55 protein-coding genes, 1 other RNA gene and 1 pseudogene (2 of these 57 cut by a window edge) are annotated in these 56141 nt (G+C 59.0%); 21 read left to right on the top strand and 36 right to left on the bottom strand.

Annotated features, from left to right (window positions below; all coding sequences use genetic code 11):
* The 4 genes and pseudogenes from FQ185_RS03680 to FQ185_RS03665 all read right to left on the bottom strand — a co-directional run.
* Positions 1-29: the 5' end (the start) of a polyamine ABC transporter substrate-binding protein gene (locus FQ185_RS03680; protein ID WP_149416565.1), read on the bottom strand. It extends 1069 nt beyond the left edge of the window; only the first 29 of its 1098 coding nucleotides appear in the window; it begins with the start codon at positions 27-29; its stop codon lies beyond the left edge, outside the window.
* 182 nt (positions 30-211) lie between these two features.
* Positions 212-1576: an aspartate aminotransferase family protein gene (locus FQ185_RS03675; protein WP_149416295.1), complete on the bottom strand. Its 1365-nt coding sequence runs from the start codon at positions 1574-1576 to the stop codon at positions 212-214.
* A 56-nt stretch (positions 1577-1632) separates the two neighbouring features.
* Positions 1633-2991 (bottom strand): glutamine synthetase family protein, encoded by a 1359-nt coding sequence (locus FQ185_RS03670; RefSeq protein WP_149416294.1) that lies wholly within the window; start codon positions 2989-2991, stop codon positions 1633-1635.
* A 100-nt stretch (positions 2992-3091) separates the two neighbouring features.
* Positions 3092-3409: pseudogene (locus FQ185_RS03665) on the bottom strand (gamma-glutamyl-gamma-aminobutyrate hydrolase family protein); the annotation flags it as partial.
* Positions 3410-3687: 278 nt separating this feature from the next.
* Here FQ185_RS03665 and FQ185_RS03660 point away from each other — a divergent pair.
* The 3 genes from FQ185_RS03660 to FQ185_RS03650 all read left to right on the top strand — a co-directional run bounded on the left by FQ185_RS03660 (position 3688) and on the right by FQ185_RS03650 (position 6755).
* Positions 3688-5064: a glutamine synthetase family protein gene (locus FQ185_RS03660; protein ID WP_008150449.1), complete on the top strand. Its 1377-nt coding sequence runs from the start codon at positions 3688-3690 to the stop codon at positions 5062-5064.
* 209 nt (positions 5065-5273) lie between these two features.
* Positions 5274-6026: a carbonic anhydrase gene (locus FQ185_RS03655; RefSeq protein WP_149416292.1), complete on the top strand. Its 753-nt coding sequence runs from the start codon at positions 5274-5276 to the stop codon at positions 6024-6026.
* A 90-nt stretch (positions 6027-6116) separates the two neighbouring features.
* Complete coding sequence (locus FQ185_RS03650) at positions 6117-6755, top strand: TetR/AcrR family transcriptional regulator (RefSeq protein ID WP_149416291.1); 639 nt, start codon at positions 6117-6119, stop codon at positions 6753-6755.
* A gap of 108 nt (positions 6756-6863) precedes the next feature.
* Here FQ185_RS03650 and FQ185_RS03645 read toward each other — a convergent pair whose 3' ends face one another.
* The 9 genes from FQ185_RS03645 to FQ185_RS03605 form a co-directional block, all read right to left on the bottom strand.
* Positions 6864-7079: a molybdopterin-binding protein gene (locus FQ185_RS03645; RefSeq protein WP_003229256.1), complete on the bottom strand. Its 216-nt coding sequence runs from the start codon at positions 7077-7079 to the stop codon at positions 6864-6866.
* 33 nt (positions 7080-7112) lie between these two features.
* On the bottom strand, positions 7113-7919 hold the full coding sequence (gene ssuB / locus FQ185_RS03640; RefSeq protein WP_149416290.1) for an aliphatic sulfonates ABC transporter ATP-binding protein: 807 nt from the start codon (positions 7917-7919) through the stop codon (positions 7113-7115).
* Positions 7916-8698, bottom strand: a complete 783-nt coding sequence (gene ssuC / locus FQ185_RS03635) for an aliphatic sulfonate ABC transporter permease SsuC (RefSeq protein ID WP_149416289.1) — start codon at positions 8696-8698, stop codon at positions 7916-7918. Before ssuC ends, ssuB begins: the two co-directional genes overlap by 4 nt.
* 9 nt (positions 8699-8707) lie before the next feature.
* Positions 8708-9856, bottom strand: coding sequence for an FMNH2-dependent alkanesulfonate monooxygenase (gene ssuD / locus FQ185_RS03630; protein ID WP_149416288.1), 1149 nt, complete (start codon positions 9854-9856; stop codon positions 8708-8710).
* A gap of 25 nt (positions 9857-9881) precedes the next feature.
* A complete protein-coding gene (locus FQ185_RS03625) occupies positions 9882-10847 on the bottom strand; it encodes a sulfonate ABC transporter substrate-binding protein (RefSeq protein WP_149416287.1) in 966 nt (321 codons plus the stop codon).
* A gap of 89 nt (positions 10848-10936) precedes the next feature.
* Positions 10937-11530: an NADPH-dependent FMN reductase gene (gene ssuE, locus FQ185_RS03620; RefSeq protein ID WP_149416286.1), complete on the bottom strand. Its 594-nt coding sequence runs from the start codon at positions 11528-11530 to the stop codon at positions 10937-10939.
* Positions 11531-11768: 238 nt separating this feature from the next.
* Complete coding sequence (locus tag FQ185_RS03615) at positions 11769-12407, bottom strand: peroxiredoxin (RefSeq protein WP_149416285.1); 639 nt, start codon at positions 12405-12407, stop codon at positions 11769-11771.
* 295 nt (positions 12408-12702) lie between these two features.
* Positions 12703-14073, bottom strand: coding sequence for an OprD family porin (locus FQ185_RS03610; RefSeq protein ID WP_149416284.1), 1371 nt, complete (start codon positions 14071-14073; stop codon positions 12703-12705).
* 374 nt (positions 14074-14447) lie between these two features.
* Positions 14448-15782: an OprD family outer membrane porin gene (locus tag FQ185_RS03605; RefSeq protein WP_149416283.1), complete on the bottom strand. Its 1335-nt coding sequence runs from the start codon at positions 15780-15782 to the stop codon at positions 14448-14450.
* A gap of 362 nt (positions 15783-16144) precedes the next feature.
* Here FQ185_RS03605 and tauA point away from each other — a divergent pair, with 362 nt between their 5' ends.
* Complete coding sequence (gene tauA, locus FQ185_RS03600) at positions 16145-17134, top strand: taurine ABC transporter substrate-binding protein (protein WP_149416282.1); 990 nt, start codon at positions 16145-16147, stop codon at positions 17132-17134.
* Between the two features lie 107 nt (positions 17135-17241).
* On the opposite strand, the gene argA is transcribed toward tauA, so the two are convergent.
* Both argA and argE read right to left on the bottom strand, forming a co-directional pair.
* Positions 17242-18540, bottom strand: a complete 1299-nt coding sequence (gene argA / locus FQ185_RS03595) for an amino-acid N-acetyltransferase (RefSeq protein WP_149416281.1) — start codon at positions 18538-18540, stop codon at positions 17242-17244.
* 203 nt (positions 18541-18743) lie between these two features.
* Positions 18744-19913 (bottom strand): acetylornithine deacetylase, encoded by a 1170-nt coding sequence (gene argE, locus FQ185_RS03590; RefSeq protein ID WP_149416280.1) that lies wholly within the window; start codon positions 19911-19913, stop codon positions 18744-18746.
* 315 nt (positions 19914-20228) lie between these two features.
* Between argE and FQ185_RS03585 the strand changes: the two genes are divergently transcribed.
* Positions 20229-21596, top strand: coding sequence for an inorganic triphosphatase (locus FQ185_RS03585; protein WP_149416279.1), 1368 nt, complete (start codon positions 20229-20231; stop codon positions 21594-21596).
* A gap of 125 nt (positions 21597-21721) precedes the next feature.
* Here the strand turns inward: FQ185_RS03585 and FQ185_RS03580 are convergent, their stop codons facing one another.
* Positions 21722-22192: an Lrp/AsnC family transcriptional regulator gene (locus tag FQ185_RS03580; RefSeq protein ID WP_018927598.1), complete on the bottom strand. Its 471-nt coding sequence runs from the start codon at positions 22190-22192 to the stop codon at positions 21722-21724.
* A 126-nt stretch (positions 22193-22318) separates the two neighbouring features.
* Between FQ185_RS03580 and FQ185_RS03575 the strand changes: the two genes are divergently transcribed.
* From FQ185_RS03575 to FQ185_RS03555, 5 genes are all read left to right on the top strand, one after another.
* Positions 22319-22657, top strand: a complete 339-nt coding sequence (locus FQ185_RS03575; RefSeq protein ID WP_149416278.1) for a hypothetical protein — start codon at positions 22319-22321, stop codon at positions 22655-22657.
* 90 nt (positions 22658-22747) lie between these two features.
* Entirely contained in the window at positions 22748-24532 is a 1785-nt protein-coding gene (locus FQ185_RS03570; RefSeq protein WP_149416277.1) for a GspE/PulE family protein, read from the top strand.
* Positions 24533-24640: 108 nt separating this feature from the next.
* Positions 24641-25561: an SPFH domain-containing protein gene (locus FQ185_RS03565; RefSeq protein WP_149416276.1), complete on the top strand. Its 921-nt coding sequence runs from the start codon at positions 24641-24643 to the stop codon at positions 25559-25561.
* An 8-nt stretch (positions 25562-25569) separates the two neighbouring features.
* Positions 25570-26019 carry an NfeD family protein gene (locus tag FQ185_RS03560; RefSeq protein ID WP_149416275.1) on the top strand — a complete coding sequence of 150 codons (450 nt, stop codon included), beginning with the start codon at positions 25570-25572 and terminating at the stop codon, positions 26017-26019.
* Between the two features lie 67 nt (positions 26020-26086).
* Positions 26087-26404: a DUF2388 domain-containing protein gene (locus tag FQ185_RS03555; protein WP_149416274.1), complete on the top strand. Its 318-nt coding sequence runs from the start codon at positions 26087-26089 to the stop codon at positions 26402-26404.
* 112 nt (positions 26405-26516) lie between these two features.
* Here the strand turns inward: FQ185_RS03555 and gcvP are convergent, their stop codons facing one another.
* The 10 genes from gcvP to FQ185_RS03500 all read right to left on the bottom strand — a co-directional run bounded on the left by gcvP (position 26517) and on the right by FQ185_RS03500 (position 39115).
* Positions 26517-29390 carry an aminomethyl-transferring glycine dehydrogenase gene (gcvP, locus tag FQ185_RS03550; RefSeq protein ID WP_149416273.1) on the bottom strand — a complete coding sequence of 958 codons (2874 nt, stop codon included), beginning with the start codon at positions 29388-29390 and terminating at the stop codon, positions 26517-26519.
* Positions 29391-29588: 198 nt separating this feature from the next.
* Positions 29589-29972, bottom strand: coding sequence for a glycine cleavage system protein GcvH (gene gcvH / locus FQ185_RS03545; protein WP_149416272.1), 384 nt, complete (start codon positions 29970-29972; stop codon positions 29589-29591).
* A 50-nt stretch (positions 29973-30022) separates the two neighbouring features.
* Positions 30023-31105: a glycine cleavage system aminomethyltransferase GcvT gene (gcvT, locus tag FQ185_RS03540; protein WP_149416271.1), complete on the bottom strand. Its 1083-nt coding sequence runs from the start codon at positions 31103-31105 to the stop codon at positions 30023-30025.
* Positions 31106-31260: 155 nt separating this feature from the next.
* Positions 31261-32877: an iron ABC transporter permease gene (locus FQ185_RS03535; protein WP_149416270.1), complete on the bottom strand. Its 1617-nt coding sequence runs from the start codon at positions 32875-32877 to the stop codon at positions 31261-31263.
* Between the two features lie 172 nt (positions 32878-33049).
* Entirely contained in the window at positions 33050-34054 is a 1005-nt protein-coding gene (locus FQ185_RS03530; protein WP_149416269.1) for an extracellular solute-binding protein, read from the bottom strand.
* A gap of 249 nt (positions 34055-34303) precedes the next feature.
* Positions 34304-35521, bottom strand: coding sequence for a 2-octaprenyl-3-methyl-6-methoxy-1,4-benzoquinol hydroxylase (locus tag FQ185_RS03520; protein ID WP_178113490.1), 1218 nt, complete (start codon positions 35519-35521; stop codon positions 34304-34306).
* 9 nt (positions 35522-35530) lie between these two features.
* Positions 35531-36016, bottom strand: coding sequence for a DUF4442 domain-containing protein (locus FQ185_RS03515; protein ID WP_149416267.1), 486 nt, complete (start codon positions 36014-36016; stop codon positions 35531-35533).
* A complete protein-coding gene (gene ubiH / locus FQ185_RS03510) occupies positions 36009-37196 on the bottom strand; it encodes a 2-octaprenyl-6-methoxyphenyl hydroxylase (RefSeq protein WP_149416266.1) in 1188 nt (395 codons plus the stop codon). Before ubiH ends, FQ185_RS03515 begins: the two co-directional genes overlap by 8 nt.
* Positions 37193-38527, bottom strand: a complete 1335-nt coding sequence (gene pepP, locus FQ185_RS03505; RefSeq protein WP_149416265.1) for a Xaa-Pro aminopeptidase — start codon at positions 38525-38527, stop codon at positions 37193-37195. Before pepP ends, ubiH begins: the two co-directional genes overlap by 4 nt.
* Before the next feature lie 27 nt (positions 38528-38554).
* On the bottom strand, positions 38555-39115 hold the full coding sequence (locus FQ185_RS03500) for a YecA family protein (protein WP_149416264.1): 561 nt from the start codon (positions 39113-39115) through the stop codon (positions 38555-38557).
* A gap of 128 nt (positions 39116-39243) precedes the next feature.
* Here FQ185_RS03500 and FQ185_RS03495 point away from each other — a divergent pair, with 128 nt between their 5' ends.
* From FQ185_RS03495 to FQ185_RS03480, 4 genes are all read left to right on the top strand, one after another.
* Positions 39244-39453, top strand: coding sequence for a TIGR02449 family protein (locus tag FQ185_RS03495; protein ID WP_003213954.1), 210 nt, complete (start codon positions 39244-39246; stop codon positions 39451-39453).
* On the top strand, positions 39450-39767 hold the full coding sequence (locus FQ185_RS03490) for a cell division protein ZapA (RefSeq protein ID WP_007942435.1): 318 nt from the start codon (positions 39450-39452) through the stop codon (positions 39765-39767). Before FQ185_RS03495 ends, FQ185_RS03490 begins: the two co-directional genes overlap by 4 nt.
* A 30-nt stretch (positions 39768-39797) precedes the next feature.
* Positions 39798-39976: non-coding RNA, 6S RNA (gene ssrS, locus FQ185_RS03485), on the top strand.
* A gap of 86 nt (positions 39977-40062) precedes the next feature.
* On the top strand, positions 40063-40668 hold the full coding sequence (locus tag FQ185_RS03480) for a 5-formyltetrahydrofolate cyclo-ligase (RefSeq protein ID WP_149416263.1): 606 nt from the start codon (positions 40063-40065) through the stop codon (positions 40666-40668).
* A 34-nt stretch (positions 40669-40702) separates the two neighbouring features.
* Here the strand turns inward: FQ185_RS03480 and FQ185_RS03475 are convergent, their stop codons facing one another.
* Complete coding sequence (locus FQ185_RS03475; RefSeq protein ID WP_007942433.1) at positions 40703-40855, bottom strand: hypothetical protein; 153 nt, start codon at positions 40853-40855, stop codon at positions 40703-40705.
* A gap of 201 nt (positions 40856-41056) precedes the next feature.
* Between FQ185_RS03475 and FQ185_RS03470 the strand changes: the two genes are divergently transcribed.
* The gene (locus FQ185_RS03470; RefSeq protein ID WP_149416262.1) at positions 41057-41509 is read left to right on the top strand and encodes an EVE domain-containing protein; all 453 of its coding nucleotides are present in this window, start codon (positions 41057-41059) and stop codon (positions 41507-41509) included.
* A gap of 70 nt (positions 41510-41579) precedes the next feature.
* Here the strand turns inward: FQ185_RS03470 and FQ185_RS03465 are convergent, their stop codons facing one another.
* Positions 41580-41987 carry a flagellar basal body-associated protein FliL gene (locus FQ185_RS03465; protein WP_149416261.1) on the bottom strand — a complete coding sequence of 136 codons (408 nt, stop codon included), beginning with the start codon at positions 41985-41987 and terminating at the stop codon, positions 41580-41582.
* Positions 41988-42137: 150 nt separating this feature from the next.
* On the opposite strand from FQ185_RS03465, the gene FQ185_RS03460 reads away from it, so the two are divergent.
* Positions 42138-43115, top strand: coding sequence for an NADPH:quinone oxidoreductase family protein (locus FQ185_RS03460; protein WP_149416260.1), 978 nt, complete (start codon positions 42138-42140; stop codon positions 43113-43115).
* A 156-nt stretch (positions 43116-43271) separates the two neighbouring features.
* Here FQ185_RS03460 and FQ185_RS03455 read toward each other — a convergent pair whose 3' ends face one another.
* On the bottom strand, positions 43272-43886 hold the full coding sequence (locus FQ185_RS03455) for an energy transducer TonB (RefSeq protein WP_149416259.1): 615 nt from the start codon (positions 43884-43886) through the stop codon (positions 43272-43274).
* A gap of 327 nt (positions 43887-44213) precedes the next feature.
* Between FQ185_RS03455 and glpT the strand changes: the two genes are divergently transcribed.
* Positions 44214-45563, top strand: coding sequence for a glycerol-3-phosphate transporter (gene glpT, locus FQ185_RS03450; RefSeq protein WP_149416258.1), 1350 nt, complete (start codon positions 44214-44216; stop codon positions 45561-45563).
* Here the strand turns inward: glpT and FQ185_RS03445 are convergent.
* The 7 genes from FQ185_RS03445 to FQ185_RS03415 form a co-directional block, all read right to left on the bottom strand.
* Entirely contained in the window at positions 45539-46207 is a 669-nt protein-coding gene (locus FQ185_RS03445; RefSeq protein WP_149416257.1) for a gamma-glutamylcyclotransferase, read from the bottom strand. The two genes, glpT and FQ185_RS03445, sit on opposite strands and share 25 nt — an antisense overlap.
* Positions 46208-46440: 233 nt before the next feature.
* On the bottom strand, positions 46441-47409 hold the full coding sequence (locus FQ185_RS03440; protein ID WP_149416256.1) for a CDP-6-deoxy-delta-3,4-glucoseen reductase: 969 nt from the start codon (positions 47407-47409) through the stop codon (positions 46441-46443).
* Positions 47409-48875 carry a 4-hydroxy-3-polyprenylbenzoate decarboxylase gene (gene ubiD, locus FQ185_RS03435; protein ID WP_149416255.1) on the bottom strand — a complete coding sequence of 489 codons (1467 nt, stop codon included), beginning with the start codon at positions 48873-48875 and terminating at the stop codon, positions 47409-47411. The genes FQ185_RS03440 and ubiD overlap by 1 nt, the downstream gene beginning before the upstream one ends.
* A gap of 69 nt (positions 48876-48944) precedes the next feature.
* Positions 48945-50945 (bottom strand): acyltransferase family protein, encoded by a 2001-nt coding sequence (locus FQ185_RS03430; RefSeq protein ID WP_149416254.1) that lies wholly within the window; start codon positions 50943-50945, stop codon positions 48945-48947.
* 147 nt (positions 50946-51092) lie between these two features.
* On the bottom strand, positions 51093-52352 hold the full coding sequence (gene rho, locus FQ185_RS03425; RefSeq protein ID WP_133100838.1) for a transcription termination factor Rho: 1260 nt from the start codon (positions 52350-52352) through the stop codon (positions 51093-51095).
* Positions 52353-52600: 248 nt separating this feature from the next.
* Positions 52601-52930, bottom strand: a complete 330-nt coding sequence (gene trxA / locus FQ185_RS03420; protein ID WP_008150340.1) for a thioredoxin TrxA — start codon at positions 52928-52930, stop codon at positions 52601-52603.
* A gap of 120 nt (positions 52931-53050) precedes the next feature.
* A complete protein-coding gene (locus tag FQ185_RS03415) occupies positions 53051-53758 on the bottom strand; it encodes a FadR/GntR family transcriptional regulator (RefSeq protein ID WP_149416253.1) in 708 nt (235 codons plus the stop codon).
* Between the two features lie 256 nt (positions 53759-54014).
* Here FQ185_RS03415 and FQ185_RS03405 point away from each other — a divergent pair, with 256 nt between their 5' ends.
* The 4 genes in view from FQ185_RS03405 to FQ185_RS03390 are tightly spaced (at most 21 nt apart) and all read left to right on the top strand, a layout consistent with a single transcriptional unit that may run on beyond the window.
* Complete coding sequence (locus tag FQ185_RS03405; RefSeq protein WP_149416251.1) at positions 54015-54800, top strand: transporter substrate-binding domain-containing protein; 786 nt, start codon at positions 54015-54017, stop codon at positions 54798-54800.
* A 21-nt stretch (positions 54801-54821) separates the two neighbouring features.
* A complete protein-coding gene (locus FQ185_RS03400) occupies positions 54822-55490 on the top strand; it encodes an amino acid ABC transporter permease (RefSeq protein WP_149416250.1) in 669 nt (222 codons plus the stop codon).
* Positions 55487-56137 (top strand): amino acid ABC transporter permease, encoded by a 651-nt coding sequence (locus FQ185_RS03395; protein ID WP_149416249.1) that lies wholly within the window; start codon positions 55487-55489, stop codon positions 56135-56137. Before FQ185_RS03400 ends, FQ185_RS03395 begins: the two co-directional genes overlap by 4 nt.
* Positions 56124-56141: the 5' end (the start) of an amino acid ABC transporter ATP-binding protein gene (locus FQ185_RS03390; RefSeq protein ID WP_149416248.1), read on the top strand. It continues 720 nt past the right edge of the window; only the first 18 of its 738 coding nucleotides appear in the window; its start codon is at positions 56124-56126; the stop codon falls past the right edge of the window. The genes FQ185_RS03395 and FQ185_RS03390 overlap by 14 nt, the downstream gene beginning before the upstream one ends.

Below are 56141 nucleotides of genomic sequence, written 5' to 3'. Positions count from 1 at the left end.
GCGAGGAGGGTCTTGCCAGCTATCTTCATACCTAATGCCTTCATGGGTAATGCTCCAATTTTTCTTTTTAACCACGTGCTCAGCGGCCTTTCCTGGGCATCTGAAACAACCGGTAGTCTGGCAAGATCCAAGGCAGGCTTTCAAGGAAAGACCCATCCTTTGTTTGCTCCGAGCGAAATGCAAACTTCACACCCCGCTCAGAGCCTAGCACTTAGCCCTGCAACGCACTCAGAGTCAGGTCCAGGCACTTGCGCGCCTTTGTTACCAACTCATCGATTTCAGCCGGTGTAATCACCAGTGGCGGGGCAATGATCATGGTGTCGCCCACGGCACGCATGATCAGGCCGTTTTCGAAGCAGAACGTGCGGCAAATCATGCCGGCGCCCTTGCCTTCGAAACGCTTGCGAGTGGCCTTGTCCTGAACCAGTTCTATGGCCCCCAACAGACCCACCCCACGCACTTCGCCCACCAACGGGTGATCGCTCAGTTCCCGTAGACGCTTTTGCAAATAAGGTGCCGTTTCCGCATGAACGCGTTCGATAATTTTTTCTTCGCGCAGGATGCGGATGTTTTCCAGCGCCACCGCTGCGGCCACCGGGTGCCCGGAATACGTGAAGCCGTGGTTGAAATCGCCACCTTCGTTGAGTACCGCGACCACTTCGTCACGCACGATCAGGCCACCCATAGGGATGTAGCCGGACGTCAGGCCTTTGGCGATGGTCATCATGTCGGGCTTGAGGTCGTAGAAATCGCTACCGAACCACTCACCGGTGCGGCCGAAACCACAGATCACTTCATCCGCCACAAACAGGATGTCGTACTTGGCGAGGATTTCCTTGATGCGCGGCCAGTAGGTTTCTGGCGGAATGATCACGCCACCGGCACCCTGGATCGGCTCGGCAATAAAGGCACCGACGTTGTCGACGCCGACTTCCAGAATCTTCTCTTCCAGCTGATTCGCCGCCCAAATACCGAACTCTTCGGGCGTCATGTTGCCGCCTTCAGCGAACCAGTACGGCTGGGCGATGTGGACGATGCCCGGAATCGGCAAGTCGCCTTGTTCGTGCATGTAGGTCATGCCACCCAGGCTCGCGCCGGCCACGGTGGAACCGTGATAACCGTTCTTGCGGCTAATGATGACTTTCTTTTTCGGCTGGCCCTTGATCGCCCAGTAGTGACGAACCATGCGCAGCATGGTGTCGTTGCCTTCAGAACCGGAACCGGTGAAGAACACGTGGTTCATGCCTTCAGGCGCGATGTCGGCGATGGCCTTGGCCAGCTCCAGCACCGGCGGGTGAGCCGTCTGGAAGAACAGGTTGTAATAAGGCAGTTCGCGCATCTGTTTGCTGGCGGCATCGGCCAGTTCATCGCGACCGTAGCCGATGGCTACGCACCACAGGCCGGCCATGCCGTCGAGGATCTTGTTGCCTTCGCTGTCCCAGAGGTAAACGCCCTTGGCGCTGGTGATGATCCGCGGGCCTTTCTCTTTCAGCTGCTTGAAGTCGCTGAACGGGGCCAGGTGGTGATCGTTGCTGAGGGTTTGCCATTCACGGGTTTGCGGGTTGTTGCTGGTCATGCGAATTCTCCTTGGAATCGGTTAGAGCGCCGCCAAGTGCAGCGGCGCCCGGCGCATCAGACGGCGAAGAGCAGGAATTCCCGCTCCCACGAACTGATGACGCGCTTGAAGTTTTCATGCTCGGCCCGCTTGACCGCGACGTAGCCAGTGATGAATTTCTTGCCCAGGTATTTCTCGATGGTCGCGCTGTTTTCCATGCGTTCCAGCGCGTCTTCGATGGTCAGTGGCAGGCGCAGGTTGCGGCGTTCATAGCCACGGCCCACCACCGGTGCACTCGGGTTCAGGCCTTCGACCATGCCGATGTAACCGCAGAGCAGGCTCGCGGCAATCGCCAGGTACGGGTTGGCGTCCGCGCCCGGCAGGCGGTTTTCCACCCGACGGTTTTGCGGCCCGGCGTCCGGAACCCGCAGGCCGACAGTGCGGTTCTCTTCGCCCCACTCCACGTTCACCGGTGCCGAGGTGTCCGGCAGGAAACGGCGGAACGAGTTGACGTTTGGCGCGAACAGCGGCAACAGCTCGGGAATCAGTTTCTGCAAACCACCGATGTGGTGCAGGAACAGTTGGCTCATGCTTCCGTCTTCATTGGAAAAGACGTTCTTGCCGGTTTCGATGTCGATGATGCTCTGGTGCAAGTGCATTGCGCTGCCCGGCTCGCCGGTCATGGGCTTGGCCATGAAGGTCGCCGCCACGTCGTGCTTGAGGGCGGCTTCGCGCATGGTGCGTTTGAATACCAGGATCTGGTCCGCCAGGGACAAGGCGTCGCCGTGACGGAAGTTGATTTCCATCTGCGCCGTGCCGTCCTCGTGGATCAGCGTGTCGAGGTCCAGCTCCTGCAATTCGCACCAGTCGTAGACGTCTTCGAACAACGGGTCGAATTCATTCGCCGCCTCAATCGAGAAAGACTGGCGACCGGTTTCCGGGCGACCGGAACGGCCAATCGGCGGTTGCAACGGGTAATCCGGGTCTTCACTGCGCTTGGTCAGGTAAAACTCCATTTCCGGCGCCACGATCGGCTGCCAGCCGTGGTCGGCGTAGAGTTTCAGCACTTTCTTGAGCACGTTGCGCGGCGACAGCTCGATCGGGTTGCCCTGCTTGTCGTAGGTGTCGTGGATCACCTGGGCGGTCGGCTCGATGGCCCAAGGCACAAGGAACACCGCGTTCTGGTCGGGGCGGCAGATCATGTCGATATCGGCCGGGTCGAGCAGTTCGTAATAGATGTCGTCTTCGACGTAGTCGCCGGTTACGGTCTGCAACAGAACGCTCTCGGGCAGGCGCATGCCTTTTTCGGCAATGAACTTGTTGGTCGGCGAAATCTTGCCTCGGGTGATCCCGGTCAAGTCGGCGATCATGCATTCGACTTCTGTGATCTTGTGGTCTTTCAACCAATCGGTGAGCTGGTCGAGGTTGTTACTCATAAATGCCTCTTAGGCTGGGTTTCCTGACTCTTATAAGTCAGGCGTTGTTTGACGCATCGGCGTCGCGTGATACAAATTGCGACTGCAATTGCCGCGCACAAATATCCGTCCGGGCAGTGGCGCGGGTCAACGAGAGCATAGTGGTACGTGCAGGATCGTGAGCAGGGCCCGACGCATTGGCCGGGACGCTACAGTGAAACGGTTCTATATTGGAAGGAGCGCCGGTAAAGAGAATGTCGTGCAGACCGTCCAGAATATCGGACGGGTCCCGCAGAAGCACCGGGGAAAGAAGAGTCGACGGCACGCCTTTGGCAACGCGGGCCTTGGCGTGAACGCAACGATCGCCACTGATGTGATAAGCATGCAGACCGATCTGCCTGGAGCAGATGGTGACGCCGATTAACGGCAGGCGAGACATGAAGCACCCCGGTATTATTGCTGTTATGGGTTTGAATCGAGCTTAGCCTTGTTCATTTTTTTACACAACACCCCCGTAAAAAATACAACACGGCCCGCTCAAGCCTGCGGGCGCCAAAGCGTTAAAAGGCATAAAAACGCCCCAAACTGCCTCAAAAAAGCCCTATGAGCGCTTTTTTAGGGCAAAAAAGGCCTCGCTTGACTTCGGCATGCCGTTCGGGTTGACTGAAACCCGAAGAGATCAATGATTGATATTTTTAACAACAAAGGTGTTGCATCATGTCGGTACCCCCGCGTGCCGTTCAGCTTAACGAAGCGAACGCGTTCCTTAAGGAACATCCTGAGGTTCTGTACGTTGACCTTCTGATTGCGGATATGAATGGTGTGGTGCGCGGCAAGCGCATTGAACGCACCAGCCTCCACAAGGTTTACGAGAAAGGCATCAACCTGCCGGCCTCTCTATTTGCTCTGGATATCAATGGCTCGACGGTGGAAAGCACCGGTCTGGGCCTGGACATCGGCGATGCTGACCGAATCTGCTATCCAATCCCTGACACCCTGTGCAACGAGCCTTGGCAGAAGCGCCCTACCGCGCAACTGTTAATGACCATGCACGAACTCGAAGGTGAACCCTTCTTCGCGGATCCCCGTGAAGTACTGCGTCAAGTTGTTGCCAAGTTCGACGAGATGGGTCTGACCATCTGCGCCGCGTTCGAACTGGAGTTCTACCTGATTGACCAGGAGAACGTAAACGGTCGCCCACAACCTCCGCGCTCGCCGATCTCCGGCAAACGCCCGCACTCGACACAGGTTTACCTGATCGACGATCTCGACGAATACGTCGACTGCCTCCAGGACATTCTGGAAGGTGCGAAAGAGCAAGGCATCCCTGCTGACGCGATCGTCAAGGAAAGTGCTCCGGCGCAGTTCGAAGTGAACCTGCACCACGTGGCCGACCCGATCAAGGCCTGCGACTATGCGGTCCTGCTCAAGCGTCTGATCAAAAACATCGCCTACGACCATGAGATGGACACCACCTTCATGGCCAAGCCTTACCCGGGCCAGGCGGGCAATGGTCTGCACGTACACATCTCGATTCTTGATAAAGACGGCAAAAACATTTTTGCCAGCGAGGATCCCGAGCAGAACGCCGCACTGCGTCACGCGATCGGCGGTGTGCTCGAGACCCTACCGGCGCAGATGGCTTTCCTCTGCCCGAACGTCAACTCCTACCGTCGTTTCGGCGCACAGTTCTACGTGCCGAATGCTCCGTGCTGGGGTCTGGACAACCGTACTGTTGCGGTGCGTGTACCGACCGGTTCCGCCGACGCGGTCCGTCTGGAACACCGCGTTGCCGGCGCGGATGCCAACCCGTACCTGCTGATGGCTTCGGTTCTGGCAGGCGTACACCACGGTCTGACCAACAAGATCGAGCCGGGCGCTCCCGTAGAAGGCAACTCCTACGAGCAAAACGAGCAAAGCCTGCCGAACAACCTGCGCGATGCATTGCGCGAGCTGGACGACAGCGAAGTCATGGCCAAGTACATCGATCCGAAATACATCGATATCTTCGTGGCCTGTAAAGAGAGCGAGCTGGAGGAGTTCGAACACTCCATCTCCGACCTCGAGTACAACTGGTACCTGCATACCGTTTAAGCGGTTGCAGTAAAAAAAGAACGCCGCCGGCTGATAAGGCCTGCGGCGTTTTTTTGTACTCGACATTTGTTGCGACCATTCCACCCAACAAACAGGAATGTCCCTACGGAAACGTCGGACGCAACCTGCATAGTTGATCATTGCGCGCTCACACACTCAAGAACGCCGGGACTAGGCCGGTATTCCTTCTAGAGTGTTGAAAAACGACCATGAAAAAACAGCTATTGGGTTCAGCCATTACACTGATCATCTCCTGCTTGTGCAGCACTGCTTGGGCAGCAACGGGAACAACCGCGGCCTGGAGCTACACAGCGCCGACCGACCCGGAAAACTGGAGCGAATTGAACAGTGAATATGAACTCTGTACGTCCGGCAAAGCCCAGTCGCCGATCGACATTCGTGATGCGGTAAAAACTGAAGTTGCCCCCCTGACCTTCACTTATCGACCGAGCACCGCTACCGTCCTGAACAACGGACATACCATTCAGGTGTCGTCAGTGGACGCGGGCAGTATCACCCTGGCCTCCGGCGACTATGCGTTCGTGCAAATGCACTTCCATACACCCAGCGAAGAAAAGATCAAAGGTCGCGCCTACCCACTAAACGCACATCTGGTGCATCGCAACACCGCAGGCGAACTCGCAGTGATCGCACTTCTATTTGAAGAGGGCGCACACAATCCGACGCTGGAGCCAATCATGGCAGCAATGCCCAAGGAAGCGGGCGGCATAGCACTCCTGGATACGCTGAACGTTGCCAATATTTTTCCTGCCATCCGCAGCACCTATTCCTACTCGGGATCGCTGACCACTCCACCGTGTGCTGAAGATGTGCGCTGGCACGTGTTCTCCACTGTGATGCAACTTTCCCCAGCACAATTGCAGGCTTTCCAGGCACTGTACCCGATGAATGCCCGCCCGGTTCAACCCTTGAATGGTCGCAGCGTGCAAGTCAGCGGCTAACCTTCCCTGACATGAAATATGGGCAGCGGGCCCGTACAGACAAGGTGCAATGCGCCTCGTACAATGCCCGCTGCCCCGCAGGAGACTTCAATGACCCGACTCGCCACCCCACGCAAACCCCGCGCACGCAGCCAGGCCCGGATCGATTCGATACTCGATGCCGCCCGCACGCTGCTGGCCGCCGAAGGCGTGGCCAGTCTGTCGATCTACAGCGTCGCCGAGCGCGCGGAGATCCCGCCCTCCTCCGTTTATCACTTCTTCGCCAGCGTCCCGGCGCTGCTCGAAGCCCTCACGGCCGACGTCCACGCCGCGTTCCGCGCCTGTCTGCAAGCACCCATCAACCACGACGCCCTCCACGGTTGGCGAGATCTGTCGCGATTGGTGGAACAACGCATGCTCGACATCTACGACGAAGACGCCGCGGCCCGCCAATTGATTCTTGCCCAGCATGGCCTGACCGAGGTCACCCAGGCCGACCGTCAGCACGACATCGAACTGGGCGACCTGATGCACAAGCTGTTTGATCATCACTTTGAACTGCCGAAATTGCCGAGCGATGTCGATGTATTTGCGCTGGCGATGGAGCTGGGTGATCGCGTCTACGCCCGTTCAGTGCAGCAGCACGGGCAGATCACCCCCCGCATGGCAGAGGAAGGGATGCGGGTGTTTGATGCGTATCTGGGGCTGTATTTGCCGCCCTACCTGCACAAGCGTGCTCACTCAATCTGACTGCGGTGGCGGTCGTGCTTGCCCGCGATGGCTACACGGCTGAGTTCAAGCCATGCACAAAAACCCCGAAGGGCTCACACCCTTCGAGGTTGCGCGCAATGCACGCGCTTACAACTTGGCGATCGACACTTCGGTGGATTTCACAAACGCGATCACTTCGCTGCCGACCACCAGCTCCAGCTCTTTCACCGAGCGCGTGGTGATCACCGAAGTGACGATGCCGGAAGCGGTCTGCACATCGATTTCCGAAAGGACGTCGCCGAGCACGATTTCCTTGATCGAGCCTTTGAACTGGTTACGAACGTTGATGGCTTTGATAGTCATGAGGTTGATTCCTGTCGTTGGATAAGGCGTGAGTTATTGAGCCCAACGCAATTGCGTGGGCAATGGTGAAACAGGTTCCGGTTCCGGCGGCTGGCCGGGCAGCGACAGCACGCGATTGAGGACTTCGGTTTCCAGCGCCGCCAGCCGATGGGAGCCGCGAACCCGAGGACGCGGCAGCTCAACGTGCAGGTCGAGACCGACTTCGCCCTCTTCGATCAGGATCACCCGATCGGCAATCGCCACCGCTTCACTGACGTCGTGAGTCACCAGCAACACGGTGAAACCATGCTTCTGCCAGAGCCGCTCGATCAGTTGCTGCATTTCAATTCGAGTCAGGGCATCCAGGGCGCCCAGAGGCTCATCCAGCAACAGCAAGCGCGGTTGATGGATCAGCGCGCGGGCCAGTGCCACACGTTGCTTCTGCCCACCGGACAAGGCCGCAGGCCACTCATTGGCGCGATCCGCCAGGCCCACCGACTCCAACGCGTCCAATGCTTGTGGCCGCCAGTTGCCCTTGAGCCCGAGGCCGACGTTGTCGATGACCTTTTTCCATGGCAGCAAACGTGCTTCCTGGAACATCAAACGGGTGTCTTCCCGGGCACCGCTCAGCGGTGCGGAGCCGGCCATCAACTCGCCGCCGGTGGGCTTGTCGAGACCGGCGAGCAAGCGCAGCAAGGTGCTTTTGCCGCAACCGCTGCGACCGACCACCGCGACGAACTGACCGGCCGGGATGTGCAGATCGATCTCGCGCAGCACTTGTCGCGAGCCAAAGGTTTTTTGCAGTTTGCGCACCGCCAGCGGAATCCCGCGCAGCAGGCGTGGAGGTTGTTGAGCCGTCATGCCGCACCTCCTTTAACAACCTGATAGGCCGGATGCCAGCGCAACCACACGCGTTCAAGTCCACGGGCCGCGAGGTCGGCAAGTTTGCCGAGTACCGCGTACATAAGAATCGCCAGCACCACTACGTCGGTCTGCAAAAACTCTCGGGCGTTCATCGCCAGATAGCCGATGCCGGAACTGGCAGAAATAGTTTCGGCCACAATCAGCGTCAGCCACATGAAGCCCAGTGCGAAGCGCACGCCGACCAGAATCGAAGGCAGCGCGCCCGGCAGAATCACCTGACGAAACAGGCTGAAACCGGACAAACCATAGCTGCGCGACATCTCCACCAACGCCGGATCGACGTTGCGGATGCCGTGATAGGTGTTGAGGTAGATCGGGAACAACGTGCCCAGCGCCACCAGGAAAATCTTCGCCGACTCGTCGATGCCGAACCACAGAATCACCAGCGGAATCAGCGCCAGGTGCGGCACGTTGCGGATCATCTGCACCGAACTGTCGAGCAGGCGCTCGCCCCATTTCGACAAGCCAGTGATGAAGCCCAACACCAGACCGATACTGCCGCCGATGGTGAAGCCCAGCGCCGCGCGCCAGCCGCTGATCGCCAGGTGCGTCCAGATTTCACCGCTGCGCACCAGGCTGACGCCGGCTTCGATAACGGCGATTGGCGCCGGCAGAATCCGTGTCGACAACCAGCCCGCCGACACCGACAACTCCCACACCGCCAGCAGCAGAACCGGCAACGCCCAAGGCGCGAGGTTGTGGATAATTTTCTTCATGGCTGCGCCTCAGCTCTGGGACGCGGCTTTGGGAAGAATGTCGTTGGCCACCATCTCACCAAACGGGCTGACGAAACCGGCGCTTTTCGGCAATTCCGGACGTTCGATGTCCAGATGCGGGAACAGCAACTCGGCAACGCGGTAAGACTCTTCCAAGTGTGGATAACCGGAGAAGATAAACGTGTCGATGCCCAGATCCGCGTACTCCTTCACGCGGGCGGCTACGGTCGGACCGTCGCCGACCAACGCCGTGCCGGCCCCGCCACGCACCAGGCCAACACCGGCCCATAGGTTGGGGCTGACTTCCAGGTTGTCGCGACTGCCGCCGTGCAATGCAGCCATGCGTTGCTGGCCGACGGAATCGAAGCGAGCCAGAGAAGCCTGAGCGCGAGCGATGGTTTCGTCGTCCAGGTGCGAGATCAGTCGATCCGCCGCTTGCCAGGCCTCGGCGTTGGTTTCGCGAACGATCACATGCAGGCGAATACCGAAGCGCACGGTACGGCCGAGCTTTGCGGCTTTGGCTCGAACCTGTTCGATTTTTTCCGCAACAGCGGCTGGAGGCTCGCCCCAGGTCAGAACCATTTCGACCTGCTCTGCCGCGAGGTCTTGCGCCGCTTCGGAAGAACCACCGAAATACAGCGGCGGACGCGGTTGCTGGATCGGCGGGTAGAGCAACTTCGCACCCTTCACGCTGATGTGCTGACCGTCGTAATCGACGGTTTCGCCCTCCAGCACACGGCGCCAGATGCGGGTGAACTCCACCGAGGCTTGATAGCGTTCTTCGTGGGTCAGGAACAAACCGTCGCCGGCCAATTCTTCCGGATCACCGCCGGTGACCAGGTTGAACAACGCACGACCGCCGGACAAACGATCCAGCGTCGCAGCCTGACGCGCTGCCACCGTCGGGGAAATGATCCCGGGGCGCAGGGCGACGAGGAATTTCAAACGCTGGGTCACCGGGATCAGCGACGCGGCCACCAGCCACGAGTCTTCGCAGGAACGGCCGGTGGGAATCAGCACGCCGCCGAAGCCCAGGCGATCCGCCGCTTGTGCGACTTGTTGCAAGTAACCATGGTCGACGGCGCGAGCGCCTTCGGCGGTGCCAAGGTAATGTCCGTCGCCGTGGGTAGGCAGGAACCAGAAGATATTGAGGCTCATGGAGTGGTCTCCTTAGGGAATCGAATTACTGCGCTTTGGCAACGGCTGCCGGCGGCGTCCAGATCACGTCTTTGATGCTGAGCGGCTTCGGAATCAGCTTGAGCTGATAGAAGCTGTCGGCGATTTTCTGTTGGGCGGCGACCACTGCTGGCGTGATGAACAGTGCGCCGAAACCTTGGCGCTTCATCGACGTGAGGGTGATGTCGGCGGGCAGGCCGAGCAGTGGCGAGACTTGTTGGGTCACCTCGATGGGATTGGCCTTGGACCACTCACCGACCGCGCGCACTTCTTCCACCAGGGTCTTGATCACCTCGGGATTTTTCTGCGCATACGGCTTGGTCGCGAGGTAGAACTGATGGTTGTCGACGATGCCTTGGCCATCGCGCAGGGTGCGCGCCTGCAACTGTTGTTCGGCGGCGGCCTGGTACGGGTCCCAGATCACCCAGGCGTCGACGCTGCCACGTTCGAACGCGGCGCGGGCATCGGCCGGCGGCAGGAATACGGTCTGGATGTCGGTGTATTTGAGGCCGGCATCTTCCAGTGCGCGGACCAGCAGGTAGTGAACGTTGGAGCCTTTGTTCAGGACGACTTTCTTGCCCTTGAGCTCCTGCACCGATGTGATCGGCGAGTCCTTCGGCACCAGGATCGCTTCGCTGTGAGGCGCTGGCGGTTCGTAGGCGACGTAGAGCAGATCGGCGCCGGCGGCTTGAGCGAATACGGGCGGGGTTTCGCCGGTAACGCCGAAGTCGATCGAGCCGACGTTCAGGCCTTCGAGCAGTTGCGGGCCGCCGGGGAATTCAGTCCATTGCACGTCCACGCCTTGGGCGGCGAGGCGTTTTTCGAGCGTCCCTTTGGCTTTGAGCAGCACCAGGGTGCCGTACTTCTGATAACCGATTCTTAACGTCTCGGCTTGAGCTTGAGTAATGGCGCCGAAGGTGACAGCCGCAACAAACAGAGCGACCAGACCACGACGCAAAATGACAGGGCGCATGGCGCTCTCCTTTTTGCAGTTGGGTTTTGGCTGCACCTGCTTGGCCGTTAGCGGCTGAGTAAGGTGAGTGTTTCAAATTCGGGTGAGGTTTAAATGCTCCAGCGAGCACTCAACAAACGTTCATTCAACAGGTTCGGATCGATCGGCTTGGGCCGTCGGGCCATGGCGCTGAAAAACAGCTCCAGTGATTCATTCAGTCGTTGTTCCAGCTCCGGTGCCAACTGCGCCTGGACGCTGCCTTCGCCGTAAGCGATCTGGCTGTCTACGGCGAAAATCCCGTGGAGCATTTCCTGGGCTTTCAGTGCCGACAGCACCGGCTTGAGCGCGTAATCCACCGCCAGCATGTGGGCGATACTGCCGCCGGTGGCCATTGGCAAAACCACTTTGTGGGCCAGGGCGCGCTCGGGCAGCAGGTCCAGCACGGTTTTCAATGCGCCGGAGAACGACGCTTTGTAGACCGGCGTGGCGATCAGCAGGCCATCGGCGTTTTCAATCTGTTGCAGCAGGTCGATGACCTTCGGGCTGTCGAAGCGTGCGTGCAGCAAGTCTTCGGCCGGGAAGTCCCGCACCTGGTAACTCACCACCTCCACACCTTGCTCCTGCAACCAGCGCTGGGAACGCTCCAGCAGCACCCCGGAACGGGAGCGTTGGCTGGGACTGCCACCGAGTGAGACGACCAGCATTCAGACAATTCCTTGAACGGTGTTGGCGATTCGCGGTTTGCGATCTCGCTTTGGTGGAAGTGACCTTAACAGGGGATTTTTATATCCATAAATCATATTTATTCATTTAGTTATGCACTTTAGAGATATATGAAAACATTCCCTCCAGGCAAAAAAACAGGCCGTCGAAACGGCCCGAAAATCCCCTGCTTTATGGTGATCGTTCCCACGCGGAGCGTGGGAACGAGAGTTAGCTGAGTTACCTGTTCGGTTGTGGCGTCAGACGCAGGTACGGTTTCACCGCGCGGTAGCCCTTGGGAAAGCGTTTCTGGATTTCGTCTTCGTCCTTGAGCGACGGCACGATCACCACTTCATCACCGTCTTGCCAATTGGCCGGCGTGGCCACTTTGTAGTTGTCGGTGAGTTGCAGCGAGTCGATCACCCGCAGGATTTCATGGAAGTTTCGGCCAGTGCTCGCCGGGTAGGTGATGGTCAGCCGAACCTTTTTGTTCGGGTCGATCACGAACAGCGAACGCACAGTCAACGTGTCGTTGGCGTTCGGGTGGATCAGGTCGTAGAGGTCCGAGACCTTGCGGTCGACGTCGGCAAGGATCGGAAAATTGACGAGAGTGTTCTGGGTTTCGTTGATGTCTTCGATCCACTTGTGGTGCGAGTCCACCGGGTCGACGGACAGGGCAATGGCTTTCACACCACGCTGGGCAAATTCGTCCTTGAGCTTGGCGGTAAAGCCCAGTTCAGTGGTGCACACCGGCGTGAAGTCCGCCGGGTGGGAAAACAGCACGCCCCAGCTATCGCCCAGCCATTCGTGGAAACGGAGGGTGCCGGCGCTGGAATCCTGTTCAAAGTCGGGGGCGATATCGCCCAGTCTGAGGCTCATGGTGCTGCTCCTGGTGAGTGCTTGTCGGGGTCAACTGTGCCTGCATTTCTTATTCATTAAAAAGAATGAATATCGATTTGTTTAGATCGTAAATGAATATTAAAAATGTATTCACTGGACCTCGACAGCGGTCAGGAGGACTATCGCCCACAAGGTTCGAGAAGGCCTTGAGTTGCTGCAAAAAGAGGGAAATGTCGAGGAGGGTTTACGGGGGTGAGCCTGACTTGAAAACGCAAAAGCCCCGCCCGGTGTGATGCCGGGCGGGGCTTTTTTTACTTCAGTTGCGCGAGCGCTATTACAACAGCGGGATCGAGTAGCTGACGATCAGGCGGTTTTCATCCTGGTCACGTTGACCCGGGATGTCGTTGCGCCAGGTAGCGTTTTTCCACATGAAACCGAGGTTCTTCAGCGGGCCTTCCGGAATCACGTAACCCACAGTCAGGTCACGTTCCCACTCGGAGCGACCATTACCTGCCGGTACCGTCACGCTTCTGACAGTGTCGATATTGTCTCCACGCAGGTAAACCATACCGGCGGTCAGGCCTGGAACACCGACTTTGGCGAAGTCGTACGAGTAGCGAGCTTGCCAGGTGCGCTCGCCGGCGCGGCCGAACTTCTGGATTTGCATGTCGGTGATGGTGTAGTTCGACGAACCGTCGCCCTGGTTCAGCCAAGGAAAGTCGCTGCTGCCGTTGCTGACTTGATAACCGCCACCAAAGGTGTGACCGGCAACGGAGTACAGGAACAGGCCGCTGTACAGGTTGTTGTCGACTTTACCGCGACCAGCAGTGAAACCCTGGTAGTTACCGGTGCTGTAATACAGCGGGTCGTGACCGTTGGCGCCGTCGTCGGAGCTATTGAAGTAACGCAGATCGGACTTCAGCACACCCGGACCGATTGCCCAGTTGTGAACCAGACCCAAGAAGTGCTGCTTGTAGAAGTCTTCCAGATTGCCGTAGTAGTACTGGGCAGTCAGGTCTTTGGTGATTTTGTAGTCACCACCGGCGTAGATGAACTTGTTGCTATCGCGACCGTTCGCGGTACGACCGTTGGCACCACCGATCGACAGCTGCTCGTTGTTGCTCGAGTTACGACCTTTCACGGATTCGATCTGACCACCGACCAGAGTCAGGTCTTTGATCTCGCCGGAAGTGATCTGGCCACCCTGCCAGGTTTGTGGCAGCAGACGACCGTCGTTGGTCACGATAACCGGGTTCTTTGGCTGCAAGGTGCCCAGTTTCAGTTCGGTCTGGGAGATCTTGGCTTTGGCAGTCAGGCCCAGACTGGAGAAGTTATCAACGGCTTCGCCATTGGACTTGCTTGGGAAAACCGTGCCGCCATAGGAACCGTAGTTCGCCCCGGAGGCTGCAGTAGCGCCGTTGGTGCCACCGCCCGAATCCAGACGAACGCCCAGCAGACCGATCGCATCAATACCGAAGCCGACAGTGCCTTGGGTGTAACCGGAGATAAAGCGCAGATCGAAGCCTTGGCCCCATTCTTCGGCTTTGCTTTGGGTGCTATGAGCACCAGAGTCACGGTTATCGTTATTGATGTAGAAGTTACGCAGCCCCAATGTGGCCTTGCTGTCTTCGATGAAACCGGCGGCGCCTGCCTGCTGCGCCAAAACCCCTATGGCCACAGCCATGGCCAAGGTGGACTTGTTCATTGTTTCGCTCCTCTCGTTTCTAATTTTTTCGGTCCTGAGTCGAATGCTCTGGATCCTGAAATATGCGGGTGCCGCTAACCACAATTTTTGCGCGCCATTTCACCGATGCGTCTAAGTCAAAGGTCTGGGGGCAGCGAATGGGCCGGCATGGTAAACGTAAAAAACAAATTTCATTCTTTTTCATGCCGTTCAGGAATAAAAATCGAAGTTTTAATCGCTGCGGGACACTAGGTATCGGCCTCGATGAGATGCACTTTAGGGGTTTATTTTAAAAGCTAAAAAGAATAATAAATTACTATGTGATATCCAAATCGAATATCAAAAAAAATGCAAAAAAAACCCCGCCAGCCGGCGAGGCTCTTTTGCGAAGCTTGTTACAGGAAGCTGTAGGTGTAGTTGAAGATCAGACGGGTCTGGTCTTGGGCAGTGATGTTGTCGCCGCGGTAGGTGCCGTGTCGGAGTGTTGTGCCAAACCCTTTAAGCGCACCGGTTTGAATTACGTAATCCACGCGCAAGTCGCGCTCCCACTCGGTCAAGTCTTTACCCACGCCACTAGTAGCTTTGATGTCCTCGCCACGCAAATAGACAGCCGAGGCTTTCAGGCCTGGCACCCCTAGAGAGGCGAAGTCGTAGGTGTACTGACCAAAGGTCGTGTTCTCGCCGGCACGGACGAAACCGTTGATCATCGAGTCCGTGAACAGATAGAAACTGGCCCCCGCCGCGCCTTCGTTGCGGCCATTGCCATCGACCACGTTGCCCTGGTTCAGATAAACGAAACCGCCGTCATCGCTGACACGCTGATGACCCAACAGGAAGGCGCTGCCGCCCAAGGTGTAAGTGAAAATGGCACTCCAGGTCTTGTTATCGACCTCGCCCGGCGTCTTGGCATAGCCGTTGTTGTTGTTGAAGCGATAACCCGCATCCCCATTCTTGCCGTCGGAGCTGCTATCGAAATAGCGCAAGTCGGTTTTGAACGACTGGTTGGCGCTGATCGGGAGGACGTGCACCAGACCAAAGAAGTTTTGCTTGTAATAGTCTTTCAGATTGGCGTTGTAGTACTGCAGGGTCAGGTCTTTGGTGACCTTCCAGTCGGCACCGGCGTAACGGAATTTGTTGCTTTCTTCGGTACCGCCACCCACTGCCAGGCCGGTGGTGTTCGAGGATGCACGACCCGCTGCATGCTCGAGCTGCCCCAGGTTGAAGGTCACGTTGTCGATTTCCTTCGAGGTGATGGTGCCACCCTCGAAACTCTGTGGAAGCAAACGGCTGTCGTTCGCGACCAGGATCGGCATGTTGGGTTGCAGCGCGCCACCCAGGTGAGCTTCGGTTTTCGAGAAGCGCGCCTTGACGTTAGCCGCGGCACGACTGTACGAGTCGGATGCCGAACCGTCGCTGTCGCTTGGGAAGAACGAGTTACTATCCGGGTGATGACCACGGCCGCCGTCCAGATGAATGCCCACCACCGCCTGTGCGTCGATACCAAAGCCGACAGTGCCCTGAGTGAAACCGGACAGGTAATCGAACTTGAAGCCCTGAGCGGTCTCTCGCTGATTGTTAGTAGCGTTAGAAGCACCTTCACGGGAATCGGCGTTGTAATACATGGTGCGAGAACTGACGGAAGCCTTGCTGTCTTCGATGAAACCTGCGGCGCCTGCCTGCTGCGCCAAAACCCCTACAGCCACGGCCAGGGCCAAGGTGGACTTGTTCATTGTTTCGCTCCTCTCGTTTCTAATTCTTGTGTTCCTGGTCCGGGGTCGAATGCCCAAGATCCTAAGATGCGCGATTAGCGCCAGACAGTGACTCACAAGTCAATCGTAACTATGTGTGTCTACGACCATAGTCTAACCCTCGGTTTTTTGGTCCTTGCAGGGTCATGAATTCGTCATAAACTCGAAAAGAATGGGTAAATTCTTTTTTAATACCTTTTAGGAATAGAGTTCACATCGACTCATCGACCCGAGCTAGAGCGGCCGACTCATAAGCTAATTCCTAAATGGTATTTATTAGCCATTTTTTAGATCGATTAGCTTTGACGCAATTCGGAAACATTCCCTTACCGAGAGGCGCCGCCATGACAACCAAACGCGCACTATCCAGTCCTTTTGTTACAGTTTGTGCATCCCTCGCATTCTCTTTCTCCGCTCATGCGGCGAACCTCACCATCGGTTATCAAACGGGCATCGACCCCAGCAAAGTCCCCCAGGCCGATGGACTGTACGAGAAAACCATCGGCCAAAAAATTGACTGGCGTCGTTTCAACAGTGGCCCGGAAGTAGTAACGGCAATTGCTTCCGGCGATGTCCAGATTGGCAACCTCGGCTCAAGTCCGCTCGCGGCAGCCGCTTCGCGCAATCTGCCGATTGTCGCGTTCATCGTTTCCGCGCAAATCAATGCGGCCGAAGCCTTGGTAGTGCGCAATGGCAGCGGTATCGATAAACCGGAAGATCTGATCGGCAAGACCATCGCCACACCGTTCGTTTCCACCTCTCACTACAGCCTGCTCGGCGCACTCAAGCACTGGGGCCTGGACGCCTCGAAAGTCAAAGTGGTGAACCTGCAACCGGCGGAAATCGCCGCTGCCTGGAAGCGTGGCGACATCGACGGCGCGTTTGTCTGGTCGCCAGCGCTGGGGGAGATTCGCAAGACAGGCAAGACGTTGACTGACGCCGCACTGGTCGGCCAGTGGGGTGCACCGACCTTCGAGGTTTGGGTCGCGCGAAAGGATTACGCCGAGAAGCACCCGGATATCGTGGCGAAATTCGCCAAGGTCACCCTGGACTCGTTCGCCGACTATGCCGCGCATAAGGACAGCTGGACTGCCGACTCGGTGCCGGTACAGAAAATAGCAAAACTGACCGGTGCCAACGCCGCCGATGTACCGGAGATGCTGGCAGGTTCAGCCTTCCCGGATGCCAAGACGCAGCAAACCACCGCGCTGCTGGACGGCGGCACGGCCAAGGCGATTGGCGAAACCGCGAAGTTTTTGAAGGAACAAGGGAAGGTTGAAACGGTGCTGCCGGATTATTCGCCGTATGTCAGTGCGAAGTTTGTGGCTGAGTGACTACTAACGGCTGCTGCGCAGCCGATCGCGGGCTTGCGCGCGAAGGGGGCGCCGCGGTCAAAAGTGTCTTGATGATCGTTCCCACGCTGAGCGTGGGAACGATCAGGTTACAGAGTCTTTTCAAAGATCTTCGAATTGCGCTGATAGTTGTACAACGAGGCCCGGGCCGATGGCAGGCGTTCGACACTGCTCGGCACAAACCCACGCTCACGGAACCAGTGCGCAGTCCGGGTGGTCAGCACGAACAAGGTTTTCAAACCCTGTGCCCGCGCGCGGGTTTCAATGCGTTCGAGCAACTCATCGCCGCGACCGCCATGTCGATACTCCGGGTTCACTGCCAGACACGCCAACTCCCCCGCATCCGAATCAGCAATCTGATACAGCGCCGCACAGGCGATGATCATGCCTTCGCGTTCGACCACACTGAACTGCTCGACCTCACGCTCCAGCACCTCGCGAGAACGACGCACCAGAATCCCCTGCTCTTCCAGCGGGCTGATCAAGTCCAGCAAACCACCGACGTCTTCGATGGCCGCTTCGCGCACAATTTCGAACTGCTCCTGGGCCACCAGCGTACCGCCACCGTCACGGGTGAACAGTTCGGTCAGCAGCGCGCCGTCTTCGACATAACTGACGATATGACTGCGAGCCACGCCGCCACGGCAGGCTTCAGCCGCCGCATCCAGCAGTTCAGCTTGATAATTGCTGCCCAGACGTTGCAAATGCGCGGGGACCTGTTGCGGACGCAGTTCACGAACCAGACGACCATTTTCGTCGATCAGGCCAAGGTCGGCGCCGAACAGCAGCAGTTTGTCCGCGCCAAGGTCGATCGCCGCGCGGGTGGCGACGTCTTCACAGGCGAGGTTGAAAATCTCACCGGTCGGCGAGTAACCCAGTGGCGACAACAGCACGATGGAGCGTTCATCCAGCAGGCGATTGATGCCCTTGCGGTCCACCCGGCGCACTTCGCCGGTGTGGTGATAGTCGACGCCTTCAAGCACGCCAATCGGCCGCGCCGTTACCAGGTTGCCGCTGGCCACCCGCAGACGCGAGCCCTGCATCGGCGATGAAGCCATGTCCATGGACAGACGCGCTTCGATGGCGATGCGCAGCTGGCCGACCGCATCGATCACGCACTCAAGGGTCGCGGCATCGGTGATGCGCATGTCATGGTGGTAATGCGGGGTCAAGCCACGCGCGGCGAGGCGGGTTTCAATTTGCGGACGGGAACCGTGAACCAGCACCAGTCGCACGCCCAGGCTGTGCAACAGCACGAGGTCGTGGACGATATTGCCGAAGTTCGGGTGTTCCACGCCGTCGCCGGGCAGCATGACGACGAAGGTGCAATCGCGGTGGGCGTTGATGTAGGGCGAAGCGTGACGAAGCCAATTGACGTATTCGGGCATGAACCTGGGCCTGTAATAAATAGCAGCCAAAAAATGGGCGAAGCATAAATGCACAGCGGGCTGATGGTTATCGTCGGAACAGGCTTGGCGACACGCGCGCTCTCCTCATGAATACGGGTTGGGACACTGGCAATTTATACGTTTAGTCAGTCAATACACAGAACCTGTGGGAGCGAGCTTGCTCGCTCCCACATGGATCGCGCTCAACTGCTTGGCACCGAATATTGAGCCGATGTCAGGCAGTAATGTTCAATCAATGAACGTAATAGATGCACCGTAGGCTGCAAACGTGACATTTCCAGGTATTCCCCCGGTTGGTGCGCGCAGGCGATATCGCCAGGGCCCAGCACCAGTGTTTCGCAGCCAAGACGCTGAAGATAAGGCGCTTCGGTGCCGAACGCCACTGCTTCGGCGCGATGGCCGGTGAGCTTTTCGGCGACCCGGACCAATTCGGCGTCCTCGGCCTGCTCGAACGGCGGCACTTCGGGGAACAGCGGCGCGTAATCGATCTTCACCTGATGCCACTCGGCAATGGGCTTGAGCTTCTTCAGAATCTCCGCGCGCAGGGCATTGGGGTCCATGCCCGGTAAGGGGCGCAGATCAAACTCCAGCGAACACTGGCCGCAAATACGGTTGGGATTATCGCCGCCATGGATGCAGCCAAAGTTCAGGGTCGGCGTCGGTACGCCGAACTGCGGATTGCGATATTCGCGTTGCCACAGCAGGCGTAACCCACGCAGTTCGCCAATGGCATCATGCATGGCTTCGAGTGCGCTGTGGCCAAGGCGTGGGTCCGAGGAGTGGCCGCTCTGACCGAGAATATCGATACGCTCCATCATGATGCCTTTGTGCATGCGGATCGGCTTGAGCCCGGTCGGCTCGCCGATTACCGCCGCCCGCCCCAACGGACGTCCGGCTTCGGCCAAGGCGCGAGCACCAGACATCGAGCTTTCTTCATCGCAGGTGGCGAGGATCAGCAAAGGTTGCTTGAACGGCTGATCGAGCAGCGGTATGACGGCTTCGATGGCCAGCGCGAAAAAGCCCTTCATGTCGCAACTGCCCAGCCCGATCCAGCGACCATCGACTTCGGTCAGCTTCAGCGGATCGGTCTGCCACAGAGCACCGTCGAACGGCACCGTGTCGCTGTGACCGGCCAGCACCAAACCACCGGGGCCGGAGCCGAAACTGGCCAGCAGGTTGAATTTGCCGGGGCTGACCTGCTGGATGTCGCAGGCAAAACCCAGGTCACCGAGCCACGTCGCCAGCAAGTCGATCACCGGGCGATTGGTTTGATCGAGGCTGGGCTGGGTACAGCTGACGGAGGGTGCGGCGATCAGCGCAGCGAACTGATCTTTCATGGACGGCAAAGGCATCGCTGACTCCAACTCCCGAATTGAAGTCCATCATAGAACCATCCGGCGACAGGAATAAACCGCCGCGGCGCGGGTAGGGTCTGTTGACGCTTGGTGACGAGCCGAGACGGCCCCCCTTGGTGCAGGGCAAGGCGCGAGGAACGTGGTTTGGTTGTCCCAAATGAGTTCCGAGCAACGCAGCCCTGCGCCAAGGGAGGTCCGTCGCGGCCGTCACCAAGCGTCAACAGACCCTATCTCAGGTCAGTGCTGTACACTGCACGACCTTGGCAGCCACACATTCCCCCGGCTGCGCTCCCGATCCTGGATTTTCCGGCCATGCAGAAAGAAACCGAAATCAAACTCCGCGTCAGCCGCGAAACCCTCGCTGCCCTGCGCGAGCACCCGCTCCTGAAAAAACGCAACAAAAGTGGCTGGGAACGCCGTGAGTTGATGAACCAGTACTTCGACACGCCTGAGCGCGACCTGGCCCGTGCCAAGGTTGCCCTGCGCCTGCGCCGCGATGGCGAAGAAGTGATTCAGACGCTCAAGACCCGCGGCCAGAGCGTCGCCGGTTTGTCCGAACGTAATGAATACGACTGGAACCTGCCCAAAGCCAAGCTCGACGTGAAGAAACTCGACGGCGAGTGCTGGCCTGAAGAATTGGCAGAGCTGGACAAGAAAACCCTGAAGCCGATCTTCACCACCGATTTTGTCCGCGAACGCGCGGAAATCGCCTGGGGCCGTGGCAAGACTAAAGTGGTCATCGAAGCTGCTCTGGATCTGGGTCACGTTGTCGTCGGCAAACAGAAAGAAGAAATCTGCGAGCTGGAACTGGAATTGCGCGAAGGCGAGCCGGCCGCACTGCTGGAACTGGCCGCCGAACTGGCCGCGACCCTGGCCCTGATGCCGTGTGACATCAGCAAGGCCGAGCGCGGTTATCGTTTGTACGACGCCAACAGTTATTCCCTGAGCCTGCCAGCGCCGCAGATCAGCGCCGAAATGCCGCTGGACGACGCCTTCGCCGCGCTGAGCTGGCACTTGCTGGGCAGCAGCCAGCGTCTGGCCGAACAGTATCGTTTCAATGGCCACTGGCGCCTGTTGCAGGACTGGGTCGAAAACCTCGCTGAATTGCGCGCATTGCTCAGCAGCCTCGGCCAAGCCGCACCGCGTCAGTCGACTCACGACCTGCGCGTCGCGCTGGATGCCTTGCTCGAAGACTGGCGCCCGTTGGTTCAGGCCGGTCTGGACGATGAAGACGTGCGCAAGGCCGCGCCGGAGCAGTTCCTCGAAGAACTCGAAGACCCGCGCTGGGGCCTGTTCTCGCTGAACACGTCGCGCTGGTTGCTGGCTCGCACCTGGGCTGCCGATCGCAACGTCCGTGGCAATCGCCAGGGCGCTGCGCAATTGGGCAGCTGGCTGCCACGCCTGCTGGGTGAAGAAGCGACGTCCCTGCAATTGCAGCGATATCAGCAACAACCGGAAGACCTGGCCGAGCAACTGCCGCGTATCGAGCGCATCCAGGCCTGGTTGCATCACGCCCGCAACGTGCTGGACATCCCGGAAATGGATCGCTTGTACGGCGAGCTCAAACAGCTTGCTCAATTGGCTAACGAGCCGATCACCGACGAATCGCTGGATGCGCGCAAGCAGCAGGCGATTGCTGTGTATCAGAATCGTGCCTGGAAGATGCTGCTGCGTATGTAATCTTGCGATGATGATCGTTCCCACGCTCTGCGTGGGAATGCCTCAAGGGACGCTCCGCGTCCAGGTAACGCGGAGCGTCACCGGCTGCATTCCCACGCGGGAGCGTGGGAACGATCAGTGTAGGGTCAGCGCAACACCGGCAAACTCGTCGTGGACTTGATCTCCGACAACGCCACGATCGAGTTGACCTCCTGTATCCCCGGCACCATCGACAACTTCTCGAAAAAGAAGCGCTCATACGCCTCGATATCTGCCGTAACAATCCGCAGCAAGAAATCCACCGACCCCATCAGCACATAACACTCCAGCACTTCGGGAAAACCGCGAATCGCCTCGGTAAACTCGGTGAAGTTCGAACGCCCATGCGCGTTGAGTTTGATTTCAGCGAAGATCTGCGTGTTCAGGCCGATTTTCTTGCGGTCGAGCAAGGTCACCTGCCCACGAATGATCCCCTCCTCCTTCATCCGCTGAATCCGCCGCCAGCACGGCGACTGCGACAGCCCCACCTGTTCGGCGATCTGCGCACTTGAGAGTGAAGCGTCCTCTTGCAGCAACGCGAGAATCTTGCGGTCGTAGCCATCCAGCTCGCTATGCATAGAAAAACCCGGAATTGATAACTTGGTGAATTGTGCAATTCGATGAACCGTCAATAAGCCCCATCATAGATAAGAAATGCCCCGCACCGAATGTAAAAATTCCTCCAGTGATTTTGGAGACCGACCATGCCGCATCTGGAAGCCGTGAACACCCCGCCAACCCGCGCCGATGTCTGGAACGCCAGCAACACCCACTGCCGCGTTCACTATCAATTGCTGGCGGAGGCCGAACCGGATCTGTTGTGCCGGGCGCTCAACCTGTTCGCCTTACAGTTCCTGACACCGCAACAGGTCAACGTGCAGCGGATGGACGATTTGATGTCGATCGACATCGTGATGGACGACCTGAGCTGGCACCGCGCCCAGGTCATCGCGGAAAAATTACGTAACTTGATCAGCGTCTGTTCGGTGGACCTGCAAGCCGCCGACTCTACGTGGGAGAAGCCCGCTCAGGCAGCAGGCTGAAAGAACTCGATACGGCTTCGTCGGGTAGTGGCCCAACGGTCGGCGGGTGCGCGACTATCCTTTGCGAACTGTTGTTCATGAGGAGCCCGCATGTCCGTTCAACTTGCCATTCAGGACCGCTGGCTGGATCTCAATGATTTGCTGCGTGAACTGGTCGCCCAAGGCTTTATCAGCCAGGACTCGGCCGAACACGCGCTTAATGCTCGACGCCGTCACGCCGCCAATGGCCAGATGCACCCGCTGGAGTTCATCGCCAGCCAGCATCTGGACGACCTTAGCCGTCCCAGTAAACACCTCGACCTGGAGAGCCTGACGCTGTGGCTGTCCCAGCAGGCCGGCCAGCCTTACTTGCGTATCGATCCGTTGAAGATCAACGTCGCGGCCATTACGCCGCTGATGTCCTACGCCTTCGCCCAGCGTCACAAGATTCTTGCGGTCTCCATCGACCGTGACGCGGTGACCGTGGCCAGCGCCCAACCCTACGTCACCGGCTGGGAAGCCGACCTGACCCACGTATTGAAGTTGCCGATCAAGCGTGTGGTCGCCAACCCGGTGGACATCCAGCGCTTCAGCGTGGAGTTCTTCCGCCTGGCCAAATCGGTCAGCGGCGCGACCAACGCCGATCAGCAAATAAACACAATGGGCAACTTCGAACAGTTGCTCAATCTCGGTGCCAGCGACCAGGAACCGGACGCCAACGACGCGCACATCGTCAATATCGTCGACTGGTTGTTCCAGTACGCGTTCCAGCAGCGCGCCAGTGACATCCACATCGAACCGCGACGCGAGCAAGGCACGGTGCGCTTTCGCATTGATGGCGTGCTGCACAACGTCTATCAATTCCCGCCGCAAGTGACCATGGCGATTGTCAGCCGCCTGAAAAGCCTCGGGCGGATGAACGTCGCGGAAAAGCGCAAACCCCAAGACGGCCGGGTGAAAACCAAGACCCCGGATGGCGGTGAAGTCGAACTGCGGCTGTCGACATTACCGACAGCGTTTGGCGAAAAAATGGTCATGCGAATCTTCGACCCGGAGGTGCTGCTCAAGGATTTCGACCAGCTGGGTTTCTCCACCGAAGACCTGCGCCGCTGGCAGGACATGACCCGCCAGCCCAACGGCATCATTCTGGTCACCGGGCCCACCGGTTCGGGGAAAACCACCACGCTGTACACCACGCTCAAGAAACTGGCGACGCCGGAGGTCAACCTCTGCACCATCGAAGACCCGATCGAAATGGTCGAGCCGGCGTTCAACCAGATGCAGGTCCAGCACAACATCGACCTGACCTTCGCCGCCGGTGTGCGCGCGCTGATGCGACAGGATCCGGACATCATCATGATCGGCGAGATACGCGATCTCGAAACCGCAGAAATGGCGATTCAGGCCGCGCTCACCGGCCACTTGGTGCTGTCGACGCTGCACACCAACGATGCGCCCAGCGCGATCAGTCGCCTGCTGGAACTCGGCGTGCCGCATTACCTGATCAAAGCCACGGTGCTCGGTGTCATGGCGCAACGCCTGGTCCGCACCTTGTGCCCGCACTGCAAGGCACCGCTGACATTGGGTGAAGAGGACTGGCAAACCCTGACCAAACCCTGGCAAGCGCCGCTACCGACCAACGCCCAACGCGCCATTGGTTGCCTGGAATGTCGCGACACCGGCTATCGCGGTCGCGCCGGGGTCTACGAAATCATGCAACTGACAGACGGCGTCAAAGCGCTGATCAACCCCGATACCGATTTGCTCGCGGTGCGGCGTCAGGCGTTCAAGGAAGGCATGCGCAGTTTGCGGCTGTCGGGGGCGCAAAAAGTGGCGGCCGGGCTGACGACTATCGAGGAGGTACTGCGGGTGACACCGCAGAGCGAGCAGAAATGAGTTCTTTTATGTCTCCTGATGATGCAAGGGCCGACTAACGGTTCTTATCCCCAACCGGCGCCGCTACACTCCTGCGATCGCAACATCATTGATCAACAGGGAATTGTTATGCAGATCGGTAGCGTGCTTTTACTTTTTGTCGGCCTCGTGGTCGCCATTCTGTTCATGGGTTTCAAGGTTGTGCCTCAGGGTTACCAGTGGACGGTCGAGCGTTTTGGCCGTTACACCAACACCCTCAAGCCTGGCCTGAACATCATCATTCCAGTGATGGACCGCATCGGTCGCAAGATCAACGTCATGGAAAGTGTGCTGGATATTCCGCCCCAGGAAGTCATCACTGCCGATAACGCCACGGTGCAGATCGATGCGGTGTGCTTCTTCCAGGTGGTCAACACCACCCAGGCCGCCTACGAGGTCAACAACCTCGAACACGCGATTCGCAATCTGCTGCAAACCAACATTCGTACCGTGCTCGGCTCCATGGAACTCGACGCGATGCTCAGCCAGCGCGACGGGATCAACGAAAAACTGCTGCGCACCGTCGACGAAGCCACGGCACCGTGGGGCATCAAGATCACCCGCATCGAGATCAAGGACATCAGCCCGCCGGCTGACCTGATGGCAGCCATGTCCGGGCAGATGAAAGCCGAGCGTATCAAGCGTGCGCAAATCCTTGAGGCCGAGGGCCTGCGTGCCGCTGCGATCCTGACCGCCGAAGGCAAGAAGCAGGCGCAAATCCTGGAGGCCGAGGGTGGCCGTCAGGCGGCGTTCCTTGAAGCTGAAGCCCGTGAGCGTCAAGCCGAAGCCGAAGCCCAGGCCACCAAAGTGGTATCCGAAGCGATTGCTGGCGGCAACGTGCAGGCGGTCAACTACTTCGTCGCACAGAAGTACATCGATGCGCTGGGCAAACTGGCCTCGGCCAACAACAGCAAAGTCATCCTGATGCCGCTCGAGGCCAGTTCGATGATCGGCGCAGTCGGCGGCATCGGCGAGATCGTCAAAGCCACGTTCGATAACAAGAAAGCCTGAGGCACGATATGTGGGCATTCCTGCAGCATTTATCGTTCTGGGACTGGCTGGCATTGGGCACTGTGCTGCTGATTCTCGAAGTGTTCGGGGCCGGCGGCTATCTACTGTGGATCGGCATGGCCGCTGCAGCCGTAGGTGTGCTGACTTTTGTCGCACCGGACATGTCTTGGGAATTGCAGTTTTTGCTGTTCGGCCTGCTCTCGATCGCTACCGCGCTGTATTGGTGGAGGCGCCAGCGCAGCGCTGTGCGGGAGAGTGATCAGCCGAACCTCAATCTGCGCGGCCAGGAACTGGTCGGCAAAACCTTTGTGGTGCACGAAGCAATTGTCGACGGTCGCGGCAAGATCAAGGTCGCCGACGGTGTGTGGATGGCCCGGGGGCCTGACGCCGCGCAGGGTAGTCGTGTTCGGGTGATCGGGCAGCAAGGGGCGATTCTGCTGGTCGAACCGACGGAATGAGCCGTGATTGAACTCAACTGGGTGATTGGCAATCAAACCCCGTAGTTAACCAGTGGAGTCACCCATCATGCGTCTCAAATTTGCTGTCGCTACCATCGCCTTGTTGTCCCTTCCAGTCGGTTCGGCGATGGCCGATAGCTTTTGGCGTAACGTCATCTCTTCCGGTGCAACCACCGGTTCGACCTACCTGACCTTCAAGGATCACAAGCTGATCGTTGCCGCCCAGGACGATGCAGGCAGCTTTGTTGCCAGCGACGGTGGCATCCGCGGCCCGTACCTGGAAGCCGCGATGCAGAAAGTCCGCGCCGACAACCCTGGCCTGCAGGCCACGGACATGGAATTGGCGAATGCGATCCTGGCGAAGAATGCCATTGCTTCCGAGTAAGTTTCTCAGCTGAACAAAAATGCCGCTCACATGAGCGGCATTTTTTTGCCAACGCAAAACCCTGTGGGAGCGGGCTTGCCCGCTCCCACAGGGGTCAGATATGAACGGAATCTCAGCGGTACTCATCCACCGGGACACAGGCGCAGAACAAATTGCGGTCGCCGTAAACATTGTCCACCCGATTCACCACCGGCCAATACTTGTGCGCCTTGGTGTGAGCGTCCGGCGTTACCGCCTGCTCGATGCTGTACGGCCGCTCCCAAACTCCAGTGATATCAGCCAAGGTATGCGGCGAACGTTTCAGCGGGTTGTCCTCGGCCGACCAGTTGCCATTCTGCACCTCGGTGATTTCCGCGCGAATGCTCAGCATCGCCCCGATAAAACGGTCCAGTTCCGCCTTCGATTCACTCTCGGTCGGTTCGACCATCAACGTGCCCGGCACCGGGAACGACATGGTCGGCGCATGGAAGCCGTAGTCCATCAAGCGCTTGGCAACATCCTCCTCGCTGATCCCGGTCAGCGCCTTGAGCGGCCGCAAATCGAGGATGCACTCGTGGGCCACCCGCTCGTTTCGCCCGGTGTAAAGCACCGGGAACGCACCGGACAAATGCTGCGCCAGGTAATTCGCAGCGAGGATCGCCACTTCGCTGGCGTCCGCCAGTTGCGGGCCCATCATGGCGATGTACATCCAGCTGATCGGCAGAATGCTCGCACTACCCCAGGGCGCTGCGCTGACTGCGCCGTTCTGCGGCAGTGGCCCCTCGATCGGCACGACCGGATGATTGGCGACGAACGGCGCCAAATGCGCCCGCACACCAATTGGCCCCATGCCCGGCCCTCCTCCGCCATGAGGGATGCAGAAGGTCTTGTGTAAGTTCATGTGCGACACGTCGGCGCCAATGTCCGCTGGCCGCGCCAGTCCGACCTGAGCGTTGAGGTTGGCGCCATCCATGTACACCTGACCGCCGTGGCTGTGGATAACTTCACAGATCTCGCTGATGCCTTCCTCGTACACGCCGTGAGTCGAAGGATAAGTCGCCATCAGGCAGGCAAGTTTGTCCCCTGCTTCCGCGGCTTTACCTTTCAGGTCATCCAGATCGACGTTACCTGCCTCGTCGCAATCGACGATCACCACCCGCATGCCCGCCATTTGCGCCGAAGCCGGGTTGGTGCCGTGAGCCGAGGACGGGATCAGGCAGATATCTCGCGTCCCTTGATGGCGGCTCTCGTGGTATTTGCGGATCGCCAGCAGCCCGGCGTATTCACCCTGAGCACCTGAGTTGGGTTGCATGCAGATCGCGTCGAAACCGGTAATCGCGCAGAGCCAACGCTCCAGTTCTTCGATCATCAATGAGTAACCGACTGCCTGCTCTTTCGGCACGAACGGGTGCAGGTTGGCGAATTGCGGCCAGGTGATGGGGATCATCTCGCTGGTGGCGTTGAGCTTCATGGTGCAGGAGCCCAGCGGAATCATTGACTGGTTAAGGGCAAGGTCCTTGTTCTCCAGTTGCTTGAGGTAACGCAGCATCTCGGTTTCGCTGTGATGGGCGTTGAACACCGGGTGACGCAAATAAGGCGAGGTACGCAGCAGACCAGAGGGAATGCCGGCCGCAAGGGCTTCAGCGTCCAGTTCGTCGACGTCAAGCCCATGATCGGCACCGAGGAACACATCAAACAACTTCGCGACGGTGGATTCGTCAGAGGTTTCGTCGAGGCTCAGCCCCAGTTGCCCACGCCCGAGAATGCGTAAATTGATCTGTGCGGCCTGGGCGCTTTCGATGATTGCCGTCTGAGCACCACCGACCTCCAGCGTCAGCGTGTCGAAAAAGTGTGTGTTGAGGCGAGTGATGCCGTGGCGCTCCAGGCCAGCAGCGAGGATGCTGGTCAGCCGATGGACGCGTTGGGCAATGCGTTTGAGCCCTTCCGGACCGTGGTAGACCGCATAGAAACTGGCAATGTTGGCCAGCAGCACCTGCGCGGTGCAAATGTTCGAGTTAGCCTTCTCCCGGCGAATGTGTTGCTCGCGGGTTTGCAGGGCCATGCGCAGGGCGACGTTACCGCGAGCGTCTTTCGAAACACCGATGATCCGCCCGGGAATCGCCCGTTTGTACTCATCGCGACTGGCGAAAAACGCTGCGTGAGGCCCGCCGTAACCCATGGGCACGCCGAAACGCTGGGATGAACCGAACACCACATCGGCGCCCAATTCCCCCGGAGGCGTCAGCAATAGCAGGCTCAACAGATCGGTGGCGACGCAGGCCAGGGCTTGCTGAGCATGCAGATGATCAATCAATGGGCGAAGGTCGCGGATCTCACCGTGAGTGTCGGGATACTGCAGCAACGCGCCGAACACCTTGTGCTGCTTCAAGTTATCCACAGCATCGATGATCAGCTCGAAGCCGAATCCTTCTGCTCGGGTCTGCACCACGGAAATCGTCTGCGGATGACAGTTTTCGTCGACGAAGAACAGATTGCTCCTGGACTTGGCGACACGCTTGGCCAGCGCCATGGCTTCCGCCGCGGCGGTCGCTTCATCCAGCAGCGAGGCGTTGGCCAGTTCCAGGCCCGTGAGGTCGATGGTCAATTGCTGGAAGTTGAGCAACGCTTCGAGCCGCCCTTGGGCGATCTCCGGTTGATAGGGCGTGTAGGCGGTGTACCAGCCGGGATTTTCCAGCACGTTGCGCACAATAACAGGCGGGGTGAGGGTGGCGTGGTAGCCCATGCCGATCAGGCTGGTCCAGACCTGGTTCTGCTCGGCGTAAGCGCGAAGCTTGGCCAGCGCGGCTTCTTCATCGAGGGCGGGTGGCAGATCGAGCGGCCTGTTCAGGCGGATTCCCGGCGGCACCGTCTGCTCGATCAACTCGACCCGGCTGCCGAGGCCGAGGCTGTCGAGCATCGCCTGTTGCTCGGCGGCATCGGGCCCAAGGTGGCGGCGAAGAAAGGCATTGGGGTCGCGTAACTGGCTCAAGGACGGCAACTGGGACATGACGGGCTCTCTCTTGACTGGCGCTCAACGTCGATGCAACTCGGTCAAACCAGCATAGCAGTCGATGCCGACAGCGAACCTTTGGGCAAGGTCGACACTTACCCTGTGGGAGCGAGCAGGCTCGCTCCCACAAGGGGAAAATTCGTCAGGCGAAAAAAAGCCCCGACAAGTCGGGGCTTTGGGGATGACGCTTGAGGCTTACTCGCCGATGGCGGCCTTGTAGCCAGCTGCATCGAGCAGCTTGTCCAGATCGCCAGTGTTGCTTGGCTTGAGCTTGAAGATCCACGCACCGTACGGGTCGGAGTTGAGCAACTCAGGGTTGCCGCTCAGTTCTTCGTTGATGGCAATCACTTCGCCGGCAACCGGGGAGTAGATGTCCGAAGCGGCTTTAACCGACTCCACCACACCGGATTGATCACCGGCAGCGAAGACTTTTCCGACTTCGGTCAGCTCAACGAACACCACATCGCCCAAGGCTTCCTGAGCGTGATCGCTGATGCCCACGGTGACGGTGCCATCGGCTTCCAGGCGGGCCCATTCGTGACTTTCGGCAAAACGCAGGTCGGCAGGGATATCGCTCATGTTCTGTGTCCTCAAGAAAAATGTCAGCGGTCGTTGCCCGCCAAAAAAGGTTAGATCAAGGTTTTGCCATGGCGTACGAAGGTCGGTTTGACCACTCGAACCGGGTACCACTTGCCACGGATTTCCACTTCTGCGCGGTCGGCAGTTGCCATCGGCACGCGCGCCAGTGCTATCGACTTGCTAAGCGTAGGAGAGAAACTACCACTGGTGATCTCCCCTTCGCCAACATTGGCGATGCGGACCACTTGATGAGCACGCAAAACCCCACGCTCCTCAAGGACCAGACCCACCAGTTTGTGCTGTACGCCACCGGCCCGTTCGGCTTCCAGCGCAGTGCGACCGATGAACTGACGAGTGGCCGGTTCCCAGGCAATGCTCCAGGCCATGTTGGAGGCGAGCGGTGAAACGTCCTGATGAATGTCCTGACCGTAGAGGTTCATGCCGGCTTCGACCCGCAGAGTATCGCGTGCCCCCAGACCGATCGGCGAGATGCCCGCGCCCACCAGATCGTTGAAGAATCCTGGCGCTTGATCGGCTGGCAGAACGATTTCCAGGCCATCTTCGCCGGTGTAACCGGTGCGCGCGATAAACCAGTCGCCGTCGGCCTGACCTTCGAAAGGCTTGAGCATCTGAATCAGGTTGCCGCGGGACTGGGTCACCAGCTCGGAGATTTTGTGCCGGGCCTGGGGTCCTTGAATGGCCAGCATCGCCAACTCGGAGCGCTCGTTGAGCTGCACATCGAAACCATCGAGGTGAGCCTGCATCCAGGCGAGGTCCTGATTGCGGGTGGAGGCGTTGACCACCAGACGATAACCGTCGTCGAGGCGGTAGACGATCATGTCGTCGACGATGCCGCCGCGCTCATTGAGCATGGTGCTGTACAAGGCACGGCCGGGGCTGTGCAGGCGTTCGACGTCATTGGCCAGCAAATGCTGAAGCCAGGCCTTGGCCTGAGAGCCACTGACATCGATCACGGTCATGTGGGATACATCGAAAACTCCGCAATCGCGGCGCACCTGATGGTGTTCCTCAACCTGCGAGCCGTAATGTAAAGGCATATCCCAACCGCCAAAATCGACCATCTTCGCGCCAAGAGCGAGGTGAAGGTCATACAGAGGCGTACGCTGTCCCATGGGTTTCTCCTTCCGGGCGTGGCGAAGGTGCGGCAGGTGCCGTATGGGCTGGAAGCCTTGAAATAAAAGGCTTTCAGCCGATTTCAGCTACCGGGTCTGTCAGACGGACCGCACCGAATGCCGCGCATTGTAGCCTCAAGGTGTAGGACTGACACCTAGGTGTTTCGATGCGCCGAACGTCGAATCAATCCGATGACCGGTAATAGCCCGACCAAAACCAGAGTCAGGGCAGGCAACGACGCCCTCGCCCATTCACCTTCACTGGTCATTTCGAAGATCCGCACCGCCAGCGTATCCCAGCCAAACGGGCGCATCAGCAGGGTCGCGGGCATTTCCTTGAGCACATCGACGAACACCAGCAACGCAGCGCTCAACGTTCCTGGCAGCAATAACGGCAGATACACTTTGAAAAACAGTCGTGGCCCACCGACGCCAAGGCTACGTGCTGCTTCGGGCAAAGATGGCCGTATTCGCGCCAGACTGCTTTCCAGCGGCCCGTAAGCCACCGCGATGAAACGCACCAGATAGGCCAGCAGCAATGCCGACAAACTGCCCAGGAGCAAAGGTTTACCGGCCCCGCCAAGCCAACCCGAGACCGGAATCACCAGTTCTCGATCCAGATAACTGAACGCCAGCATGATCGACACCGCCAGCACCGACCCCGGCAAGGCGTAGCCGAGGTTGGCCAGGCTGATGCCGGAGCGGATCACCCGGGTCGGCGCCTGTCGTCGAGCAAACGCCAGCACCAGGGCAACGCCGACGGTAATCAACGCCGCTATGCCGCCCAGGTACAAGGTATGAACAATCAGCCCGGCGTAACGCTCATCCAGATCGAAGCGCCCGCGCTGCCAGAACCACACCACCAGTTGCAGCATCGGAATGACGAAGGCGCAGGCGAATACCAGACCGCACCAACTCATCGCCGCCCATGCTTTGAAGCCACGCAGGTGATACAGCGCCTTGACCCTTGGTCGTTCATTACTCGCCCGGTTGGCCCCGCGCGCTCGACGCTCGCCGTACAACACGACCATCACCACCAGCAGCAACAGGCTGGCCAGTTGTGCGGCGGTGGACAGGCTGAAAAACCCGTACCAGGTTTTGTAGATGGCGGTGGTGAATGTGTCGAAGTTGAACACCGACACCGCGCCGAAATCCGCCAGGGTTTCCATCAGCGCTAACGCCACACCAGCACCAATGGCCGGTCGCGCCATGGGCAAGGCGACTCGCCAGAACGCTTGCCACGGGGATTGCCCAAGGACTCGCGCCGCTTCCATCAGGCCTTTGCCCTGGGCCAGGAACGCGGTGCGAGCCAGCAGGTAAACGTAGGGATAGAAGACCAGCACCAGGACCAGAATGACACCGCCGGTGGAGCGCACTCGTGGCAGCCTCAGGCCGGTGCCGAACCATTCACGCATCAGGGTTTGTACGGGGCCGGCGAAATCCAGCAAACCGACGAAGACGAATGCCAGCACGTACGCGGGAATCGCGAATGGCAGCATCAACGCCCAATCCAGCCAGCGCCGGCCGGGGAACTCACAAAGGCTGGTGAGCCAGGCGAGGCTTACGCCCAAGAGCGTTACGCCGATCCCCACGCCGAGCACCAGGGTCAGAGTGTTGCCCAGCAGGCGCGGCATCTGGGTTTCCCAGAGGTGGGACCAGATCTGTTGATCGATGGTTTGCCAGGAAAAAAACAGGACACTCAGGGGTAGCAGGACCAGCGCAGCAATGGCGAAGACCAGGGGGTACCAGCGGCGTTGGGCGGGGTGGGCCAAGGAAAAGCTCTCAGCGGTGTGAATCAATAGAAATGATTGTGCCCACGCTCTGCGTGGGCACACATGTTGTGACGCTCTGCGTCACGCTTCGACGCGGAGCGCCGGTAGATGCATTCCCACGCAGAGCGTGGGAACGATCAGTGTCACAAAGGCGCGCAGTATAACGGTGGCTTCAGTTCCAGCCAGCCCGATCCATCATGCGAATCGCTTCGGCCTGACGCTTGCCGGCAATTTCCACAGGCAATGTATCGGCGACAAACTTGCCCCAGGCTGCGACTTCCGCGGACGGCTGCACCGCAGGATTGGCCGGGAATTCCTGGTTCACGTCAGCGAAGATTTTCTGCGCTTCAGGGGTAGTCATCCACTCAACCAGGGCTTTGGCGGCTTGCGGGTGTGGCGCGTGCTTGGTCAGGCCGATGCCCGACAGGTTCACGTGTACACCACGATCACTCTGGTTCGGCCAGAACAGCTTCACCGCCAGGTCAGGCTTCTGCTTGTGCAGGCGACCGTAGTAGTAAGTGTTGACGATGCCGACGTCGCACTGGCCCGCGTTGATTGCTTCCAGCACCGCGACGTCATCGGAGAACACGTCGGTGGACAGGTTGTTGACCCAACCCTTGAGAATTTTCTCGGTTTTGTCGGCGCCGTGGACTTCGATCATGGTGGCAGTCAGGGACTGGTTGTAGACCTTCTTCGACGTACGCAGGCACAGGCGACCTTCCCAGTTCTTGTCGGCCAGACCTTCGTAGGTGGTCAACTCGCCCGGCTTCACCCGCTCAGTGGAGTAGGCGATGGTCCGCGCCCGCAGGCTCAGGCCAGTCCAGGCATGGGCGGAGGAGCGATATTGCAGCGGGATGTTGGCGTCGATCACCTTGGAGGTGAACGGCTGCAGGATGCCCATTTGCTCGGCCTGCCAGAGGTTGCCGGCATCAACGGTCAGCAGCAGGTCCGCGGTGGCGTTCTCGCCCTCGGCCTTGATCCGCTGCATCAGCGGCGCTTCCTTGTCGGTGATGAACTTCACCTGCACGCCGGTTTTCGCGGTATAGGCATCGAAAACCGGTTTGATCAGCTCGTCGATACGCGAGGAGTAAACCACCACCTCGTCAGCGGCCTGGGCAGCGGTGCTGCCAATCAGGGTCAGGGCTAGCGCGGTCAGTAGACGCTTCGGTACCAACATGGGCGCGATCTCTCGATGGGGAATTTGAGGCCAAATGATATGGACTCACATTTAGCTTCTCAATCGAACAGTTTGCGGAGGAGTTACCAGATGTTGCACGGCTTGAAATATGTGGTGGCTGTACCAGCCCTTTCGCGGGCAAGCCCGCTCCCACAGGGATCTCCAGTGTTCACACATAATGTTGTGATCACCCGAATCCTTGTGGGAGCGGGCTTGCCCGCGAAGGGGCCATCAGCCCCAGCGAAAATCTCAGGCCTTGGCCAGTGCCGGCAAATCCCCGGTCAACCCCAACGCTTCACGCACAAACAACGCCTTGGCTTCAGGCATCTGATCGACCATCTTCAACCCGGCATTACGCAACCAGCGCACCGGCAACGGATCGGCCTGGAACAGTCGCTCGAAGCCTTCCATCGCCGCCATCAGCGCCAGATTGTGTGGCATGCGCCGACGCTCGTAACGACTAAGCACTTTCACATCCGCCAGGCGCTCACCACGTGCGGCCGCTTGCAGCAACACTTCGGCCAGCACGGCGGCATCGAGAAAACCAAGGTTCACGCCCTGCCCGGCCAATGGGTGAATGGTGTGCGCCGCGTCACCGATCAGTGCCAGGCCTTCAGCCACATAACGCTTGGCATGACGCTGACGCAGCGGTACGCACAGACGCGGGTCGGCGCTGAGCACCGTGCCGAGCCGGCCTTCGAAGGCGCGCTCCAGCTCCCGGCAGAAACCTTCGTCATCCAGCGCCATCAAGCGCTCGGCTTCACTCGGCGTGGTCGACCAGACGATCGAACACCAATCCTGCTGACCGTCCCGCTCCAGCGGCAGGAACGCCAGAGGACCGTTGTCGGTGAATCGCTGCCAGGCTGTCATCTGATGAGGCTTGGAACTGCGCACACTGGTGACGATCGCGTGGTGCAGGTAATCCCACTCGCGAGTCGCCACGCCGGTCAGGCGCCGTACCGCCGAGTTGGCGCCGTCCGCCGCGATCACCAGCGGTGCACGCAAGGTGCGGCCATCGGCGAGGGTCAGCAGCCAGTCATCACCCGAGCGGCGTATCTGCTCCAGGCGCGCATTCGCCAGCATCCCGAGGTCACAGTCATGCAAACGATCGAGCAAGGCATCCTGGACCACGCGGTTCTCGACGATATGCCCCAGCACGTCGGCGTGCACGGTGCCCGCCGAGAAATGAATCTGCCCGGTGCCGCTGCCGTCCCAGACGTGCATGTCGGTGTAAGGGCTGCTGCGCCGGTTGGCGATGCCGTCCCACACGCCAAGGCGCTCAAGAATTCGCTGGCTGGCGGCCGACAAGGCGCTCACTCGCGGCTCGAACGAAGCCTGAACATCGAAGGGTTTGACACTCATGGGGCTGCCGTCCAGCAGCAGGACTTCCAGCCCGCTGTCCTGCAACGCCAGCGCCAGGGCGCTGCCGACCATTCCCGCCCCGACAATCAGCAGATCTGCGCGCATTTCCATGCTTTAAGCCTGTCTCGCTTGCGGCTTGAGCCGCACGTAAAGGGTTTTTCCGACCCGCGCCACCAAGGTGCCGGCGCCGTCATGAATATCGACCTGCAATTGCGGCAGGTACTTTTCGCCATCCGCTGTCTGCCGACGGATCTCGTCGAGCAAGGTATCGTCGATTCTGAAGCTGGCGAATACCGGGCCTTTGCCCGGCGCGATGAAATCGATGTCGGCGGCTTTGTCCCAGACGATGTATTTCGGTCCGAGGTTTTCCAGCAACATCAGCATGTAGAACGGATCAACCATCGAGTACAGGCTGCCACCGAACTGGGTGCCGACGTAATTTCGGTTGTACCAGCCCAAGCCCATGGACACTTTGATGTCACGGAAATCATCACTGATGTATCTCACTCGGACCCCGGCGCCGAGGTACGGCGGGTAGAAGCTCATCGCCCAACACATCAATCGCGCCTTGCCGAACTTGTTGGTCAGCCACTTAAGCATCGGGACGCGTACCCAAACCCATGGCCTGCCGCGCGAACCAGCGTTTGGCCTGCGGCAACAGGTCCAGCCCGAGCAGACCGATGTTGCGGCCCAGGGAAACCAACGGTTGAGTGCTGCCGAACAAACGGGTGACCTGATCGGAGAAACCCACGGTCAGGTTCTGATCCAGACGCTGACGCTCGCGGTAAGCCTGTAAGGTCGCAAAGTCGCCGGGAGCTGTTTCGCTGGCCAGCAACGCATCGGCCAGCGCTTGAGCATCACGCAAAGACAGGTTGAAACCTTGCCCTGCAATCGGGTGCAGGCTGTGGGCAGCATTGCCGAGAATCGCCAGATGTGGACGCACTTGTTCTTCGGCTTCGATCAGCGAAAGTGGATACAGATTTCGCGCGCCAACCTGCTTTAACGTGCCGAGCCGATAGCCGAACACGCCCTGCAATTCGCTGAGGAAGCTGCGTTCATCAAGGGCCGCCAGCCGTTGTGCATCCATTCCCTGACGGGTCCAGACCAGTGCGCAGCGGTTTTCCGGCAACGGCAGCAAGGCCATCGGGCCGTCATCGGTGAAACGCTCGAAGGCCATGCCGTTGTGCGCTTCACTTGGGGTGATGTTGGCGATCAGAGCGCTCTGGTTGTACGGACGCTTTTTGATGCCAATCCCCAGTTGCTCGCGCAGGCCGGAACGGCCGCCATCAGCGAGCACCGCGAGGTCGCATTCCACAAGGGTTTCATCGTTGAGGGTCAGGCGATAGCCATCGATCAGCGGCTCCATGCGCGTGACTTCCGCCGGGCAACGCCAGCTGATCACGTCCTTGTCCAGACCTTGCCAGAGGCATTGACCGAGCCAGGCGTTTTCCACCACATAACCCAGCGCCGGAACGCCCTCCTCCATCGCCGACAGTCGCGCGGTGGAGAAGCGTCCACGGTCGGAGACATGAATCTGCTTGATCGGCTCGGCGCGGCGGGAGATTTCCTGCCACACGCCCAACCGTTGATAAATCTGCTTGGCGCCGTACGACAACGCCGAAGAACGGGCGTCATAGCTCGGTTGATAGGTATCGCCAGGCGCGAACGGTTCGATCAGTACGATCTTCCAGCCACGAGCCTTGGCCCCGGCTTGCAACGCCAGCGCCAGACTTGCACCAACCAGACCGCCACCGATGATTGCCAGATTGACTCGACTCATGCCGCTTGTGTCCGTGCGGCAGCCATCAAGGCCTCGATATCGGCGACCGTTTTCGGCACACCTTTGGTCAGGATTTCACAGCCGGTTTTGGTGACCACTACGTCGTCCTCGATGCGCACGCCAATGCCGCGCCATTTCTTCGCTACGTTCTGGTTGCCCGGAGCAATGTAGATGCCCGGTTCCACGGTCAGCGCCATGCCGACTTCCAGCACGCGCCATTCGCCGCCGACCTTGTATTCGCCGACATCGTGCACATCCATGCCCAGCCAGTGGCCGGCGCGGTGCATGTAAAACGCCTTATAGGCTTCGCTGGCGATCAACTCGTCGACGTCGCCCTGCAACAGGCCCAACTTCACCAGACCGGTGGTAATCACCCGGACTGTGGCTTCGTGGGCCTGATTCCAGTGTTTGTTCGGGGCAATTTCGGTAAACGCGGCTTCTTGTGAGGCCAGCACCAACTCGTAAATCGCCTTCTGTTCCGCTGAATACTTGCCGTTGACCGGCCAGGTGCGGGTGATGTCGCTGGCGTAGCAATCGATCTCGCAACCGGCATCGATCAACACCAGATCGCCGTCCTTGAGCACCGCGTCATTCTGCTGGTAATGCAGGATGCAGCTGTTGCGCCCCGACGCGACAATCGAACCGTAGGCCGGCATCTTCGCCCCGCCCTTGCGAAACTCGTAATCGAGTTCGGCTTCCAGGCTGAACTCATGCAGCCCGGCCCGGCTCGCCTGCATCGCGCGGATGTGTGCCTGGGCGGAAATCCGTGCGGCTTCACGCATCACCTTCACTTCTGCCGCCGATTTATACAGGCGCATGTCGTGAAGCAGATGATCCAGGGCAACGAATTCGTTCGGCGGCTGGGCGCCGAGGTGCGCTTTAGAGCGGATCACGTTGATCCAGTCCATCAGGTGCCGGTCGAATTCCGGGTTGCTGCCCATCGCCGAATACACCCGGTCGCGGCCTTCGATCAGGCCCGGCAGGATGTCGTCGATGTCGGTGATGGGGAATGCATCGTCGGCGCCGAAGTCGCGGATCGCGCCTTCCTGTCCGGCGCGCAGGCCGTCCCACAACTCTCGCTCGGCGTTGCGTTCACGGCAGAACAGAATGTATTCGCCATGTAAACGACCCGGCATCAACACGATGACCGCCTGAGGCTCGGGAAAGCCGCTGAGGTACTGGAAATCGCTGTCCTGGCGGTAGACATGCTCGACATCACGGTTGCGGATGGCAACCGCGGCGGCGGGCAGAATGGCAATGCTGTTGGGTTCCATCTGCGCCATCAAGGCCTTGCGGCGACGGCTGTATTCCGATTTCGGGATATGAATCATGGGCAGATGGCTTTTCCTGGCTCGCGATTAATGCAACGACGGTTTGGCGACAGCCGACTCGGCCGGTTTTTTGGTCTCGGTGAACAGCAGCAGCGGCGCGACGCGCAGATACTCCATCACTTCCATGTAGTCGCTTTCGCCGTCTTCGGACTCTTCCAGGGCATCTTGCACCTGAGAAATGGCCGCCAGATCCTGCAACACTTCGGTGGCCTCGGTGCTCAGCATGCTGCTGTCTCGGCAGTTGAGGCCGAAACCGCTGAGGAAGCCCTGGCACCATTCGCCCAGCGCAGCGGCACGGTCAGCCAGTGGTTCGTCATCAGTCGGCAGCAGCAGAACGACTGTCACGTCGTCGCCGGTAAGCTCGCCCTTGACCATCTCCTGCAAGCCGATCAGGGCGTTGCGGACATTATCCTGCGGCTCGCTTTCGAGCAGTTCGGCGGCATCGATCAGCCAGCCTTCGGCATCGAAGCCGGCACCGGCGCAACTGCGGCCGAGCAGCAGGCCATGCAGTTCGGCAGGCGAGACGTTATGACCGCTGGAAGTCAGCAGTGTGGCGAAGGCTTGGTACGGGGAATTCTGAATGGGCATGGGCAGCTAGGCGCCAGACGGCGCTATGTCTAGAATGAAGGCCTTGTATCCTACATCGACAGACTCGCCAAGACTATTAAAGGCTGTCCGCCAGCTACCACTCATCAAGCACAAATTCAGTGGACACAATGGAAGACACCGACCTGCAAGCGCTGATGGCCAGACTCGAACTGCTAATTAACCGCGTCGAGCAACTAAAGAGTCAAAACGGACTCCTATTAGCTCAGGAAAAGACCTGGCGCGAGGAACGCGCTCACCTCATTGAAAAGAACGAAATCGCCCGGCGTAAGGTCGAATCAATGATTTCGCGCCTCAAGGCCCTGGAGCAAGACTCATGAGTTCAAGCAATAGCGTTACCGTGCAGATCCTCGATAAAGAATATTCGATCATCTGCCCTCAGGAAGAGCGCAGCAACCTGGTGAGCGCAGCCCGTTACCTGGACGGCAAGATGCGCGAAATCCGCAGCAGCGGCAAAGTCATCGGCGCCGATCGCATCGCCGTAATGGCCGCGCTGAACATCACGCACGATCTCCTGCACAAGGAAGAACGTCCGGATGTACAGGCCAGCGGCTCGACCCGTGAGCAGGTTCGCGACCTGCTGGATCGCGTCGATCTGGTGCTCGCAACCGATCCGGACGTCACCAAGGGCTGAAACGCGAAACCGCTTGGGGTATACTCGCATCACTCCCTGGGGTGCTTGCCAGTTGACCACGTCCCTGAGCCGATTCGCACTACCCTGGAAGTTGCACGTTGGGCTGGTGTGCATGTCCGCTAGACGGAAAGCCTTAAAGCCTACTGCATCTTCCACCTTGAACTTTCGGGTTCAAGGGCTAAGTCAGCAGCGGTTCATCCGGGGAGCCTGATTCCAGTCCGATGCCGGTTTAAATACCGGCGTCGGCTTTTTTACGGGTACGCTTTATGTACCCGCACTGCCGAAGCCCGAATCCATGACCGAACCTGCGCTGCTGCCCCGCCCGCAACTTCGACGCATGCTGCGCAAGGCCCGCCGCGCATTGACCCCCAGTCAACAGCGCCAGGCTGCTCGCGGGCTGTATAAACAATTGGCCCAGCAGCCATTGTTTCGCCGCGCTAAACACATCTCCCTCTATCTGCCCACCGACGGTGAAATCGATCCGCGCGTGCTGCTGCGTGCCGCTCAACGTCGGGGCAAGGCCACTTATCTGCCGGTGCTCAGTGCCTGGCCGCGAACCAAAATGGTGTTCCAGCGGATTCGCCCCGGCGAGAAACTCAAACCCAACCGTTTCCGAATTCTCGAACCCAGGCACAACCTCGCCCGGCAACGTAAAGTCTGGGCGCTGGACTTAGTGTTGTTGCCATTGGTTGGGTTTGACGACGTTGGCGGACGCCTGGGCATGGGCGGCGGCTTCTACGACCGAAGCCTGGCCTATTTGGCGCGGCGCAAAAACTGGCGCAAGCCGACGTTATTGGGTCTGGCCCATGAATGTCAGAAGGTCGAGCGATTGGCTCAGGCGAGCTGGGATGTGCCGTTGCAAGGAACGGTGACAGACAAGGCATGGTATTACGCGGGCTAAACGCCACTGCAATCAGCGGCGTCGAAAATACAGATCAGCGCTTGAAGGCCGACGGCTGCTGTTGCTGAGCGATCTCGATCGGCGCGTCGGTCTTGTTGTTCCATAGGCTTTGGGCATAGCCGGTGGTCACGACGCCGAGGCCGAACAAAATAACCAAAATCCATAGTAAATCCGGTTTGCGTTTCATCGATTGCCCCCCAAAGGCACATCAACACGATGACAGCAGCGGTTTCCGTTGTAGGTGTAGGCCGTGCAGCAGCGTCAAGCTTAGAAGGCCGGCATTCTGCGACAACGTGAACCTACACGCAAACACTGGCGTCAACCGACTGTCGGTTTGTCATAAAATTGCCGGACAACTTGCCCATTCACCCCGCAAGGAGCAAAAACCATGGCCTACTGGCTGATGAAATCCGAGCCTGATGAACTTTCGATCAAAGATCTGGAGACACTCGGCCGAGCGCGCTGGGACGGAGTTCGCAACTACCAGGCGCGTAATTTTTTGCGAGCCATGGCAGTCGGCGACGAATTTTTCTTCTATCACTCCAGCTGCCCTGAGCCGGGTATTGCCGGAATAGGAAAGATTGTCGAAGCCGCGTATCCAGACCCGACGGCGCTGGAGCCGCAGAGTCATTACTTCGATCCGAAGGCTTCGCCCGAGAAAAACGCCTGGAGCGCGATTGATGTCGCGCATCTCGAGACGTTCCCCAAGGTGCTGAAACTGGATTATCTGAAGCAGCAGACGGCGCTGGCCGAGATGCCGCTGGTGCAGAAAGGCTCGCGACTGTCGGTAATGCCGGTGACGGCTGAGCAATGGGCTGCGGTGAAAGCACTCAAGCCGTAAAATTTCCTGCGTTTCTCCGAATGCCATCGCGGGCAAGCCCGCGATGAGGGCCGCCCGGACAAAGAAGGACTTATTGGATGATGAGGTTGTTGAACAACAGATCCTCAACCACCGGCTTGCCGGTCTCATCGTTCATGATTTGCTGGGTCTGCTTCAAGGCTTCCTGACGTAGTTTTTCCTTGGCCTCGACGTTGTTCATCGCCTCGGTCGTTTGCTGGGCAAACAGCGCCACCAGTTGATTGCGAATCAACGGCTCATTGGCTTTCACCAGTTTGGTCGCCTCGTCACCCGTCACCCGCAACGCCACATCAGCCTTGTAGACCTTGAGCTTCGGCGTACCGTCCAGCCCATAGTTGCCCACGAAAGGCGGGCTCAGGGTGATGTAATTGACCTTCGGAGCTGCACCTTCTTTGGCTTCTTCGGCCATCGCTGCCACAGGCAGAGACACGGCCAGCAACAACATGATCCACGCTTTCACAATTCGCTCCTTATCCGGTTTGCGGCCTAGCATAACGACCCGCCTCGCCAGCACAAGCTTATGGCTGACTATCAGGGGCGGGCATGCTCGTTGACCCATCGACTCACACACCTACACTTATCGGCCATTACTCCCAAAGGAATAGCCCTGATGAAAGCCGTGCTGTGCAAAGCCTTCGGCCCTGCCGAATCGCTGGTGCTGGAAGACGTCGCCAGTCCTGTCGCGAAGAAGAATGAAATCCTGCTGGACGTGCATGCCGCCGGGGTGAACTTCCCTGACACGCTGATCATCGAGGGCAAATATCAGTTCAAACCGCCCTTCCCGTTTTCCCCGGGCGGCGAAGCGGCTGGCGTGGTCAGCGCGGTGGGCGAAAAGGTCAGTCATCTGAAAGTCGGTGACCGGGTCATGGCCCTGACCGGCTGGGGCAGCTTCGCCGAACAAGTCGCGGTGCCGGGTTACAACGTACTGCCGATCCCGCCGTCGATGGACTTCAACACCGCCGCCGCGTTCAGCATGACTTACGGCACCTCGATGCACGCGCTTAAGCAACGCGCAAACCTGCAACCCGGGGAAACCCTGCTGGTACTCGGCGCTTCGGGCGGTGTCGGCCTCGCCGCTGTGGAAATCGGCAAAGCCATGGGCGCTCGCGTAATCGCTGCCGCCAGCAGCGCCGAGAAACTCGCCGTAGCCAAGGCTGCTGGCGCCGATGAGCTGATCAATTACAGCGAAACCAGCCTCAAGGATGAAATCAAACGCCTGACCGACGGCCAGGGTGCCGATGTGATTTACGACCCGGTCGGTGGCGATCTGTTCGATCAGGCCATCCGCGCCATCGCCTGGAACGGCCGCTTGCTGGTAGTCGGTTTCGCCAGCGGGCGCATTCCGGAACTGCCGGTGAACCTGGCGCTGCTCAAAGGTGCGGCAGTGGTCGGCGTGTTCTGGGGTTCGTTTGCCCAGCGCCAGCCTCAAGACAATGCGGCGAACTTCCAGCAATTGTTTGGCTGGTTTGCCGAGGGCAAGTTGAAGCCGTTGGTGTCGCAGGTGTATCCGCTGAGCCATGCAGCGCAGGCGATCAATGATCTTGGTCAGCGCAAGGCGGTCGGGAAAGTGGTGGTGCAGGTTCGCTGAGCCTGCGTAGGAGCGAGGCTTGCCCGCGAAGGAATCGATGCGGTGTCTGCGCTGCGGCTGATGACGCCGTCGCCGGCAAGCCTGGCCCCTACAGGTAATGTGCGACACACAAAAAATACCCCCGATCTCAGGATCGAGGGCTTTTTTTGGCCAAGGCTAAAGCAACTCGCTAATCTCCTTCGGCAGCAAACTCATGTATTTGCGAACAGGGCTCGCCCGGCACTCTCTGACGATTCTCGGCACACGCTTATTCAGCCTGGCAATCAATGCCAGGCGCTGCTCATTCTGCAGCTGCGTCGTGTAAATCACGTTCGACAGATAGGCACGGGTGTAATCAAACACTTTTGAATCAACCCACGCGTACTCCGGAAAATCGACCAACGCCTCATTGATGTCACGGCACCTCAATTGTTTAAGCCATTGGTTGGTGTGTATGGGCGTATCCAGATCCAGTCTGAAAACCATCGGGGCAGTCACTACCAGCTCGGCAGGTTTGTCGCCTTCTATCACCCACGGCTTGAAGCGCCACTGCGCTATCGCTTTCCGGGCCGCTTCCGCCAAGTCAGGATGATCGCTTTGCAAAATGCTCAATTTGTCGACCGAACCATCGGCATTCACAGTGAATCTGACCCGGACTTCACCCGTTATCCCGGCCCTGAAAAGCTCTCTGGGGTAAATCGGCTTCGGATTATTCTCCGGTATCAAAAACACCTCCCCCGCTCGAACACCGATTGCAACAATCCACAACAGCACAAACGCAAACCACCGCATAACCACTCCCTGTCGCATCGGCAATGCCAGATCTGGCACCTGCACACAGGTTAAGGATCAGCGCCTCAAAACAAAACACCGCGACTTCCCTTTCAAGCGAAGGACATTTCCCAAAGCCCTGTCCTACTCCGGTCTGAAATACGGCACTGAGGGGTGCAAGTAACGTTTCCCACACCGTCCTTCACTTATACCTGAGCGACATGTTCGTAAAAGAACATGCAACGTCCAACTTTTCCCCTGTTTTGCTGATGCGAACCGGTGCTATTTTCGGTAATGAAACTGTAACATTCGCATCCGCAGTCAAAACAAGAAATCTGGAGCTCTTGAATGTTTGCTTTCTTTCGTCCTGCCGCACATCAGGCTCCATTGCCTGAAGAAAAAATAGACAACACCTATCGACGCCTTCGCTGGCAGATCTTCGCTGGTATTTTCATCGGCTACGCCGGCTATTACCTGCTGCGCAAAAACTTCTCCCTGGCCATGCCCTATCTGATCGAAGAGGGCTATACCCGCGGTGAGCTGGGCCTGGCGCTGTCGGCCATCGCCATTGCCTACGGCCTGTCCAAGTTCCTGATGGGTATCGTGTCCGACCGTTCCAATCCGCGTTTTTTCCTGCCCTTCGGCCTGTTGGTTTCAGCCGGTGTGATGTTCATCTTCGGCTTCGCGCCCTGGGCGACGTCCAGCGTGACCATCATGTTCATCCTGCTCTTTATCAATGGCTGGGCTCAGGGCATGGGCTGGCCACCGAGTGGGCGGACGATGGTGCACTGGTGGTCGCAGAAGGAACGTGGTGGCGTAGTGTCCTTGTGGAACGTGGCGCATAACGTCGGTGGTGGCCTGATCGGCCCGCTGTTCCTGCTCGGCATGGGCCTGTTCAATGACTGGCACGCAGCGTTTTACGTGCCGGCGGCAGTCGCCTTGGCGGTGGCGGTGTTTGCCTTCGTCACCATGCGCGACACCCCGCAATCGGTGGGCCTGCCGCCCATCGAGAAGTACAAGAACGACTACCCGGAAGGCTACGACGCCAGCCACGAAGAAGAATTCAGCGCCAAGGAAATCTTCGTCAAATACGTGCTACGCAACAAAATGCTCTGGTATATCGCCCTGGCCAACGTCTTCGTCTACCTGTTGCGCTACGGCGTGCTGGACTGGGCGCCGACCTACCTCAAGGAAGCCAAGGGCTTCACCGTGGATAAAACCTCGTGGGCCTACTTCTTCTACGAATGGGCAGGTATTCCGGGCACGCTGCTATGTGGCTGGATGTCGGACAAGATCTTCCGTGGCAACCGTGGCCTGACCGGTATGGTGTTCATGGCATTGGTGACTGTTGCAACTCTGGTGTACTGGCTCAACCCGGCGGGCAACCCGACAGTCGACATGATCGCGCTCGTCTCGATCGGCTTCCTGATTTACGGCCCGGTGATGCTGATCGGCCTGCAAGCGCTGGAATTGGCACCGAAGAAAGCCGCCGGTACGGCAGCGGGCTTCACGGGTCTGTTCGGTTATCTGGGTGGTTCGGTCGCGGCCAGTGCAGCGATGGGCTACACCGTGGACCACTTCGGCTGGGATGGCGGTTTCGTGCTGCTGATCGGCGCATGCTTACTGGCGATGGCCTTCCTGGCGCCGACGCTGTGGCACAAACAAGTTGCCAGTCAGAGCCGCGAAGCGATCGCCTGATCGGACTTTGATTTGCAGCGCTTGAGCCGCGCCTCCAGATTCCGGTCTGGCATGGCGTGGCTACGCAGGGCGTTGGCGGTCTGCTCGACATAATCGCGAGTGGTACCGTAACGCCCGCAAGCGTTTTCGAACACGTGGCTCAACACGTGATCCGGGAGGTCGCCGGCATAGCTGGGCAGGTGCCGTTCCAAAACAAATCCCAACGCCTGAACCTGACTTCCATCTTCAAGACGGCAGTTGAGCCAGTGTGGGCGATAGGACGGGAATGGCATTTCTCTTTGCCAAAGTGCATATAACGAAGCGTCGAGTTGTTCTTCGGGCAATCGATAAGCAAACCCGCTGCAAGAGCCACCGCGATCCAGGCCAAATACCAGCCCGGGCACTTCAGGCGTGCCGCGATGTTCGTGGGACCACAGGTACAAACCGCGATGGTAGCCATGCACGCGACCGCGCACCCTCTCCACCGCCGCGCATTCAGGGCGCCAGATCAGCGAGCCGTAAGCGAACAGCCACACCGGCCCGCCTTTGTGGCGCGCCATGGTTGACTGCATCGAGCTGAGCAATTGTTCGTGCGTATGCTGCGGCCCCAGATCGAGTCGCGGCGGGTAAGCCAGATTCAAAAAAGCGGATTCAATGGCACTCATGGCGAATAGCGTTCAGCTCCCCGCGGGTAAAGATTACTTAATAGAACGCACCGCTGTAACAATAAGGCACATATGTTTCGAGGCAATTTAAGTGCCATGGCACAGTTTTTAACTTATTGCCTGAATGACATATAACCTACCGGTATTTATATAGTTTTATAAATACCGATCGGCTATATATGGAGTTATAACGATCAAGACCGTGGATCAAAATCGCGGATCAAGATCGCGGATCAAGATCGCGGCGCGTACGCAAACACATCCGCACGCATTTGATGAGCATCCATCCCCGCTTCGACCAAGGCATCCAGCGTGCCGTAGACCATTGCCGGAGAGCCGCTGGCATAAACATGCAGCGTTTTCAGATCAGGGAAATCCTCACACACCGCCTCATGCAGCATCCCGCAGCGCCCCTGCCAGCCGCATTGATCACTGACGACTTTATGCAGGAACAGATTGGGCAGCTTCAGCCACTCATCCCAATGCTCGATGTCATAAAAATCTTCAGGACGACGCACGCCCCAATACAAATGAACGGGATGCTTGAAACCTGTGGCCCGGCAATGTTCGATCAGGCTATGGATCTGGCCCATGCCGGTGCCTGCGGCGATCAGCACCAGCGGACCTTCCGGCAGTTCTGCCAGATGGGTATCGCCGAATGGCATCTCGATCCGCACCATCGGGTTGCGCTGCAACTGATCGATCAGGTTCAACGCACTGCTTTCGCGCGCCAGCACATGGATTTCCAGATCGCGCCCGCCATGAGGCGCCGATGCCAGGGAAAACGCAGACTTCTCGCCGTTTTCACGCTCGATCATCAGGTACTGACCGGCGTGATAGCGCGGCGGCTTGCCGGCCGGCGCTCGCAGACGTACACGCCAGGTATCGCCGCCGACGTCCCTGCATTCAATAACCTGACACGACAAGCTGCGCACCGGCAATTCTCCCAGCGCGAGCACGCCATCCCACAGCACGATGCAGTCTTCCAGCGGCTCTGCTATGCAAGTGTAGAACTCGCCATGGTCACGCACATCGCCGGCCTGTTTGACCCGCCCTTCCACCAGCAGCGCGCCACACACGTGGCAATTGCCGTTACGACAGCTTTGCGGGCATTCATAGCCCAGGCGTCGCGCGCCATCGAGAATCCGCTCGCCGGGCAGAATCTCTAGCACTGCTCCGGAGGGCTGCAAAGTTACACGCATCAATCTATTCCTAACTGATTCCAGATGGCATCGATCCGTTGGGTCACGGCTTCATCCTTGACGATGACCCGGCCCCACTCGCGAGTGGTTTCGCCCGGCCATTTATGCGTGGCATCGAGCCCCATTTTCGAACCCAGGCCAGACACCGGCGAGGCGAAATCCAGGTAGTCGATCGGCGTGTTATCGATCATCACCGTGTCGCGCTTGGGGTCCATGCGCGTGGTGATGGCCCAGATCACGTCGTTCCAGTCGCGTGCATTGATATCGTCGTCACAGACGATAACGAACTTGGTGTACATGAACTGTCGCAAAAACGACCAGACACCGAGCATTACCCGCTTGGCGTGACCCGGATACGACTTCTTCATGGTCACGATGGCCATGCGGTACGAGCAGCCTTCAGGCGGCAGGTAGAAGTCGGTGATCTCCGGGAACTGCTTCTGCAGGATCGGCACGAACACTTCGTTCAGCGCCACACCGAGAATCGCCGGCTCATCCGGCGGACGACCGGTGTAGGTGCTGTGGTAGATCGGTTTGATGCGGTGGGTGATGCGCTCGACGGTGAACACCGGGAAGCTGTCGACTTCGTTGTAGTAACCGGTGTGGTCGCCGTACGGACCTTCATCGGCCATCTCGCCGGGATGGATCACGCCCTCAAGGATGATTTCGGCAGTGGCCGGCACTTGCAGGTCGTTGCCGCGGCACTTCACCAGTTCGGTGCGATTGCCGCGCAGCAAACCGGCGAAGGCGTATTCGGAGAGGCTGTCGGGCACTGGCGTCACGGCCCCCAGAATGGTCGCCGGATCAGCACCCAGCGCCACGGATACCGGGAACGGCTGGCCAGGATGCTTCTCGCACCACTCGCGATAATCCAGCGCGCCACCACGGTGACTCAGCCAGCGCATGATGACCTTGTTGCGACCGATCACTTGCTGACGGTAGATGCCCAGGTTCTGGCGGTCCTTGTTCGGACCTTTGGTGACGGTCAGGCCCCAGGTGATCAGCGGGCCGACGTCGCCGGGCCAGCAGGTCTGCACTGGCAACATGGCGAGGTCAACGTCGTCACCTTCGATGACCACTTCCTGGCAGACCGCGTCTTTGACGACTTTCGGCGCCATCGCAATGATCTTGCGGAAAATCGGCAGCTTGGACCAGGCGTCTTTCAAGCCCTTCGGTGGCTCAGGCTCCTTGAGGAACGCCAACAGCTTGCCGATTTCGCGCAGCTCGCTGACCGCCTCGGCACCCATGCCCATGGCGACCCGCTCGGGGGTGCCGAACAGGTTACCGAGTACCGGAATGTCGTAACCGGTCGGGTTTTCGAACAACAGCGCCGGGCCCTTGGCCCGCAGCGTGCGATCACAGACTTCGGTCATCTCCAGCACTGGAGAGACGGGGATCTGGATGCGTTTCAACTCTCCGCGCTGCTCAAGCTGCTGCACGAAATCCCGAAGATCCTTGAATTTCATTGACGATGGCACCCCTAAAATAGGCGTACATCCTACCTGCTCTGCCGGCCGCTGGCAGCTTATCGCTGCTTATCTGGCCGCATTCACCTTGCCGTTGCCGGCAGTTGCCTGGGCTTGTAACCGCAGAAACAGTGGCTCAAGTACCGGCGCGATGAGTCGCGCACCGACCTCCGACAGGTGATTGTCATCGGTATACAGCGAATGACCCTCGAACTCGACGCGGCAAAGACCCGTCTGATCACACAGCAGCGGCGCCGGATCCAGCACTGTCACTCCCGAATTGGCTGCTGCCATTTGCGCGAACAGTTGGCTGATGAACGCTTGGCGCTTGAAGTGCTCCGTGACCGCCAGACCCACATCGGTCGGACGATGCAACATTGCCAGTCGGCTGAGACGGTAAGGCGGGCTGAACTGTTGCAGCGGCGCTTCCTTGATCAGCCAGACTCGATGCCCGCCATTGCGCAATTGCTGCACCGTCGCTCGCAGTCCTTCGGCCAGCCGTTGCTCGGCGACGGCGCGGTCGTAGCGGCCGTCGGAATCCTTCAACGCATGCCCAATATCACCTTTCACATCGCCATAGAGATACAGACTCCAGCGCGCCACCAGCACCACATCGCCCACGGTCTGTGGCTTCAAGGCCTCCTCGACTCGACGATTGAAGCGTGCACAACGCGGGTCATGCTCAAGGCCCGTCACCGGCAAGCACCCGGGCGAACTTGCCAGGATCACACTGACGCCATGCGCCTGCGCACCGTCTTCAAATACCGGGATCAGCGCCGTGGCGTGACTGTCCCCCCAGACCAACGCCTTGGACGCATTCAGTGCCGGCGTCCCGTAATGACAAAAGAGTTTGTCATCGGGCGTTTTGTCGTCAGCCAGACACGCCATCAGCTCCGGCCGCCACTCGCGCCCTTTGGCGTACTGCAAAGCCTCGTCGGACAGACGCCACGGCAGGCCATCGGTCCAGCGCAGAGCCTGACCTGCCAAACCAAGGACCAGCACGCCGAAACCCGCAGCCACCAGAATCTGCCGGCGTCCAGCCAACAGCCGGCGCTCGCGGAAAGGCGTCTCGACGAAACGCCACGATAGGTAGCCCAATATCAGGCTGAGCAAGATCAATCCTGCGATATCAATCGGGCCTGGCTCGTCGACACTGGCGTAGCTGGCGAAGACAAAAACCGGCCAGTGCCACAGGTACCAGGAGTAGGAAATCAACCCGAGGCCGACCAGCACACGACTGGCCAGCAACCCACCGACCAGGGTTTGCCGATGCCCGTTGGCCCAAATCAGCGCAACCACACCCAAGGTTGGCAGCAACGCAGCCGCACCGGGGAATGGCGTGCTTTTGTCGTAGCACAATACCGCCAGCAGAATCAGCCCGAACCCGGCCAGACTGACCACTTGGGCCCCGGCAGTTGTCAGGCGCCAATTCCCTCTGGGCGCAACCGCCAGCATGGCACCGGCCAACAACTCCCAGGCGCGCATCGGCAGCAGGAAAAAGGCTTTTTCCGGATGATGCGCGACGGCCCAAACGCTGAGCCCGAACGACACCAGCAACACCGCGAACAGCGCCAGCCGCCAATGTTTGAGGCGACTCGACAGCACCGTCAGCAGCAGTGGGAAGACAATATAGAACTGTTCTTCAACCGCCAGCGACCAGGTATGCAGCAACGGCTTGAGCTCTGAGGCAACATCAAAATAACCGTCCTGGCGCATGAACAGGATGTTGGACACGAACATCACCTGGTAACGCACCGAGCGGCCCAGCTCCTCGTAATCCTTGGGCGCCAGCAAAAACCAGCCAACCGCCAGCACGACGATGATCATCGCAAACAGCGCCGGCAGGATCCGCCGGGCACGACGCGCCCAGAAATCGACAAAACTGAAGCGCCCGGCCTTACGCTGGTTCCAGATGATCGAGGTGATCAAGTAACCGGAAATCACAAAGAAGACGTCGACACCGACGAAACCGCCGGTAAACCCCGGGACGCCAAAATGGAACAACACCACCGCGATAACGGCAATTGCCCGCAAGCCGTCGATATCCCTTCGATAAGCAAGAGTGCTCATAAACTTTAATGCCAGTCCGTTAATAAATTGGAGGCCGTCTGGGCCTTTTCGTTTTTGTACTGACCTACCTTAGCCGCAAACCTCCTCTTTTTTTGCAAAAAAAATGGCGCCCCGAAGGACACCATTTTTAGCGGTTAAAAAACCGTCTTACTTACGCTTCATCGACAAGAAGAACTCGTCGTTGGTCTTGGTCTGTTTCAGCTTGTCGATCAGGAACTCGATGGCAGCGACTTCATCCATCGGGTGCAGCAGCTTGCGCAAGATCCACATGCGCTGCAACTCGTCGTCGGCCGTCAGCAACTCTTCGCGGCGTGTGCCGGAACGGTTGATGTTGATCGCCGGGAAGACGCGTTTTTCCGCGATCTTGCGATCCAGAGGCAGCTCCATGTTGCCGGTGCCTTTGAATTCTTCGTAGATCACTTCATCCATCTTCGAGCCGGTTTCAACCAGCGCGGTAGCGATGATGGTCAGCGAACCGCCTTCTTCGATGTTCCGCGCGGCGCCGAAGAAGCGTTTCGGCTTCTCCAGGGCGTGGGCATCGACACCACCGGTGAGCACTTTGCCGGAGCTCGGGATCACGGTGTTGTAGGCGCGGGCCAGACGGGTGATGGAGTCGAGCAGGATCACCACGTCTTTCTTGTGTTCGACCAGGCGCTTGGCCTTCTCGATCACCATTTCAGCAACCTGCACGTGGCGGGTTGGCGGTTCGTCGAACGTCGAGGCAACCACTTCACCGCGCACGGTGCGCTGCATCTCGGTTACTTCTTCCGGACGTTCGTCGATCAGCAATACGATCAGATGAACTTCAGGATTGTTACGAGCGATGTTGGCCGCGATGTTCTGCAGCATGATCGTTTTACCGGCTTTAGGCGGTGCAACGATCAGACCACGCTGGCCTTTGCCGATCGGGGCGCACAGGTCGATGACACGACCGGTCAAGTCTTCCGTGGAACCGTTGCCGGCTTCCATCTTCATGCGCACGGTCGGGAACAGCGGGGTCAGGTTCTCGAAGAGAATCTTGTTTTTCGCGTTCTCGGGACGATCGTAGTTGATCGTGTCGACCTTGAGCAACGCGAAGTACCGCTCGCCTTCCTTTGGAGGGCGGATCTTGCCAACGATGGTGTCACCGGTGCGCAAGTTGAAGCGGCGGATCTGGCTCGGCGAGACGTAGATATCGTCCGGGCCGGCGAGATAGGAAGCGTCAGCGGAGCGCAGGAAGCCGAAGCCGTCCTGGAGAATCTCCAGCACGCCATCACCGGAGATTTCCTCGCCGCTTTTAGCGTGCTTTTTGAGCAGGGAGAAAATCACGTCCTGCTTGCGCGAACGGGCCATATTTTCTATGCCCATCTGTTCGGCCAATTCGAGCAGTTCGGTAATCGGCTTTTGCTTGAGTTCAGTCAGATTCATATAGGAATGACGTAATCATTTATGGAGGGGGGGAAATTAAGCTTTTGGCTTAATGAGGCCGCGCCGCAGAGAAGGCGACAGGATCGCGTACTTATTCGAAAAGGAGTGCGTCGGCGACGGCTAGCAGGGGGCAGTGGAGAAACCAGTGCGGGGCCGAATGTACCACCTGAGTTTCGGAGCGTCTAGCCCTCAATAACGAAAAGGCCCCGCGATGTGCGGGGCCTTTTTGATGACGCTTTAATCGACGCTTAGATGTTGGCGTCGAGGAAGGCAGCCAGTTGCGACTTCGACAGTGCACCGACCTTGGTGGCTTCGACGTTGCCGTTTTTGAACAACATCAGCGTCGGGATACCACGCACGCCATGCTTGGCCGGGGTTTCCTGGTTTTCATCGATGTTCAGTTTGGCAACGGTCAGCTTGCCTTTGTAGGTTTCTGCAATTTCGTCCAGAACAGGAGCGATCATTTTGCAAGGGCCGCACCATTCAGCCCAGTAGTCGACCAGTACAGCGCCTTCGGCCTTGAGGACGTCGACGTCGAAGCTAGCGTCGGTGACGTGTTTAATAAGATCGCTGCTCATGGAAGTCTCCAGGTTGTAAGCAAAAAAACGTGGCCCATCATAGCTGCCCTTCCTTCGTTCAGGAAGGTGCAGATGATTGAGTCTCGCTATGGTGCTGCATGAGTTTGGGTATAGCTCAAGTCATGAGGTGGCGGGAGCGACGAAAGCGATTCCAGTGCGCAAAGCTGCGTTGCGTACATGTTCGTGCATGGCCTTCTGCGCCGCGCCGGACGCCCGCCGGGCCAGTGCGCGGAGGATTTTGCGGTGCTCCTGCCAGGTTTCCATGGCGCGTTCGGCCCGGATGAACGGTAGCTTCTGACTCTCCAGAAAGATGTCGGCGCTGGCCGTCAGGATGCTCAGCATCGCCTGATTACCACTGGCCAGCAGGATGCACCGGTGAAATTCGAAATCCAGTCGCGCCGCCGCCTCGAAGTCGCCAGCCTTCAATTCGTTGCGCATGGCGGCGACGTTGTCCTCCAGCGCATCGAGTTCATGGGTGCTCAGGGTCACAGCGGCCAAACCGGCGGCAAAGCCTTCCAGGGCATAGCGCAACTGGAAGATGTCCAGCGGCGACGCCTGTGCCGCGAATGGCCAACTCAGCGTCGCGTCGCCCCGCGGTAGCTCCACCGGCGATTGCACGAACACACCTTTGCCCGGCTGGATGCTGATCACGCCCAGCGCGCTCAAGGACGACAACGCTTCTCTCAACGACGCCCGGCTGACTCCCAATTGCACAGCCAGATCCCGCTGCGAGGGCAAGGCATCCCCCGGCCCGAACCCCCGCTCGGTGATCAGTTTGCGGATGGCTTGCAGCGCCACTTCAGGTACGGCGCGGGAGATAGAGTTCATGGTTTTTCAGACGAACCAGGCCAATGAGCGGTCAGTTGTAAAGCTATTCGCGACGCCCGGCAAGTCGTGCCCCATGGGGGTTCGGCGAAATCCGGCGATGCGCTATCGGGGTGCGAAACCACGCACGACTGTTCAGACCAGTAAGACCGAACGAATCCAGCAAAACCGTGGCCTGCGGCACCCAAAACCGATTCTTGGCATGGCCCATGCTCTGTCGATCCGCAGAAATCACTTCTCGCCGATTCGGAGATTTGCCATGACCCAGCGTTACAGCGCCCTCCTCGCAGCCCTGTTTGCCAGCCTGATGCTGAGCCAGGCGCCCGCCCACGCCGACGGTCTGGAGGATGTGGTCAAGCGCGGCGTCCTCAAGGTGGCCGTGCCTCAGGACTTCCCTCCCTTCGGTTCGGTCGGCCCGGACATGAAACCTCGCGGCCTCGATATCGACACCGCCAAACTGCTGGCCGACCAACTCAAGGTCAAACTCGAACTGACGCCGGTCAACAGCACCAACCGCATCCCGTTCCTGACCACCGGCAAGGTCGATCTGGTGATCTCCAGCCTCGGCAAAAACCCCGAGCGCGAGAAAGTCATCGACTTTTCCCGTGCCTACGCGCCGTTCTACCTGGCGGTGTTCGGTCCGCCAGACGCCGACATCAAAGGCCTGGACGACCTCAAGGGCAAAACCATCAGCGTCACCCGTGGCGCCATCGAAGACATCGAGCTGACAAAAGTCGCGCCCGAAGGCGTGACCATCAAGCGCTTCGAAGACAACAACTCGACGATCGCTGCTTATCTCGCAGGCCAGGTTGATCTGATCGCCAGCGGCAACGTGGTGATGGTGACCATCAGCGAACGCAACCCGAAACGCATTCCGGCACTGAAAGTGAAGCTCAAGGATTCGCCGGTCTACGTTGGCGTGAACAAGAACGAGCCGGCGCTGCTGGGCAAGGTCAATCAGATCCTCGCCACCGCCAAGACCGACGGCGCGCTGGAGAAGAACTCCCGGACCTGGCTCAAAGAGCCGCTGCCGGCCGATCTCTGATCGCCGTTGCGGAGACTGAACATGGCTTATCAGTTCGACTTTCTACCGGTGGTGCACAACACCGACCTGCTACTGCGCGGTGCGCTGTTCACCCTTGAACTGACGGCCATCGGCGCGGTGCTCGGAGTGGGTCTGGGCATCGTCGGGGCGCTGGTGCGGGCGTGGAATATCCGCCCGTTCTCAGCGATGTTCGGTGTCTACGTCGAGTTGATCCGCAACACGCCGTTTCTGGTGCAGTTGTTTTTCATCTTCTTCGGCCTGCCGTCACTGGGTGTGCAAATTTCCGAGTGGCAGGCAGCAGTGCTGGCGATGGTGATCAACCTCGGGGCTTATTCCACCGAGATCATCCGTGCCGGCATTCAGGCGATTCCTCGCGGCCAGCTCGAAGCTGCCGCCGCGTTGGCGATGACCCGCTTCGAAGCCTTCCGCCACGTGATCCTGCTGCCGGCGCTGGGCAAGGTCTGGCCGGCATTGAGCAGCCAGATCATCATCGTCATGCTCGGCTCGGCGGTCTGCTCGCAGATCGCCACCGAAGAGCTGAGCTTCGCCGCCAACTTCATTCAGTCGCGCAACTTCCGCGCCTTTGAAACCTACACCCTGACCACGCTGCTCTACCTGTGCATGGCGCTGCTGATCCGCCAGTTGCTGAACTGGATTGGCCGCCGTTTTGTCGCAAGGAGCAGCCAATGAGCGATTTCACTACCTGGGACGTCGTGCGCAACCTGCTCACGGGCCTGCAATGGACCTTGGCGCTGTCGCTGGTGGCGTTTATCGGCGGCGGGTTGATCGGCTTGCTGATCATGGTCATGCGGATTTCGAAAAAATCCCTGCCGCGCAACTTCGCCCGCTCCTACATCGAACTGTTCCAGGGCACGCCGCTGTTGATGCAGCTGTTTCTGGTGTTCTTCGGCGTGGCGTTGGCGGGGGTTGAGATTTCGCCGTGGATGGCGGCGGCGATTGCCCTGACGCTCTTCACCAGCGCCTATCTGGCGGAGATCTGGCGCGGATGCGTCGAGTCGATCCCCAACGGCCAGTGGGAAGCCTCGTCGAGTCTTGCACTGAACCCGCTGGAGCAACTGCGTTACGTGATCCTGCCGCAAGCGCTGCGGATCGCCGTGGCACCCACCGTGGGCTTCTCGGTGCAAGTGGTCAAAGGCACCGCCGTGACATCGATCATCGGCTTCACCGAACTGACCAAGACCGGCGGCATGCTCGCCAACGCGACCTTCGAACCGTTCATGGTCTACGGCCTCGTGGCCCTCGGTTACTTCCTGCTCTGCTACCCTTTGTCCCTCAGTGCGCGCTACCTGGAAAGGAGACTGCATGCCCCTGCTTAGAATT

The organism is Pseudomonas sp. ANT_H12B (assembly GCF_008369325.1).
Classification (GTDB): Bacteria; Pseudomonadota; Gammaproteobacteria; order Pseudomonadales; family Pseudomonadaceae; genus Aquipseudomonas.
Note: the sequence above shows the minus strand (reverse complement) of the source record. Positions and strands in the feature narration are given on the sequence as shown.

Coding starts and splice junctions, on each gene's coding strand:
- FQ185_RS03565 (WP_149416276.1), top strand. CDS start 24,641: ATGCAGATCGGTAGCGTGCTTTTACTTTTTGTCGGCCTCGTGGTCGCC.
- FQ185_RS03395 (WP_149416249.1), top strand. CDS start 55,487: ATGAGCGATTTCACTACCTGGGACGTCGTGCGCAACCTGCTCACGGGC.
- FQ185_RS03615 (WP_149416285.1), bottom strand. CDS start 12,407: ATGAGCCTCAGACTGGGCGATATCGCCCCCGACTTTGAACAGGATTCC.
- FQ185_RS03585 (WP_149416279.1), top strand. CDS start 20,229: ATGCAGAAAGAAACCGAAATCAAACTCCGCGTCAGCCGCGAAACCCTC.
- FQ185_RS03475 (WP_007942433.1), bottom strand. CDS start 40,855: ATGAAACGCAAACCGGATTTACTATGGATTTTGGTTATTTTGTTCGGC.
- rho (WP_133100838.1), bottom strand. CDS start 52,352: ATGAATCTGACTGAACTCAAGCAAAAGCCGATTACCGAACTGCTCGAA.
- FQ185_RS03415 (WP_149416253.1), bottom strand. CDS start 53,758: ATGAACTCTATCTCCCGCGCCGTACCTGAAGTGGCGCTGCAAGCCATC.
- FQ185_RS03575 (WP_149416278.1), top strand. CDS start 22,319: ATGCCGCATCTGGAAGCCGTGAACACCCCGCCAACCCGCGCCGATGTC.
- ssuD (WP_149416288.1), bottom strand. CDS start 9,856: ATGAGCCTCAATATCTTCTGGTTCCTGCCTACCCACGGCGACGGACAT.
- FQ185_RS03480 (WP_149416263.1), top strand. CDS start 40,063: ATGACCGAACCTGCGCTGCTGCCCCGCCCGCAACTTCGACGCATGCTG.
- argE (WP_149416280.1), bottom strand. CDS start 19,913: ATGCCTTTGCCGTCCATGAAAGATCAGTTCGCTGCGCTGATCGCCGCA.
- FQ185_RS03655 (WP_149416292.1), top strand. CDS start 5,274: ATGAAAAAACAGCTATTGGGTTCAGCCATTACACTGATCATCTCCTGC.
- FQ185_RS03560 (WP_149416275.1), top strand. CDS start 25,570: ATGTGGGCATTCCTGCAGCATTTATCGTTCTGGGACTGGCTGGCATTG.
- FQ185_RS03605 (WP_149416283.1), bottom strand. CDS start 15,782: ATGAACAAGTCCACCTTGGCCCTGGCCGTGGCTGTAGGGGTTTTGGCG.
- FQ185_RS03580 (WP_018927598.1), bottom strand. CDS start 22,192: ATGCATAGCGAGCTGGATGGCTACGACCGCAAGATTCTCGCGTTGCTG.
- FQ185_RS03625 (WP_149416287.1), bottom strand. CDS start 10,847: ATGCGCCCTGTCATTTTGCGTCGTGGTCTGGTCGCTCTGTTTGTTGCG.
- pepP (WP_149416265.1), bottom strand. CDS start 38,527: ATGATTCATATCCCGAAATCGGAATACAGCCGTCGCCGCAAGGCCTTG.
- FQ185_RS03570 (WP_149416277.1), top strand. CDS start 22,748: ATGTCCGTTCAACTTGCCATTCAGGACCGCTGGCTGGATCTCAATGAT.
- FQ185_RS03500 (WP_149416264.1), bottom strand. CDS start 39,115: ATGCCCATTCAGAATTCCCCGTACCAAGCCTTCGCCACACTGCTGACT.
- FQ185_RS03400 (WP_149416250.1), top strand. CDS start 54,822: ATGGCTTATCAGTTCGACTTTCTACCGGTGGTGCACAACACCGACCTG.
- FQ185_RS03445 (WP_149416257.1), bottom strand. CDS start 46,207: ATGAGTGCCATTGAATCCGCTTTTTTGAATCTGGCTTACCCGCCGCGA.
- FQ185_RS03555 (WP_149416274.1), top strand. CDS start 26,087: ATGCGTCTCAAATTTGCTGTCGCTACCATCGCCTTGTTGTCCCTTCCA.
- glpT (WP_149416258.1), top strand. CDS start 44,214: ATGTTTGCTTTCTTTCGTCCTGCCGCACATCAGGCTCCATTGCCTGAA.
- FQ185_RS03515 (WP_149416267.1), bottom strand. CDS start 36,016: ATGCTTAAGTGGCTGACCAACAAGTTCGGCAAGGCGCGATTGATGTGT.
- gcvH (WP_149416272.1), bottom strand. CDS start 29,972: ATGAGCGATATCCCTGCCGACCTGCGTTTTGCCGAAAGTCACGAATGG.
- FQ185_RS03490 (WP_007942435.1), top strand. CDS start 39,450: ATGAGTTCAAGCAATAGCGTTACCGTGCAGATCCTCGATAAAGAATAT.
- FQ185_RS03495 (WP_003213954.1), top strand. CDS start 39,244: ATGGAAGACACCGACCTGCAAGCGCTGATGGCCAGACTCGAACTGCTA.
- gcvP (WP_149416273.1), bottom strand. CDS start 29,390: ATGTCCCAGTTGCCGTCCTTGAGCCAGTTACGCGACCCCAATGCCTTT.
- argA (WP_149416281.1), bottom strand. CDS start 18,540: ATGCCCGAATACGTCAATTGGCTTCGTCACGCTTCGCCCTACATCAAC.
- FQ185_RS03455 (WP_149416259.1), bottom strand. CDS start 43,886: ATGCGGTGGTTTGCGTTTGTGCTGTTGTGGATTGTTGCAATCGGTGTT.
- FQ185_RS03645 (WP_003229256.1), bottom strand. CDS start 7,079: ATGACTATCAAAGCCATCAACGTTCGTAACCAGTTCAAAGGCTCGATC.
- ubiD (WP_149416255.1), bottom strand. CDS start 48,875: ATGAAATTCAAGGATCTTCGGGATTTCGTGCAGCAGCTTGAGCAGCGC.
- FQ185_RS03460 (WP_149416260.1), top strand. CDS start 42,138: ATGAAAGCCGTGCTGTGCAAAGCCTTCGGCCCTGCCGAATCGCTGGTG.
- FQ185_RS03405 (WP_149416251.1), top strand. CDS start 54,015: ATGACCCAGCGTTACAGCGCCCTCCTCGCAGCCCTGTTTGCCAGCCTG.
- ubiH (WP_149416266.1), bottom strand. CDS start 37,196: ATGAGTCGAGTCAATCTGGCAATCATCGGTGGCGGTCTGGTTGGTGCA.
- FQ185_RS03670 (WP_149416294.1), bottom strand. CDS start 2,991: ATGAGTAACAACCTCGACCAGCTCACCGATTGGTTGAAAGACCACAAG.
- FQ185_RS03610 (WP_149416284.1), bottom strand. CDS start 14,073: ATGAACAAGTCCACCTTGGCCATGGCTGTGGCCATAGGGGTTTTGGCG.
- FQ185_RS03675 (WP_149416295.1), bottom strand. CDS start 1,576: ATGACCAGCAACAACCCGCAAACCCGTGAATGGCAAACCCTCAGCAAC.
- ssuE (WP_149416286.1), bottom strand. CDS start 11,530: ATGCTGGTCGTCTCACTCGGTGGCAGTCCCAGCCAACGCTCCCGTTCC.
- gcvT (WP_149416271.1), bottom strand. CDS start 31,105: ATGGGACAGCGTACGCCTCTGTATGACCTTCACCTCGCTCTTGGCGCG.
- FQ185_RS03430 (WP_149416254.1), bottom strand. CDS start 50,945: ATGAGCACTCTTGCTTATCGAAGGGATATCGACGGCTTGCGGGCAATT.
- ssuC (WP_149416289.1), bottom strand. CDS start 8,698: ATGAAGAAAATTATCCACAACCTCGCGCCTTGGGCGTTGCCGGTTCTG.
- FQ185_RS03660 (WP_008150449.1), top strand. CDS start 3,688: ATGTCGGTACCCCCGCGTGCCGTTCAGCTTAACGAAGCGAACGCGTTC.
- tauA (WP_149416282.1), top strand. CDS start 16,145: ATGACAACCAAACGCGCACTATCCAGTCCTTTTGTTACAGTTTGTGCA.
- FQ185_RS03520 (WP_178113490.1), bottom strand. CDS start 35,521: ATGCGCGCAGATCTGCTGATTGTCGGGGCGGGAATGGTCGGCAGCGCC.
- trxA (WP_008150340.1), bottom strand. CDS start 52,930: ATGAGCAGCGATCTTATTAAACACGTCACCGACGCTAGCTTCGACGTC.
- ssuB (WP_149416290.1), bottom strand. CDS start 7,919: ATGACGGCTCAACAACCTCCACGCCTGCTGCGCGGGATTCCGCTGGCG.
- FQ185_RS03650 (WP_149416291.1), top strand. CDS start 6,117: ATGACCCGACTCGCCACCCCACGCAAACCCCGCGCACGCAGCCAGGCC.
- FQ185_RS03530 (WP_149416269.1), bottom strand. CDS start 34,054: ATGTTGGTACCGAAGCGTCTACTGACCGCGCTAGCCCTGACCCTGATT.
- FQ185_RS03440 (WP_149416256.1), bottom strand. CDS start 47,409: ATGCGTGTAACTTTGCAGCCCTCCGGAGCAGTGCTAGAGATTCTGCCC.
- FQ185_RS03470 (WP_149416262.1), top strand. CDS start 41,057: ATGGCCTACTGGCTGATGAAATCCGAGCCTGATGAACTTTCGATCAAA.